Annotated in this window: 53 protein-coding genes, 5 pseudogenes and 1 other annotated feature (2 of these 59 cut by a window edge); of the genes and pseudogenes, 47 read left to right on the top strand and 11 right to left on the bottom strand. The window is 53.7% G+C overall.

All coding sequences use genetic code 11. The features are described 5' to 3' along the window. Window positions 1–530, bottom strand: partial view of an FTR1 family protein gene (locus ACWFTY_RS17545; protein ID WP_447526951.1) — the start only. 1,426 nt of this gene lie to the left of the window's left edge; the window shows 530 of its 1,956 coding nt (coding positions 1–530); its start codon is at window positions 528–530; its stop codon lies off the left edge, out of view. Window positions 531–725: 195 nt separating this feature from the next. On the opposite strand from ACWFTY_RS17545, the gene ACWFTY_RS17540 reads away from it, so the two are divergent. The 16 genes from ACWFTY_RS17540 (at window position 726) to ACWFTY_RS17465 (ending at window position 18,656) form a co-directional block, all read left to right on the top strand. Continuing rightward, window positions 726–1,954 (top strand): IS3 family transposase gene (locus tag ACWFTY_RS17540; RefSeq protein WP_422343068.1). Its coding sequence is split into 2 segments (ribosomal slippage): window positions 726–1,014 and window positions 1,014–1,954, totalling 1,230 coding nucleotides; the frame shifts between segments, so codons are not numbered across the junction. Beyond that, window positions 1,007–1,123: a sequence feature (AL1L pseudoknot), on the top strand. It overlaps the preceding gene by 117 nt. Window positions 1,955–2,194: 240 nt before the next feature. Then, window positions 2,195–2,662, top strand: a complete 468-nt coding sequence (locus ACWFTY_RS17535) for a redoxin domain-containing protein (protein WP_335657507.1) — start codon at window positions 2,195–2,197, stop codon at window positions 2,660–2,662. An 814-nt stretch (window positions 2,663–3,476) separates the two neighbouring features. Next, window positions 3,477–4,730 carry a TolC family protein gene (locus ACWFTY_RS17530; protein WP_335657506.1) on the top strand — a complete coding sequence of 418 codons (1,254 nt, stop codon included), beginning with the start codon at window positions 3,477–3,479 and terminating at the stop codon, window positions 4,728–4,730. An 11-nt stretch (window positions 4,731–4,741) separates the two neighbouring features. Further along, window positions 4,742–5,887: an efflux RND transporter periplasmic adaptor subunit gene (locus ACWFTY_RS17525; RefSeq protein WP_335657505.1), complete on the top strand. Its 1,146-nt coding sequence runs from the start codon at window positions 4,742–4,744 to the stop codon at window positions 5,885–5,887. Window positions 5,888–5,890: 3 nt separating this feature from the next. Continuing rightward, a complete protein-coding gene (locus ACWFTY_RS17520; protein WP_335657504.1) occupies window positions 5,891–9,136 on the top strand; it encodes an efflux RND transporter permease subunit in 3,246 nt (1,081 codons plus the stop codon). 11 nt (window positions 9,137–9,147) lie between these two features. Next, the gene (locus ACWFTY_RS17515; protein ID WP_335657503.1) at window positions 9,148–9,492 is read left to right on the top strand and encodes a DUF190 domain-containing protein; all 345 of its coding nucleotides are present in this window, start codon (window positions 9,148–9,150) and stop codon (window positions 9,490–9,492) included. 568 nt (window positions 9,493–10,060) lie between these two features. Next, window positions 10,061–12,529 (top strand): heavy metal translocating P-type ATPase, encoded by a 2,469-nt coding sequence (locus ACWFTY_RS17510; protein ID WP_335661005.1) that lies wholly within the window; start codon window positions 10,061–10,063, stop codon window positions 12,527–12,529. Next, the gene (locus ACWFTY_RS17505; protein ID WP_335657501.1) at window positions 12,526–12,951 is read left to right on the top strand and encodes a hypothetical protein; all 426 of its coding nucleotides are present in this window, start codon (window positions 12,526–12,528) and stop codon (window positions 12,949–12,951) included. Before ACWFTY_RS17510 ends, ACWFTY_RS17505 begins: the two co-directional genes overlap by 4 nt. After that, on the top strand, window positions 12,948–13,241 hold the full coding sequence (locus tag ACWFTY_RS17500) for a TFIIB-type zinc ribbon-containing protein (RefSeq protein WP_335657500.1): 294 nt from the start codon (window positions 12,948–12,950) through the stop codon (window positions 13,239–13,241). Before ACWFTY_RS17505 ends, ACWFTY_RS17500 begins: the two co-directional genes overlap by 4 nt. Window positions 13,242–13,266: 25 nt before the next feature. Then, entirely contained in the window at window positions 13,267–13,770 is a 504-nt protein-coding gene (locus ACWFTY_RS17495) for an SRPBCC family protein (protein WP_442955330.1), read from the top strand. A 230-nt stretch (window positions 13,771–14,000) separates the two neighbouring features. Then, window positions 14,001–14,810 (top strand): AlbA family DNA-binding domain-containing protein, encoded by an 810-nt coding sequence (locus ACWFTY_RS17490; protein WP_335657498.1) that lies wholly within the window; start codon window positions 14,001–14,003, stop codon window positions 14,808–14,810. Between the two features lie 25 nt (window positions 14,811–14,835). Beyond that, on the top strand, window positions 14,836–15,624 hold the full coding sequence (locus tag ACWFTY_RS17485) for a phosphatase PAP2 family protein (protein WP_447526950.1): 789 nt from the start codon (window positions 14,836–14,838) through the stop codon (window positions 15,622–15,624). A gap of 186 nt (window positions 15,625–15,810) precedes the next feature. Beyond that, on the top strand, window positions 15,811–16,188 hold the full coding sequence (locus tag ACWFTY_RS17480) for a SpoIIAA family protein (protein ID WP_335657496.1): 378 nt from the start codon (window positions 15,811–15,813) through the stop codon (window positions 16,186–16,188). After that, window positions 16,152–16,796, top strand: coding sequence for a cation diffusion facilitator family transporter (locus tag ACWFTY_RS17475; protein WP_335657495.1), 645 nt, complete (start codon window positions 16,152–16,154; stop codon window positions 16,794–16,796). The genes ACWFTY_RS17480 and ACWFTY_RS17475 overlap by 37 nt, the downstream gene beginning before the upstream one ends. Before the next feature lie 29 nt (window positions 16,797–16,825). Next, window positions 16,826–17,716 (top strand): cation diffusion facilitator family transporter, encoded by an 891-nt coding sequence (locus ACWFTY_RS17470; protein WP_447527015.1) that lies wholly within the window; start codon window positions 16,826–16,828, stop codon window positions 17,714–17,716. A 130-nt stretch (window positions 17,717–17,846) separates the two neighbouring features. Beyond that, window positions 17,847–18,656 carry a universal stress protein gene (locus ACWFTY_RS17465; RefSeq protein ID WP_335657493.1) on the top strand — a complete coding sequence of 270 codons (810 nt, stop codon included), beginning with the start codon at window positions 17,847–17,849 and terminating at the stop codon, window positions 18,654–18,656. Between the two features lie 106 nt (window positions 18,657–18,762). Here ACWFTY_RS17465 and ACWFTY_RS17460 read toward each other — a convergent pair whose 3' ends face one another. After that, the gene (locus ACWFTY_RS17460; RefSeq protein WP_430417839.1) at window positions 18,763–19,440 is read right to left on the bottom strand and encodes an acyl-CoA dehydrogenase family protein; all 678 of its coding nucleotides are present in this window, start codon (window positions 19,438–19,440) and stop codon (window positions 18,763–18,765) included. A gap of 286 nt (window positions 19,441–19,726) precedes the next feature. Here ACWFTY_RS17460 and ACWFTY_RS17455 point away from each other — a divergent pair, with 286 nt between their 5' ends. Together ACWFTY_RS17455 and ACWFTY_RS17450 are read left to right on the top strand one after the other, a co-directional pair. After that, window positions 19,727–21,910 carry a TonB-dependent receptor gene (locus ACWFTY_RS17455; RefSeq protein WP_447526949.1) on the top strand — a complete coding sequence of 728 codons (2,184 nt, stop codon included), beginning with the start codon at window positions 19,727–19,729 and terminating at the stop codon, window positions 21,908–21,910. Next, entirely contained in the window at window positions 21,910–22,983 is a 1,074-nt protein-coding gene (locus tag ACWFTY_RS17450; RefSeq protein ID WP_430417841.1) for a PepSY-associated TM helix domain-containing protein, read from the top strand. Before ACWFTY_RS17455 ends, ACWFTY_RS17450 begins: the two co-directional genes overlap by 1 nt. Window positions 22,984–23,200: 217 nt before the next feature. Here ACWFTY_RS17450 and ACWFTY_RS17445 read toward each other — a convergent pair whose 3' ends face one another. Then, complete coding sequence (locus ACWFTY_RS17445; protein WP_430417842.1) at window positions 23,201–23,599, bottom strand: MerR family transcriptional regulator; 399 nt, start codon at window positions 23,597–23,599, stop codon at window positions 23,201–23,203. A 103-nt stretch (window positions 23,600–23,702) separates the two neighbouring features. On the opposite strand from ACWFTY_RS17445, the gene ACWFTY_RS17440 reads away from it, so the two are divergent. Genes ACWFTY_RS17440 through ACWFTY_RS17420 form a run of 5 tightly spaced genes read left to right on the top strand, consistent with a single transcriptional unit; the run spans window position 23,703 to window position 26,349 of the window. Next, window positions 23,703–24,062 carry a mercuric transporter MerT family protein gene (locus ACWFTY_RS17440; RefSeq protein ID WP_430417858.1) on the top strand — a complete coding sequence of 120 codons (360 nt, stop codon included), beginning with the start codon at window positions 23,703–23,705 and terminating at the stop codon, window positions 24,060–24,062. A 10-nt stretch (window positions 24,063–24,072) separates the two neighbouring features. Next, a complete protein-coding gene (locus ACWFTY_RS17435) occupies window positions 24,073–24,417 on the top strand; it encodes a heavy-metal-associated domain-containing protein (RefSeq protein WP_447526948.1) in 345 nt (114 codons plus the stop codon). A gap of 35 nt (window positions 24,418–24,452) precedes the next feature. Further along, window positions 24,453–25,880, top strand: a complete 1,428-nt coding sequence (gene merA, locus ACWFTY_RS17430) for a mercury(II) reductase (protein WP_430417844.1) — start codon at window positions 24,453–24,455, stop codon at window positions 25,878–25,880. 31 nt (window positions 25,881–25,911) lie between these two features. Then, window positions 25,912–26,085, top strand: coding sequence for a hypothetical protein (locus ACWFTY_RS17425; RefSeq protein WP_430417845.1), 174 nt, complete (start codon window positions 25,912–25,914; stop codon window positions 26,083–26,085). Window positions 26,086–26,091: 6 nt separating this feature from the next. Continuing rightward, window positions 26,092–26,349, top strand: coding sequence for a MerC family mercury resistance protein (locus ACWFTY_RS17420; protein ID WP_430417846.1), 258 nt, complete (start codon window positions 26,092–26,094; stop codon window positions 26,347–26,349). On the opposite strand, the gene ACWFTY_RS17415 is transcribed toward ACWFTY_RS17420, so the two are convergent. Beyond that, on the bottom strand, window positions 26,256–26,762 hold the full coding sequence (locus tag ACWFTY_RS17415) for a hypothetical protein (protein WP_430417859.1): 507 nt from the start codon (window positions 26,760–26,762) through the stop codon (window positions 26,256–26,258). The two genes, ACWFTY_RS17420 and ACWFTY_RS17415, sit on opposite strands and share 94 nt — an antisense overlap. A gap of 232 nt (window positions 26,763–26,994) precedes the next feature. Between ACWFTY_RS17415 and ACWFTY_RS17410 the strand changes: the two genes are divergently transcribed. The 3 genes and pseudogenes from ACWFTY_RS17410 (at window position 26,995) to ACWFTY_RS17400 (ending at window position 29,639) form a co-directional block, all read left to right on the top strand. Then, entirely contained in the window at window positions 26,995–28,350 is a 1,356-nt protein-coding gene (locus ACWFTY_RS17410; protein WP_430417847.1) for a dihydrolipoyl dehydrogenase family protein, read from the top strand. Between the two features lie 247 nt (window positions 28,351–28,597). Continuing rightward, a pseudogene (locus tag ACWFTY_RS17405) lies at window positions 28,598–28,822 on the top strand (IS110 family transposase); the annotation flags it as partial. 427 nt (window positions 28,823–29,249) lie between these two features. Next, window positions 29,250–29,639, top strand: a complete 390-nt coding sequence (locus ACWFTY_RS17400) for a hypothetical protein (protein ID WP_123906374.1) — start codon at window positions 29,250–29,252, stop codon at window positions 29,637–29,639. Between the two features lie 428 nt (window positions 29,640–30,067). Here ACWFTY_RS17400 and ACWFTY_RS17395 read toward each other — a convergent pair. Next, window positions 30,068–30,277: pseudogene (locus tag ACWFTY_RS17395) on the bottom strand (transposase); the annotation flags it as partial. A gap of 122 nt (window positions 30,278–30,399) precedes the next feature. On the opposite strand from ACWFTY_RS17395, the gene ACWFTY_RS17390 reads away from it, so the two are divergent. Both ACWFTY_RS17390 and ACWFTY_RS17385 read left to right on the top strand, forming a co-directional pair. Next, on the top strand, window positions 30,400–30,843 hold the full coding sequence (locus ACWFTY_RS17390; protein WP_430417848.1) for a disulfide bond formation protein B: 444 nt from the start codon (window positions 30,400–30,402) through the stop codon (window positions 30,841–30,843). Continuing rightward, entirely contained in the window at window positions 30,840–31,496 is a 657-nt protein-coding gene (locus ACWFTY_RS17385) for a DsbA family protein (RefSeq protein ID WP_430417849.1), read from the top strand. Before ACWFTY_RS17390 ends, ACWFTY_RS17385 begins: the two co-directional genes overlap by 4 nt. 105 nt (window positions 31,497–31,601) lie before the next feature. Here ACWFTY_RS17385 and ACWFTY_RS17380 read toward each other — a convergent pair. Continuing rightward, window positions 31,602–32,384 (bottom strand): annotated as a pseudogene (locus ACWFTY_RS17380) (IS5 family transposase). 49 nt (window positions 32,385–32,433) lie between these two features. Between ACWFTY_RS17380 and ACWFTY_RS17375 the strand changes: the two are divergent. The 5 genes and pseudogenes from ACWFTY_RS17375 (at window position 32,434) to ACWFTY_RS17355 (ending at window position 34,039) form a co-directional block, all read left to right on the top strand. Next, window positions 32,434–32,922 (top strand): KUP/HAK/KT family potassium transporter, encoded by a 489-nt coding sequence (locus ACWFTY_RS17375; RefSeq protein WP_335660894.1) that lies wholly within the window; start codon window positions 32,434–32,436, stop codon window positions 32,920–32,922. Window positions 32,923–32,952: 30 nt separating this feature from the next. After that, a complete protein-coding gene (locus ACWFTY_RS17370; protein WP_335660893.1) occupies window positions 32,953–33,117 on the top strand; it encodes a hypothetical protein in 165 nt (54 codons plus the stop codon). After that, window positions 33,077–33,489: pseudogene (locus ACWFTY_RS17365) on the top strand (Tn3 family transposase); the annotation flags it as partial. The gene ACWFTY_RS17370 and the pseudogene ACWFTY_RS17365, both read left to right, overlap by 41 nt. A gap of 41 nt (window positions 33,490–33,530) precedes the next feature. Beyond that, window positions 33,531–33,704, top strand: coding sequence for a hypothetical protein (locus ACWFTY_RS17360; protein WP_164089308.1), 174 nt, complete (start codon window positions 33,531–33,533; stop codon window positions 33,702–33,704). Window positions 33,705–33,874: 170 nt separating this feature from the next. After that, window positions 33,875–34,039: a hypothetical protein gene (locus ACWFTY_RS17355; RefSeq protein WP_447526947.1), complete on the top strand. Its 165-nt coding sequence runs from the start codon at window positions 33,875–33,877 to the stop codon at window positions 34,037–34,039. A gap of 943 nt (window positions 34,040–34,982) precedes the next feature. Here the strand turns inward: ACWFTY_RS17355 and ACWFTY_RS17350 are convergent. Then, window positions 34,983–37,325, bottom strand: coding sequence for a TonB-dependent receptor family protein (locus tag ACWFTY_RS17350; protein WP_447526946.1), 2,343 nt, complete (start codon window positions 37,323–37,325; stop codon window positions 34,983–34,985). Between the two features lie 364 nt (window positions 37,326–37,689). After that, the gene (locus ACWFTY_RS17345) at window positions 37,690–39,231 is read right to left on the bottom strand and encodes a Fic family protein (protein WP_447527012.1); all 1,542 of its coding nucleotides are present in this window, start codon (window positions 39,229–39,231) and stop codon (window positions 37,690–37,692) included. 229 nt (window positions 39,232–39,460) lie between these two features. On the opposite strand from ACWFTY_RS17345, the pseudogene ACWFTY_RS17340 reads away from it, so the two are divergent. Then, window positions 39,461–40,411 (top strand): annotated as a pseudogene (locus tag ACWFTY_RS17340) (IS701 family transposase); the annotation flags it as partial. 1,046 nt (window positions 40,412–41,457) lie between these two features. On the opposite strand, the gene ACWFTY_RS17335 reads toward ACWFTY_RS17340, so the two are convergent. Next, a complete protein-coding gene (locus ACWFTY_RS17335) occupies window positions 41,458–44,016 on the bottom strand; it encodes an NAD-dependent epimerase/dehydratase family protein (protein WP_447527011.1) in 2,559 nt (852 codons plus the stop codon). A gap of 95 nt (window positions 44,017–44,111) precedes the next feature. Continuing rightward, a complete protein-coding gene (locus tag ACWFTY_RS17330; RefSeq protein WP_447527010.1) occupies window positions 44,112–44,813 on the bottom strand; it encodes a CBS domain-containing protein in 702 nt (233 codons plus the stop codon). 368 nt (window positions 44,814–45,181) lie between these two features. On the opposite strand from ACWFTY_RS17330, the gene ACWFTY_RS17325 reads away from it, so the two are divergent. The 5 genes from ACWFTY_RS17325 to ACWFTY_RS17305 all read left to right on the top strand — a co-directional run bounded on the left by ACWFTY_RS17325 (window position 45,182) and on the right by ACWFTY_RS17305 (window position 49,110). After that, window positions 45,182–45,700, top strand: a complete 519-nt coding sequence (locus ACWFTY_RS17325; protein ID WP_447527009.1) for a multicopper oxidase domain-containing protein — start codon at window positions 45,182–45,184, stop codon at window positions 45,698–45,700. A gap of 64 nt (window positions 45,701–45,764) precedes the next feature. After that, window positions 45,765–47,110 (top strand): IS3 family transposase gene (locus ACWFTY_RS17320; protein ID WP_447524529.1). Its coding sequence is split into 2 segments (ribosomal slippage): window positions 45,765–46,094 and window positions 46,097–47,110, totalling 1,344 coding nucleotides; the frame shifts between segments, so codons are not numbered across the junction. A 76-nt stretch (window positions 47,111–47,186) separates the two neighbouring features. Continuing rightward, on the top strand, window positions 47,187–47,843 hold the full coding sequence (locus ACWFTY_RS17315) for a hypothetical protein (RefSeq protein WP_447527008.1): 657 nt from the start codon (window positions 47,187–47,189) through the stop codon (window positions 47,841–47,843). Window positions 47,844–48,175: 332 nt separating this feature from the next. Continuing rightward, entirely contained in the window at window positions 48,176–48,595 is a 420-nt protein-coding gene (locus ACWFTY_RS17310; RefSeq protein ID WP_447527007.1) for an antitoxin Xre/MbcA/ParS toxin-binding domain-containing protein, read from the top strand. Then, window positions 48,592–49,110, top strand: a complete 519-nt coding sequence (locus ACWFTY_RS17305; RefSeq protein WP_066743810.1) for an RES family NAD+ phosphorylase — start codon at window positions 48,592–48,594, stop codon at window positions 49,108–49,110. Before ACWFTY_RS17310 ends, ACWFTY_RS17305 begins: the two co-directional genes overlap by 4 nt. Window positions 49,111–49,232: 122 nt before the next feature. On the opposite strand, the gene ACWFTY_RS17300 is transcribed toward ACWFTY_RS17305, so the two are convergent. Next, entirely contained in the window at window positions 49,233–49,466 is a 234-nt protein-coding gene (locus ACWFTY_RS17300) for a hypothetical protein (protein ID WP_335657488.1), read from the bottom strand. Window positions 49,467–49,646: 180 nt separating this feature from the next. Between ACWFTY_RS17300 and ACWFTY_RS17295 the strand changes: the two genes are divergently transcribed. The 8 genes from ACWFTY_RS17295 to tnpC all read left to right on the top strand — a co-directional run. Beyond that, complete coding sequence (locus tag ACWFTY_RS17295) at window positions 49,647–50,066, top strand: antitoxin Xre/MbcA/ParS toxin-binding domain-containing protein (RefSeq protein ID WP_335657489.1); 420 nt, start codon at window positions 49,647–49,649, stop codon at window positions 50,064–50,066. After that, window positions 50,060–50,767 (top strand): RES family NAD+ phosphorylase, encoded by a 708-nt coding sequence (locus tag ACWFTY_RS17290; RefSeq protein ID WP_447527006.1) that lies wholly within the window; start codon window positions 50,060–50,062, stop codon window positions 50,765–50,767. The genes ACWFTY_RS17295 and ACWFTY_RS17290 overlap by 7 nt, the downstream gene beginning before the upstream one ends. Before the next feature lie 133 nt (window positions 50,768–50,900). Next, the gene (locus ACWFTY_RS17285) at window positions 50,901–51,617 is read left to right on the top strand and encodes a hypothetical protein (protein ID WP_447527005.1); all 717 of its coding nucleotides are present in this window, start codon (window positions 50,901–50,903) and stop codon (window positions 51,615–51,617) included. After that, entirely contained in the window at window positions 51,614–52,198 is a 585-nt protein-coding gene (locus ACWFTY_RS17280) for a hypothetical protein (protein ID WP_335657590.1), read from the top strand. The genes ACWFTY_RS17285 and ACWFTY_RS17280 overlap by 4 nt, the downstream gene beginning before the upstream one ends. A gap of 3 nt (window positions 52,199–52,201) precedes the next feature. Beyond that, entirely contained in the window at window positions 52,202–55,540 is a 3,339-nt protein-coding gene (locus tag ACWFTY_RS17275; protein WP_447527004.1) for a UvrD-helicase domain-containing protein, read from the top strand. Window positions 55,541–55,808: 268 nt separating this feature from the next. Further along, window positions 55,809–56,216: an IS66-like element accessory protein TnpA gene (gene tnpA / locus ACWFTY_RS17270; RefSeq protein WP_447524188.1), complete on the top strand. Its 408-nt coding sequence runs from the start codon at window positions 55,809–55,811 to the stop codon at window positions 56,214–56,216. Next, entirely contained in the window at window positions 56,213–56,560 is a 348-nt protein-coding gene (gene tnpB / locus ACWFTY_RS17265) for an IS66 family insertion sequence element accessory protein TnpB (RefSeq protein ID WP_447524187.1), read from the top strand. The genes tnpA and tnpB overlap by 4 nt, the downstream gene beginning before the upstream one ends. 54 nt (window positions 56,561–56,614) lie before the next feature. Continuing rightward, window positions 56,615–56,819: the start of an IS66 family transposase gene (tnpC, locus tag ACWFTY_RS17260; RefSeq protein ID WP_447524186.1), read on the top strand. It continues 1,337 nt past the right edge of the window; the window shows 205 of its 1,542 coding nt (coding positions 1–205); it begins with the start codon at window positions 56,615–56,617; its stop codon lies beyond the right edge, outside the window.

Genomic DNA, 56,819 nt, shown 5'->3' with positions numbered 1-56,819 from the left:
CGGGCCCTAGAGAAGTCGGAGAATGCAGCCGGCGGCGGGTCCAATCCTGCCGCGAGCGAACCGTCTCCGCCTCCGCTTGGCCCATGGCAGGACGCACATTGCTGCGCGTACAATGTCGCCGTGCGCGAGAAATTGGGCATAGCGGAGGGAGCCAGGGACACAGGATAGGCGAGCAACACTTCGCGGCCAAGCGTGCGCGCAAGTTCGGCTACTTTGTCAGCCGGTGCCTTGTCCGCTATTGCGCGCTTTAACCGAGCGGCTAGTCTTACTAGATCGGGCTTGGCAGTGGTGAGGGGAAGGTCCGCGATCCGCTCGTTTGCGGATTGAGAAAATTCTACCATCTCGTCATACTCGCCGCGACTTGTGATAGCCCCTTCGGAAACTGCTTCGGCATAATCGACCGCAATATAATCCAGAAGCCGCCAAGCCGTCGCTGCGTCGGCCTGTTCTGGGCCAGCAGCTAACGCAGGCGCGCTATTGCTCGACGCAAAAAAGAGCGCGGCCACGATAATCTGTAATGTAAGCCGCATCACATTCTTGTGCCCTCGTTCTTGTGCCCTCGTTGAACCTTACGAGCGTCGGCATCAGGCGAATCGCTAACCGACATACGGAGTGCATACTTACTGTAGTGGCTACAGGATCAAGAGGTTTCTTGTTCGCAATAGCTAAAAGTGAACCGCCCCGGGATTGCCGGAGGCTCCAACTCTTGAGTAGAAGGAGCTATTATGAGCAAGACCACAAACAAGTTTTCACCGGAGGTTCGCGAACGGGCGACCCGCATGGTGCTGGAGCACAGACAGGATTATCCATCGCGCTGGGCAGCGGTGGTGTCCATTTCTCAGAAGATCGGCTGCTCACCGCCGACACTGCATGAATGGGTCAAGCGAGCGGAAGTGGATAGCGGCACGCGCGCCGGGGTTCCCAGCGATGTTGCTGACAAGCTAAAAGCACTGGAACGCGAGAACCGCGAACTGCGCCAGGCCAACGAGATTTTACGTAAGGCATCGGCTTATTTTGCTCAGGCGGAGCTCGACCGCCCGTTCAAGCGATGATCACGTTTATCGACGATAACCGTGGATCTTATGGGGTCGAGCCGATCTGCAAGTTGCTGCCGATCGCCCCGTCAACCTATTATAGTCATGTGGCCAAGCGGCAAGATCCATCACGCATGTCAGCCCGCGCGCAGCGCGATATACTGCTGAAGCCGGAGGTGGCCCGAGTGTTTGCCGAGAACTTCGGGGTATATGGCGTGCGCAAGGTCTGGCGGCAGATGAAGCGTGAAGGCTATGATATTGCACGCTGCACGGTCGAACGGCTGATGCACGACATGGGCTTGGCAGGCGTGATACGAGGCAAGCCAGTGCGCACCACGGTCAGCGATAAAGCAGCGCCTTGTCCGCTTGACCATGTGAACCGGCAGTTCCACTCGCCAGCGCCCAATATGCTGTGGGTGTCAGATTTTACCTATGTCGCAACCTGGGCGGGCTTTGTCTATGTCGCCTTCGTGATCGATGTTTACGCCCGCTACATTGTTGGCTGGCGGGTGAGCCGAACCGCCCATGCCAGCTTTGTTCTCGATGCTTTGGAGCAGGCTTTACATGATCGCAGGCCCACGCATCGCGGCGGTCTGATCCATCACAGCGATCGCGGAAGTCAATATGTATCGATCAAATATACTGAACGCTTGGCCGAGGCAGGCATCGAACCATCGGTCGGCAGCGTCGGCGACAGCTATGACAACGCTTTGGCTGAAACAATCAATGGCCTTTACAAGGCAGAGGTAATCCACCGGCGCGGACCATGGCGGTCGTTAGAGGCCGTCGAATATGCCACACTGGAATGGGTAGACTGGTTCAACAATAAAAGGCTGCTGGAACCCATCGGCAATATCCCGCCCGTGGAAGCTGAGAAAAACTACTACGCCATGCTGGACGAAACCAACATGGCCGCTTAACTTAAACCAAATGGCCTCCGGCAATCCCGGGGCGGTTCAAAGCGTTCACCATCGCCGCTGAGGAAAAGCAAAATTTTTGCCGATTAAGCTGCTTTGCGCAGCTCGCCAGCGTATTTTTCTCTTGATCCTTATAGTCGCTACAGAGGGCATCGTGATTGCGCGTGAGGTGCTTTAGCATTGGCCAGCGTTATGCTTGCTATGGCAGGATAGCGCCTCAGTGCCCAAATGAGGAGAAACAAAATGAGTTTGCAACTTGAAGATATAGTCCCTGATTTCACTGCTGACACTACCGACGGTCCGATCAACTTGCATAAATGGATGAATGGGTCCTGGCCGGTGCTGTTTTCGCATCCGAAGGACTTTACACCGGTCAGTACGGCCGACCTGAGTGCAGTGGCAGGATTTAACCCAGAGTTTGTCCGTCGTGACGTGAAGGTTATCGGACTCAGTGTAGATCCTCTCGAAGATAATTACGTTTGGGTTGGCGACATTGCCGAAACACAAGGTTATGCACTACATTTTCCGATGATAGCGGATGCTGACCGTCAGATTGCCGAGCTCTATGGCATAATACACCCAAATGCGGACGATACTTTGACAGTACGTTCTGTGTTTATCATCTCTCCTAACAAAACCCTTAGGCCCTTAGCTATACGAGCCCCGGCGAAACGTGAATTACAAGCCCGCAACGGGCTAGAAAATTTCTAGAGTAACTAAAGGATCAGGATGTCTATTGTTTGTAGTAAGTCCGACGGAATTCAGGAGGATTATGTTTTTCGCTAATCTCTGATATCGCGCATCCCGCGTAGCGCGTCTATCCGTTCGGTGATACAGGTACTGCGGGCATGCTCGAAGTGGCATTCTGTTTCATAGGGATTGTTACAGCGGTCTCCAGATTATGGTTGTCTGCGAATGTCATAGCCCGTCTTGAGTTATGCAAATAGCGGCTTGGCCGTGCACATTGGTCGTCGGCGAAGCCGGCAAACGGCCTGGCTTCATATGTCCCGATGGCGGAGTTGTAAATTCTATTGCAAGGGCGATACTTAGAAACCGAAAGATTCTTGCATTTTTTCCTTTCCTTTTAACCCACGGGAAATTAAGAGCCAGCTAGATGAAAAAATGGTTGCACATTATTGTTAGTCTTTTCCTCGTTACGGGAATGACCGCGGGGGCGATGGCTGAAGCTGCCGAGCTGGATTCCAGTTCGTGCTCCAGCGCTGTTGCGTCAGTAGACGATTGTGTGGACTTTTCGAAGCAAGGCGACGATAAGCAGCCCGATCCTACGAAAACCTCGACTAATTGTAGTGGCTGTCATGGCCATCAAATTGGTATCCCTGAGGTAGTCGCCCAACCGCCCGAGCCTATTGTGGTAGCTCAGGTCAGGCTGGTGCGAGGCGGCTCAAGTCTTCCCCCACCGGATCATTCAGACACTTTCCGACCTCCGATATTCTGACAATTGAGGCTTAGCTAGGCTTGGCCTCGGCGCGTGCCGTCAGTTTGTCATTAGAGGAAGTTTTCATTCATGTTTGCCATCATTTGGCGAGGCGCCCTTTTGTCCGGGCTTGGCCTCGCCCTGTTCACCGAACCCCTCGGTGCACAGGATCGTACGGTCCTGTCGCTCGAAGATGCCTTGAGCCGTGCCGGAGTTTCCGGGAGCGCGCCGGGCGCCGAAAACAACCCGCGCCTCGTCGGTCCGCGAGCCGAGACTGAGGCGGCTCGCGCACTCATCGACCAAGCCCGCTTGCGGCCCAATCCAGAAGTGTCTTTTGAGGCGGAAAACATCGCCGGGACCGGCGCTTTTTCAGGCCTCAGAGCAACCGAATACACGCTTTCGGTTGGCCAGCGGTTAGAACTGGGTGGCAAGCGCGGGTCACGTATACGTTCGGCTGAGGCAGAGGCTCGCGTCACCGCGCTTCAGGGTGACCTTTCAGCTGCCGGGCTCGCACTGTCGGTACGTGAGCGCTATGTCGGAGCTATTGCGGCTTCCGCCCGCCTTGAGCTGGCGCGCGATATTGTCGAGCGCAACAGTGAACTTGCGCGCATTGCACGTGTTTTGGTCGAAGTAGGTCGTGAGCCGCCTTTGCGCGCGCTGCGCGCCCAAGCTACTCTTGCCGAAGCGCAGGCGGCTCTGGAGGCTGCTCAGGTTGGCGATCTTGCCGCCCGCAGCGCGCTCGCCGCCTTGTGGGGGGAAAGCGCGCAACTCCCAGTGGTTCAACCGGTTTTCCCTAAGATTGAACCGCCCGCAGCACTTCTGGCTAGAGATACATCGCTGCGTTTGCAGATCGCCCAAGCCGAGCGTGAAGCGGCTGATGCCGCTATTGATCGAGAGAGGTCTCTCGCCGTGCCGGATCCAGTCATCTCGGCCGGTGTCCGCCGATTCGAGGAAAGCAAGGACAATGCCTTCCTGGTTGGAGTGACGATCCCTCTGCCTTTCGCCAACCGCAATCAGGGCAATATCGCTGCTGCGCAATCACGGCTTCGCGCTGCAACCGCGCAAGAAGCGATAATCAGGACAGACTTCGAACTTGCAATCACCCAAACCCGATCACGATATCTGGCGGCCGAAACTCGGGCAGAAACTTTGTCTGAAGCCTCGCTACCCCAGGCTGAGGAAGCGTTACGGCTGGTTCGGATTGGCTACCGCAACGGCAAGTTTCCGTTGATCGAAGTCCTGGCCGCCGCCGAGGCACGCGATGGCATTCGCGAAGCTTTGATCCAAGCTAAGGAAGATCGGGACCAACTAGCTGCGCAGCTGATCTGGCTGGCCACCCAATGAGGAATTTAGTCATGAATCGTACACGCTTGGCCGTCTTAATCGGCCTTATCATTCTGGTCATTGCTGGTGTCGTAATGTTCTGGCCCGGCAAAACTTCTTCTCCAGTGCGGGAAGAAGCTGCAGCCGAAGTTGAAGAAAATCATGACGAAAGCCTGGTTGAAATGGATGCCGCCCGCGTAAAAGCGGCGGGCCTCGCTACCGAAACAATCCAGGCCGGCGGCCTCGGCGCAGAAATCATCGCGCAAGGTATGGTTACTGCTGCCCCTGACGGGGAAGCGGTCCTGACTGCTCGGGCGGACGGCGCAATTACCCGTGTAGTCAAGCGGCTCGGCGATTACGTGCGCGCAGGCGAACCGATCGCGTTTCTTGAAAGCCGCGATGCATCGGATATTGCCGCCGAACGCACCGCTGCGGCTGCCCGCGCAGCGGTGGCCCGATCTGCTTATGCCCGCGAGAAAAAGTTATTCGACGAACGCGTTACCGCTCGGCAGGATTTGGAATTGGCACAGGCTGAGCTGGCCGGAGCCGAAGCTGAATTGCGGCGATCCAAATCAGCAGCAAGCGCAGCCAAGGTTACCGGCGACGGACGCTACCTTGCGGTATCCAGCTTGATCTCTGGCCGGATTACGGAAGCCAACGCAACGTTAGGGAGTTATGTAACTGCAGGTACCGAACTATACCGTGTCGCTAATCCGTCGAAGGTTCAGATTGAAGCTGCGGTGGGGTCGGTTGAAGTTCAGCGACTTGCCATTGGTGACCAAGCGACGGTCGAGTTGCCCGATGGTCAGACAATCGAGTCTCGCGTGCGCGCAATAACGCCTGGCCTTGGCGGTGAAACGCGTTCGGCCACCGCCGTGCTAGACGTACAAGGAAGCCTGCAGCCCGGGCTTCCCGTGCGTGTTCGCCTGATGCCGAGCCGGGGCGAGACCTCGGACGCTATCGTTGTGCCAGAGGAATCGCTGCAAACACTCGAAGGCAAGGATGTTATCTTTGTTAGAACCCCTGATGGGTTCCGCGCACGCAATGTCACTATTGGGCGGCGAAGCGCTGGCCGTGTTGAAATTGTAGCAGGACTCAAGTCGGGCGAAAAAATCGCCACCACCAACGCATTTTTGCTGAAGGCCGAACTTGGCAAGGGCGAAGGCGGGGAGCACTAGATCATGATTGCACGACTTATTGCGCTTTCCGTCCGTGCACGCTGGATGGTCCTATTCCTGTTCCTCGCGGTGGCCGCATTGGGCACTTGGCAGTTGTTCCAGCTTCCGATTGATGCTGTACCCGACATCACGAGTAACCAGGTCCAAATAAACACTGTCGACCCGCGTCTTTCGCCTGAGGAAATAGAGAAGCTGGTCACTTACCCAGTCGAAATTTCTCTGGCCGGTATCCCGGGACTTGAGACGACCCGTTCGATATCGCGCAATGGGTTCAGTCAGGTTACGGCGATCTTCTCCGAATCCACCGATCTGTATTTCGCCCGGCAACAGGTAGGCGAGCGGCTAACCCAAGTTACCGAAAACCTACCCGACGGCGTGCAGCCGCAGATAGGCCCGGTTACCACCGGCTTGGGCGAAATTGTTATGTATACCGTGGGGTACACCAATCCGGATGGCAAGGGTGCAAAGAAAGTGGCCGGGCGAGCTGGATGGCAGCCGGATGGCAGCTATCTTACACCTGAAGGCGAATTGCTGACCGACGAAGTTTCGAAAGCAGGATATCTGCGAACCGTGCAAGACTGGATTATCGGCCCCCAGCTGAAGGCGGTGCGCGGTGTTGCAGGCGTCGATTCAATCGGTGGATATGCCAAGACATTTGTGGTTGAGCCCGATCCGGTAAAGCTTTCCAACTACGGAATTTCCTACAGCGAACTCGGCGAAGCCCTGGAGAATGCCAACCTTGCTGTGGGCGCCAATTTCTACAACCGTAGCGGTGAAGCCTATCTCGTTCGTGTTGATGCGCGGGTGCGGTCCGGCGATCAAATTCGAAACGCGGTGGTGGCCACGCGCGGTGGGATTCCGATCACGGTTGGTCAGATTGCTAACGTGAAGGTTGGCGGCGATTTACGCACCGGCGCAGGCAGTCTGAACGGCAAGGAAGCGGTGATTGGCACCGTGCTTATGTTGATTGATCAGAACAGCCGGATTATAGCTGAATCCGTAACAGAGAAAATTGATCAGGTTTCGCAGACGCTGCCACCCGGGGTTAGTGTAAACATCGTCCTAAATCGCGCCGAGTTGGTCAGTGCGACCGTCGGGACGGTCGAAACCAATCTTAGTGAAGGCGCGCTGCTGGTCGCTGTTGCGCTCTTCTTGTTTTTGGGAAACTGGCGCGCGGCGATTATCGCAGCTCTGGTTATTCCATTCTCCTTCCTGATGATGGCGACCGGAATGAACACCTTTGGCGTGCCAGGTAATCTCATGAGTCTGGGCGCGCTCGATTTCGGTCTGATCGTCGATGGGGCGGTCATCATCATCGAAAATTGTCTCGCGCGACTGGCACACCGGCAGGAACGCGAAGGGAGGCTGCTCACGATCCATGAACGGCTCGAGGAAACGATGCACGCTTCGCAGGAAATGATCAAACCGACCGTGTTCGGGCAGGCGATCATATTGCTGTCCTTCGCACCGCTGCTGTTGTTCACCGGTGTTGAGGGCAAGACCTTCTCGCCCATGGCAATCACGATCATGCTGGCGCTGTTCTCGGCGTTCATTCTCTCGATCACGCTGGTGCCTGCACTGGTGGCACTGCTCATTCGCGGGCGCGTTGCCGAAAAAGAAGTGTGGATGATCCGCAAGAGCAAGGACCGCTATCTGCCTCTGCTCGACAAGGCGCTTGCTCGGCCCATGCCGTTCATCGCGGGGGGCTTGGCATTCTTCCTAGCAGCATTTCCAGTCTTCGGATTACTTGGCTCGGAATTCATTCCTCAACTTGACGAAAAGAATCTAGCGATTGCCTCGACGCGCGTCCCCTCGGTCAGCGTTGATCAATCCCTTACGATGCAGCGCAAAGTCGAAGCGGCTGTTGCCCAGCTTCCTGAAGTTGAACTAATGTTTTCCAAGACCGGCACGGCAGAGGTTGCTACCGATCCGATGCCGCCCAATATCTCGGACGGGTTCGTCATCTTGAAGCCGGACGAAGAATGGCCGGCAGGAGTGAACAGCAAGGCAGACGTGGTTGAACGCATCGAGGAGGCCTTGAGCGGTCAGCTCGGGCAGGTCTACGAAGTCAGCCAGCCAATCGAGCTGCGCTTCAACGAGCTGATTTCGGGTGTACGCGGTGACGTGGCAATCAAGCTCTATGGTGACGATCTCGACAAAATGTCACAGACTGCAAATGAAATGGTGCAGGTGCTTCAAGCCATTCCAGGTGCGGCAAGCGTGAAGGCGGATCAGGTCGGGGGTGCGCCCTTGCTTGATGTGAAGCTGGATCGGGCGATGATTGCTCGCTACGGGCTCACTGTCAAAGAAGTGGCGGACACTGTTGCTACGGCACTCGGCGGGCGGGAATCCGGGCTACTCTACGAGGGCGATCGCCGTTACGACATCACGGTGCGCGTGCCCGACGAAACGCGGGTTAACCTTGATGATATTCGTGCGCTTCCTGTGCTGTTGCCCGAAGAACCCGGCGAAATCCGTCAACAGATCCCGCTGTCGCAAGTAGCGAATATCCAGTTGAGTGAAGGGCTTAACGAGATACGGCGCGAAAACGGAAAGCGCAGGGTGGTTGTCCAGATGAATCTGGAGGACCGCGATGCAGGTTCGTTCGTGGCAGAGGCGCAGGCCAAGATCGCCGAAGTGGATCTGCCTACCGGCTATTATCTGGAATGGGGCGGACAATTCCAAAATTTGCAAGCGGCGACCGCGCGACTGTCGATCGTAGTGCCGCTTGCCTTTGTTGCTATCTTCGGCTTGCTGTTCATGGCCCTTGGGTCGGTCGGCCGGGCAACTGCAGTCTTCCTGACTTTGCCACTTGGATTGGCCGGAGGGATATTCACGCTCGCCCTAACCGGTATCAACTTCTCCGTCTCGGCAGCGGTTGGGCTTATCGTGCTGGCCGGTGTTTCGGTTCTGAACGGTCTGGTTGTGATGACGGCCATTCGTGAGCGTCAGGAACATGGGCTGCCTCTAGTTGAGGCGATTCGGGAAGGCATGACCGAGAAGATGCGTGCAGTCATTATGACTGGATTTGTTCCGGCCATCGGCTTCATTCCGATGGCAATTGCTACCGGGACGGGGGCTGAAGTCCAGAAACCGCTCGCGGTTACGGTCATCGGGGGATTGATAGCTGCAACTATCCTTACTCTTTTGGTGTTGCCGTCAATCGCGAAGGTTGTGCTCGGCGCAATCGAAAACCGCAAGCGCAAGCGGACCGAGAATGCCCCGCAGGCTGCGCCAGAACCGGCATAAAGGAGAAGATAATGACACAGACGGTCAAATTGTTGCGGATATACACGGACGAGGGAGCTTATCTCGGAGATCGTAGAGTTCTCGAAGTGATCGCCTCCCGCGCCCGGGAGGCCGGTATGGCGGGGGCTACCGTTCTGGATGCGCGCTTGGGCTTTGGCCGCTCGGCCCATGTGCATCGTCGTCACGTATTCGAAAGCGACCGAGCTGTTGTCATCGAGATCGTCGATGAGGAAGAGCGGTTACGGACGTTTGTCGGTAATCTTGGCGATATTCCGGATGTCGGGCTGATGACACTGGAAGCAGTGGAGGTGCTTGGCGGGAAGGCCCGGCAAGCATTTTTCGAAGCCCGCCCATGATTTGCGCCGCATCTCGCCTCAATTGGTGTGATGCGGTGAGCATCGCGCATGACAGGCTGGACCATCCCATTGAGTTTGATCTGTCTAGCCGCAAAGCAGGGACAATTTCCGGCGCCGGCGGGGTAACGAGGTGTCTTGACGGTAGAGAACTCGTATCCATTGCCCGTGCCCGTGGCAAAGGTTTGGGGCTTCGTCGCAGGCATCAACAGGCCACTCCAGATCGAGGAAGGAATTCATCTGGCATAGTTGCAGCAAAACACTCAGTTCAAGCACCAACTTTGCTATTGAAAAAACGTTTCATGGCTAGAATTTATGATTGCGAGACAATTCTTGTGACCTCGGCTAGTCAGAGCCGGCAGTTTGCTGGGGCGCCATCCTCACGAACATCGGCTACCATACAATTCAAGGATTCGCGCTGCTCGCTCGGACTCAGGTCGTTCTGTTTCCGCCAGAGCGGGCATCATGTGGTGCGGGCGTTCGACGCGCCCGCACCACACCATCGGCGAAAACCAACCACTTCGGCGCTGCGCTCTCCCATGCGTGGGACGATCGGATGAAGGGAACAGCAATGAAAGATCTAGTGCGCCTCGACATTCCGCTTTTGCTGCCGGAAGTAAAAGATGTAGCTGACCGCTGCATAGGCAGACTCACTAACGAATTGCGAGGTAGGGCGGGCGTTCGGGACGCACATGTCGTCGCGAGCCATGATGACACTCCGGCACAACTTTGCATCCATTATGATCCTGACTTCCTGTCGCTCCAACGCGTGCGCGAGATTGCCAAAGGCACTGGCGCGGCGCTGACAGAAAAATATCAGCATATCCACTGGACGGTTGACGGACTGACCCACGCTCGCAAGGCACGCACGGTCGCCGACCGGCTTCGAAATTTGCCGGGTGTCATCGAAGTCGAGGCGAGCGCGGCAGGCACAATTAGTGTGGAATTCAGTCGATCCGAGGTGAGAGAGGCGGAAATCAGTAAGACGCTGGCCGAGATGGGGGTCCTTCAACGAGCCGAACGGATATCAATATCAGCCAACGCCGCGAAAGAGCCGCCCAAGCAGGGTCACCAAGAAGGGGAGCACGCCCACAGCAACCTCTTTGGGCCTAACACCGAACTGATCTTTTCGCTGATTTGCGGGGGGGCGCTGGCAACTGGGTTTGCGATCGAGAAACTGACTGAGGCCCCTGCTTGGATGCCGATCGCCTGCTACTTTGCCGCCTATATATTTGGCGGTTGGTTCACACTCCGCGAGGCGTTTGAGAATTTGCTCCTCAAACGCTTCGAGATCGACACGCTGATGCTCGTGGCGGCAGCTGGCGCGGGCGCTTTGGGCGCTTGGGCCGAAGGCGCACTACTCTTGTTTCTGTTTAGCTTGGGGCATGCACTTGAACATTATGCGATGGGCCGGGCAAAGCGCGCGATCGAGGCTTTGGCTGAGCTGGCACCACGTACAGCCTTAGTACGTCGAGGGGATGGCCGTCTGAGCGAAATCTCCGTCGAAGATCTCGTTATCGGCGATACCGTGATCGTAAAGCCGAACGCACGTCTGCCTGCAGATGGGTTCATTGTAGTTGGGCGATCAAGCATCAATCAGGCACCCGTCACGGGCGAAAGCGTCCCCGTCGATAAGGAGCCGGTACCGGATAGGGCGCTGGCAGCAGCCCAATCTGACAAGGTTTCCGCCCAGCACCGAGTATTTGCGGGGACCATAAATGGTCAAGGCGCGATCGAAATCGCTGTCACACGCCTTGCTGCCGACACGACGCTGGCCAAGGTGGTCAAGATGGTGAGTGAGGCGGAGACACAGAAATCTCCAACCCAGCGCTTCACCGACCGTTTTGAGCGGGTGTTCGTGCCCTCCGTTCTCGCGCTGGTGGTCATGCTGTTGTTCGCTTGGGTTGTCATCGATGAACCGTTCCGCGACAGCTTTTATAGGGCAATGGCCGTGCTTGTAGCGGCCAGCCCCTGCGCGCTCGCCATCGCGACGCCGAGCGCCGTTTTATCGGGCATCGCTCGGGCGGCTCGTGGTGGCGTGCTAATCAAGGGCGGCGGACCGCTTGAGACTTTAGGTTCGCTGAATGCGCTGGCCTTCGATAAGACTGGCACGCTTACCGAAGGGCGCCCTCGCATTACTGACGTCGCGCCATCAATGGGAGTGGACAACGCCGAACTCATGAAAATTGCGATCGCTGTCGAAAGACTCAGTGATCACCCGCTGGCGGAAGCGATCGCGCGAGATGGTGAGCAATTTCTCGATGGTCAACCGGTTCCAGAGGCGGTCGACCTCGTCAGCCTAACAGGCCGCGGCGTGCAGGCGCGTGTTGACGGGAAGGTGGTGCTGATTGGCAAGGCTGAGATGTTCGGTCGAGATGGAATCGCTCCCCTTACGGCGGAGACGGCCCAGACGATTGAGATTCTGCGCGAGCAAGGGCGCACGACGATGGTCGTGCGCACTGGTCAGCGCGACCTGGGTGCAATCGGACTCATGGACACACCGCGCACAGCCGCAAAAGAAACGATAGAGCGACTTAGAGCGCTAGGAATCCAGCGTATGGTGATGATGTCAGGCGACAATCAGCGGGTAGCCAGTGCGGTAGCCGCCGAAGTCGGCATCGAAGAAGCCTGGGGCGACCTGATGCCAGAGGATAAGGTCGAGGCAATCAAAAAGCTTCGCGCCGACGCGCCGGTCGCGATGGTAGGTGATGGTGTCAACGATGCTCCCGCTATCGCGAATGCTTCCGTGGGTATTGCAATGGGAGCTGCGGGATCCGACGTCGCACTCGAGACTGCCGATGTCGCGCTTATGGCCGATGACCTCGCACATCTACCGTTTGCCATCGGCCTGAGCCGCAGCACCCGCTGGATCATTCGGCAGAACCTGATCGTCAGCTTGGGTGTGGTCGCCTTCCTGGTGCCGGCGACGATCATGGGTCTTGGAATAGGCCCTGCGATTCTGGTCCATGAAGGCTCGACGCTGCTCGTCGTTTTCAATGCGCTCCGTTTGCTTGGCTATCAAGACAGGGGTGCCCAATGAGCTTACTTTCGAAGGGATTTGTGCTCAAAATTGCGGAGAAACGCGAAATATCCTCGATATGCTCAATGCCGAGCAGAAACTTCTCAGAAGCCGCAGCGCAGTTCGTAACCACCCGATGTGCCGCCCTCGTCTCCAATTTTAGGTTGTTTGCCGCCATCGGCGCGTCCGATGCGCGCGATCTCAACTACTTTGGAGGCACGCTGTTTGAAATGAGCTTCAGTCGCAAGGTGATATCCAGTCCGGTGTCATTGGAAACGGAGTGCCGCACCGCCGTCGACGGCGGCATTCAATTCTCGCTGATACCGGTCAAACCACGTCTCGATCGCGGAGCACGAAATCAAGTTTTGCTGACCACTGACGTTGGCGAGTATCGAGGCTTAGAAGAGTTCGAACATCAGCTAACTGAGAGGAGATTATCATGAATTCATCAACGGCAACAGGCAAAGGCATGCTCTGTCCCATTTGCCAAGTGACGCTGTCTATCTCGGATCGACAGGGCGTGGAGATTGATTTCTGTCCACAGTGCCGGGGTGTGTGGCTTGATCGGGGCGAGCTTGATAAAATCATCGAGCGATCCGAAGCCGTCACGGTATCGCGGCCGCGCGATGAGGGTCGATCAAGCCCCGGTTTTTCGGCGCACGATGACCGTCAACGATCGAAGCACCACGGGTATAAGCGCCGACGCAGCTTTCTTTCCGACCTGTTCGACTGAACCATGCAGATGAATCGCCTTATGAATGGCTGGTCAGGGGGAAAGCGTGTTTACCCAAGAAAATGAAACAATCTTGCATGCCTCGCCGACTAAAGTCTGGTCAGCACTGACGCGCTTTGAGGATTATGGACATTGGAACCCGTTCATACGCATCTCCGGCTCACTCGCGCTCGATGCGATTGTAAAGTACTCATTCAGAATGAAAAAAAGCAAGCGAGGATTTTTCATCATCAACGCTCGCATCTCGGTTCTTGAGCACCAGAGACACATTTCCTTTCGCTTTGGCTTTAGAGGGCTGATTTCGGTTGAGGAGAGCTACCTGATAGCGCCCGAGTCTGTCGGATCGCGCTTGGTTCACAGATTTCACTGCACCGGTCCGCTTTCGGCGCTGAAACTCAGGAGAATGATGACCAATTTCAACCTGATACTTGAGACCACGGATAAGCAGTTTCAACGGCATCTCCGGCGTTCATGGCCGTCTGCGAAAGTTAAGAAGCGCGTTAGGAGAGGATTTCGGCCGATTGATTGAAAATTTAATGCAGATTGGCCCTCCGCAAGCTATTTCTCGGGAGAAAGGCACCCAACAGACGTTGCCATCTTCCCTTGCGGCCCGGGTCACGCCGTGGGCGCATCCCCCACCGCCCACGGCGATACTTGACCACTATTACTCGCGCAGCAACTTCTTTTTTAAGAAGACGAATATGTATCCTCAATAAGTACTGGAATTGAGATGAAGCTTTTTATGTCAACGGTTGAGAAATGCTAATAAATTTACATCAACGTATCCCGATTTCTTTCAAGATTGTAATAGGTGCATTAGTAGGTGTCATCCTTCTACACCCCCTGGTCACGCTAATTTTCTGGCTTGAGTTCAATCAGCTATTATCGACACCCTCAGATACCGCTGCCGATTTCCTATGGTGGCGGATTAGAGAGTCCACCAGTTTCGAAATGTTTCCTATGAACCTGCTTTTTGCCGGTTTAGGCGCTGGTTTGGCCTTGGTCTTGGATTTAGTCGAAACCTTGTCTGAAAAAAGCAGAGAAAAGTCACATATTCTAAAAAGGCAACTCTCCGATCAATTGCCAATGCTTATTGCGGCAGGAGAGAGCGAGACTACTGAATTTAAAGAGTCGTTGCGCTGGGATGTAAAGGAAGGCCGAGTAAATAAAAAATTGGAAAAGGTTATAGCTAAATCGCTTGCCGGATTTATGAACCATCGCGGCGGAAATCTACTGATTGGCCTTTCTGATGATGGCACAATCAAGGGCATTGAATTAGATTGCAAGACCTTAAGAAGTAAAAGCCAAGATGGATTTGAACGCGCTCTTATTGATTTGGTGAATAATCAATTGGGAGCCAATGCCGCCACAATGGTCCACATCCAATTCTTGGATTATGGGGGCCATACCATATGCTGGGTGATCGTAGATTCCGCGTTTGAGCCAGTTTATCTAAAAGATGGCAATATTTCGAGATATTTCGTGCGGTTAGGAAATTCCACGCGTGAGTTAGATGTTCGGGAAGCGCAAGACCATATCGCACAACGCAGTCCTATTGGGAACAACTAAAGGTGTCCTACGAAATCATAGTTCATTGTTTTGCTCTGATACACCGAGATCAGAATTTTTTGCTGACTTTATTGGCTTTGGAAGAGTGATGCTCAAAATGCAAAATGGAAAAGGTTCGAAAGGCCGACGACTTCCTTTTCCATTGGGCTTCAAACTGATGCCATCGAGCATTATGGGGGCAATTTTTTTAGTACTTTGGTCAGAGGTGGCGAAAGGGCATTTGGACAAAATAGATAAAACCCTCTTGCTTGCTTTTAGGTCTATGAAAAACTCGGATCTTTTGGTTGGTCCAGGCTGGCTTCCACAAGTTGTTCGCAACGTCTCCTTTTTGGGGGATTCAATTTTTCTGATTTTTGTTATTTTGGCAGTCTCTGGCTTTTTGATCGCAAAAAGAGCCTATCTTAATGCGTTTCTATTGTCCGCTTTATCCATGGGCGGGTTTTGGATAATATCCTTATCGAAAGACTTTTTCGGCAGACCTCGGCCTTCGATTGTAGAATATCTTTCTGTTCCCAATTCCGCTAGTTTTCCAAGCGGTCATGCTGCAAATTCGACCATCGTTTATATCTTGATAGCAGTGGCTTTATTCAAAATTGTACCGGGAAAATATGCACGGGTTTGCCTGCTTTCTGGTGCGTTTATATTGGCTGCATTGATTGGCATATCGAGGATTGCTTTGGGCGTCCATTGGCCAAGCGATGTTTTGGGGGGATGGATTTTTGGACTGGGATGGTGCTGCTTGTGGTTCTTGAAAGACAGCATTCCAGATTCACCGACCGCCTTCAGTCGTTACAGTTCAAAGCAAGCACGATGAAGATACTGTCAAGAAAATACTCGAGAAATATGGAAAGGGCCGTGGTGCCTCTAGCAGATTTTCTGGATAATCTAGAGGTAGCGGCTAAGATGATACGAATAAAAGTCGTAAGCTCGGAATCGGAGACCGTTTCGAAATTGCAAGCAACAAGTCGCAATTTATTGAAGAACTTAAAAGGGATGTAAAATGCTGACAGCAAGAGAAAGTGAAGGGCTGATTTTTATAGAAGCAGGCGAAAAGTTGGGCGCGGAAGATTTCGATGCATTTGTGCCATTGTTTGAACGTATAGCGCAGCGAACACCTGGAACAGTTCCGATGCTAATTGAACTGAAATCCGATTTTTCTGGATGGAACATCGGCGGGCTGTGGCGTGATCTAAAATTTGATATTCGCCATAAGGACCAATTTGGACGTATCGCCATTGTCGGCCACAAAAAATGGGTGGAATGGGGAACGAAATTTTCTGCCCCTCTGTTTAGCGGTGACATGCGATACTTTGACTTAAAAGATATTGAGAAAGCCGAAAAATGGGCCAGGACTGGCTCGACGGAGAAGAATGGGTGAGCGAAACATCTGTAAACCTAGATTCTCCGGACAAGCGCAGAACTCTGTGGATCGTGCTGGCGTTGAATGTTGCGATTGCAATCGCCTTTTTCGGAACCGGCATTTTAGCCGATTCAAGTGCGTTAATTGCGAACGGGCTCGACAATTCATCTGACGCTGTTGTCTATGCTCTTAGCTTGCTTGCGCTCTCGCGGTCTCAAAAATGGAAGCGCGCGGCCGCGCGTGTTTCGGGGGTAATGCTTCTGATTTTTGCCGTGGGGGTGATTTTAGATGTGGGTAGGCGTTTCGTTGAAGGGTCTGAACCGGGGGGATGGCTAATGATGGCCATGGCTGCTGTTGCTGCCGTAGTTAATCTTTTATCATTGCGCCTACTTCAAAAAATCCAAGACAAAGATGTAAATTTACGAGCAGCGACAACATTTAGCTTCAACGATTTCATATCCAATGGCGGTATCATTATAGCTGGCGTCATTGTTCTGTTCACCGGTGCAAATTGGCCGGACCTCCTAGTTGGCATCGCCGTCGCAGGGGTAGCGGTGTATGGAGGCATAGACATTTTGCGGGATGCCCATCAGGACAAGCATGATGAAAAGGGAGATATCCATTGAGCGCCGGCCACGATCACGGCAGTGACAATATGAGTGATGGCCGACTTTTGTTTGCGGTTGTGATCAATGTTTTATTGACCATCGCCCAAATCATTGGGGGGGTATTATCCGGATCGCTTGCACTGATTGCGGATGCTTTGCACAATTTCAGTGACGCGGCTTCGCTCGCTTTGGCCTTGTTTGCGCGCCGCATTGGTAGGCGTCCTGCAGACGCGTTCATGACATTCGGATATGCCCGCGGGGAAGTGGTAGCAGCGCTCATAAATTTAACCACACTTCTGATTATTGGCTTTTACCTGCTTGTTGAGGCAATCAACCGTTTTGCTGATCCGCAGCCCATTGAAGGCTGGACTGTTATCATTGTCGCAGGAATCGCACTCGTTATCGACCTAGTCACAGCTATCATGGTGTATGCAAGTTCAAAGGAGAGCCTTAACATGAAGGCCGCCTTTCTTCACAATGTATCCGATGCGCTAGCTTCGGTAGGGGTCATAGTCGCAGGTATTTTGATCTTGCTATATGATCTGTATATCGCTGACCTTATCATCACGATCGCAATCGCAGTATACGTTATTTATCAAGGAATAACATTGTTACCGAAAACTGTCCGGCTGCTCATGGGCGCGGTTCCAGATGACTTGGAATTCGACGAGATTGTAGAAACGCTACGCCAGACTAATGGCGTCAAGAGTGTTCACCATGTTCATTTGTGGAGTATCAGTGAGCACAGCCTTTCTCTAGAAGCACATCTCGTCCCGAAGGAAAAATCACTGGAATCGTTTGAAGCGGTTAAAGCGTCGGCACGCTCGGCATTGGCCGAAAAATATGATATTAAGCATGCGACATTCGAGTCTTGTCTAGAAACAGACTGCTCGCCCGAACTTGTGCCAACTCATGAAAGGCGTCACAACCATGAGTGACCACATAATATTCCATGCGAATTTCAGAATGCTGCCTTCGGGGATATTTTAGGATCCTGCTTACATCAGGCGCTAGGTAATAATAATATCCGAAAGCAAATTATGGGATTAGTTGGAAGGAATAAATTTAATGCAGTCTGTGCTGTGGTACATTGATGATCAAGGCCCAGATCCGTGGGTCCAAGCGGCGCTTGACGTAACCCGCGCAGTGGAGGGCCATTTGAGTTGCCTCCATGTTTCATCACTCAATTCATTTAAGATATCGGATGCCTATGGGGGCATGGCGGCCAAGCATCGTTTCATTGTTGAGGCTCAAAAGCGTGGGGAAAAAATCCGGATGCAGATAAGAGAGCGGTTAGACAAAGAGAATGTAAGCTGGGATTTTAATCATATTGAAGGCGATCCCGTCAATGCGATAACACGTGAGAGTGCCTTGCGGGATATCGCGATTCTGGGACGGCCGCCCGGAAATTCTGATAAAAACAGGTCAACAACATTTTTCGGAGACCTACTAAGTCACATACGGACCCCAACATTGCTCCAACCTCATGATTTTATTGGAATCAATCTTATGGATCCGGCTATCATCTGTTGGAATGGGAGTATTGAATCTGCCAATGCATTACGCTCATCGCTTCCTTTGATCAAAATTGCTAGTGAGGTCCATATCGTATCAATTGATGAAGATAAGGGAACCGAAATTCCGCCAGATGCGGCTTGCAAATATCTCGCTAGTCATGGTGTGGACCCGCAATTGCAACTATTGTCATCGCGAAGTTCCCATCCTTCCGATATTCTCATATCTACGGCACAAAATTTGCAGGCCGGTGTTATGGTCGCCGGGGCTTTCGGGCGGAGCCGAACCCATGAATATATATTCGGCGGTGTTACTCGAAATTTGCTTCGAAGTTGCCCACTCCCGTTATTATTGGTCCCATAACTTCACCTGGACGTTCTCGGAAGCAGGGATTCAGCCTTGCTGGGTGGGTAAAAAATATTGACAATAATGTTTGAAAAATCGCCAATAAATGATCATTTCTGGATAATTACATCAAAGCTGTCGGCATGGCTCTTTCAATGATGGACCGTGTGTCAATGACGGCGGTGGAAGCACCAAAAAGATTACTGGGTCGATCAAGTCTTAACTTGCAAAAAGCTTCGGCGACAGGGTTGTCCGCGTTGTCAAGCACTGCTGCTTGAGCGGATATTGCAAGCAGTTCGACGATGTTACGGGCATTATGCTCGGCCAGTCCGCTAATTTTCAGAGTTTTCAGGTGATTATCATAGGAAGGATAGCGCCCGCTTGCAGAAAACAGAAATTCCCGCAGACTGTCGAGCGCTTGGGGTTCGCGTGCCATTGCGCGCAAGACATCCAGCGCGATCACATTTCCCGAGCCTTCCCAGATCGCGTTCAGCGGAGACTGACGGAAAAGGCGCGGCATCGGACCAGTTTCGACATAGCCTGTTCCGCCCAGACATTCCATTGCTACATACACCATCGCGGGCGCACGTTTGCAAACCCAATATTTTGCGATGGGGGTCAGCAGACGGGATAGCGGGTCGGCCATATCAAATGCGGCTCCGACCTGGAAGGCAAGAGCGGTTGCGGCTTCACTTTCTACCGCGAGATCGGCAAGCACGGACATCATTGCCGGTTGTTCGATCAACCGGTGCTGCATGAAGATCCGATGGGCCGTAGGCGCATCTAATGCATCAATAGCCATCGGCTTCGCATACGCCGCCTCTTGAGCAAGTGCTAACCTCTAGGCTGCTCAGGCCCCGACCCGATAGCACCAAGTGCGGCTAAACTGGAAAGCCGTCCTTCTGCTGTCTGATTTAAAATCGAGAGTCATGAAAAGCAGACTGTCAGTCTGGTTCGCAGGATATTGGCAAGCTTACAACCATTCCGCTCGCTTCAAAATATTCGAAAGAATCCAATAGGTCTATTGACCTTTGCTATTATTGCGAATAATTCGCATTCGCATTAGAGATTAGACAGGGAATTATATCGTGAATCGGACACCGCATTTCAAAAACTTGGCAGCTTTCGGGATATTGCTGTTTGCCATGCACTCTCCTGCCGCATGGGCACAGGACGGCGGCGAGACCCAATCGCAAAACCAAAATCAACGAGATGACGATGTTAGCCGGGCAGACGAATTCAAACCCGCAATTATCGTGACCGCATCGCGCGTCAACAAACCGATCAGCGCCATTCCGAACAGCGTTCGCGTCATTGACCGCGAGACGATCGACCAGCAATTGTCGGTCAGCACGAGCCTCCTCGATAGCCTCAGTTTTTCCATTCCCAGCCTGACCCCCGGACGGCAGAAGATGACAAGCAGTAGCGTCACCCTGCGCGGGCGCACGCCGCTTTATCTACTCGACAATATTCCGCAATCGACTCCCTTGCGCAACGGTGAGCGTAGCGGATTCACCATCGACCCCGCGTTTGTCGACCGCGTCGAGGTGATTTACGGTGCCAATGCCATTCAGGGTGTGGGCGCGACCGGCGGTGTCATCAATTATGTCACCGTCGCCCCGCCAACGAATGGCGACCTGCTGGCGAAAGTTTCCGCCGAAATCTCGACCGACGACTTTGAAGACAATGGCTTCCACACACGGCTCACGGGTCTGGTGGGTCAAAAAATTGGTGCTGTGGATTTTGTCGTCGCCGGGGCCTACCAGAAAAACGACTTATATTATGACGGAAACGGTAACGCGGTGGGCGTCGATCCCACACAGGGCGACCTTGCCGACACCACATCCTATAATGTCTTCGGGAAGCTTGGTCTCGACATTGATGACAGCAAACGGATCGAACTGACGGCCAATTATTTCAATCTTGCTGGTGACGGCGATTATGTTCGCGTCGACGGCGACATTGCAGCAGGTATTCCCGCAACCAGCGCCCGCGGCGTACCGGCTGGAGACCCTACCTACAATGAAGCCGTAAATCTGGCCCTGTCCTATACTGACAGGGACCTGTTCGGCGGCAAGCTGTCGCTCGCGGGATATTATTATGATTTCTACGCGCTATATGGCGGAGATGCGTTCCCGGTGTTTCAGGATGTGTCGATTGCGCCAGCGGGCAGCCTGTTCGATCAGTCAGCATTGGCATCGGAAAAATATGGCGCAAAGCTGACCTATGTGCGCGAAGATACGTTATGGAACGGGCTGCAGATCGCGGCAGGTGCCGACTATCTGCATGACGAGACCTTTCAGGAACTGGCACAGACGGACAGGCTCTGGGTGCCGTTGCTGAAATTCCAGGAATTCGCGCCCTTCGTGCAACTCGAGCAGACCTTCCTCAACGAGGCCGTGCGCCTGTCCGGCGGGCTGCGCTACGAGAATGTGGCGCTCGACGTGCCCGATTTCACCACGATCGCGAGCGCCGGATCTACCTTTGTCCAAGGCTCTTCGCTGACATTCGACAAGCTGCTCGGAAATGCCGGCATCGTCGTCGAACCGCTGGAAGGACTGACATTCTTTTCATCTTATGCGCAGGGCTTCACCATGCCGGACGCCGGCCTGGTTCTGCGTTCCGTCAACACCCCGGGGCAGACAGTGGCCGATCTCATTGATCTACAGCCGGTCATTGCCGACAATATCGAAATCGGAGCGGGTTATCACAAGAACGGCCTGAACCTTGATGCCAGCTATTTTTGGTCCAATTCCGATCTTGGTTCGCGCATTCAGGTGGTCAATGGTGCAGGACAAATTCGGCGAGAACGCACCGAGATTTCCGGATTTGAATTTGCTGCCGATTACCATTTCCCATCCGGCTTTGGCTTCGGTGCCAATTTTGCAAAACTCTACGGTCGCTTTGATAGCGACGGGGACGATGTTGTCGACCGCGATCTCGACGGACGCAATATTTCGCCGGACCGGCTGAATTTGTTCGTCGAAGGTCCGATTGCAGCTGGCCTGTCAGCACGGCTTCAGTCATCGACTTTTTTTGATCGGACATTCGAGGGCGGATTGCCACAAAATGATTTTGACGGATTTACACTGGTTGATCTTGCGCTGTCATACACAGGTAACGACTTTGGTGATTTCAGCCTGGGCATCCAGAATATTCTCGATAAGCAATATATTACCTATTATGCGCAGACGGTTACCTTCGTGAATGACAGCACTTATGTATCCGGCCGTGGACGTGCGTTCACGCTGGGCTGGAAATATAGCTTCTGATGCAGTTGGTCGCGTCGATCCATCGTTGGACGGGCGGATTAATCGGTCTGCTGCTGGCCTTGCTTGGCCTGACCGGCGCTTTGTTGTTGTGGAAGGGCGCTTGGCTCCGCATGACAGTGCCGGTGGCGGAAGAGGTTGTTCAGACCGGCCCTGCCACTCTTGGCGCGCTTGTGCAAAATATCCTGGCCGGTTCGGCCCAGACACCGACCTCCATCGTTTTTGCCAACAGCGATATTGCCCTCCACACGGTGCGCACCGGACCGGACAGCGGCTTTTATGCCGATGCGAACGGATCTGCCATCGCGTCATGGGACAGCATATGGGCTCGCTCGGAAATTTTCCTGTTTGATCTGCACCACCATCTGCTTGTCGGGGAAGCGGGAGAGACGGTCAGCGGCATTGCCGGACTGGTCGGTCTGGGATTCATCCTTACCGGACTGATATTGTGGTGGCCGACACGAAAGACATTCAGGTTGCGCCTGTGGCCTGCCAGAATGACAAGGCCCGCAATCGTCAGGCAGCACCGCGATATGGGCGTGATACTCGCGCCGTTGCTGTTCCTCACCATGTTGACCGGTGTGATGATGACGCTCAAGCCGGTCGCGGAACTTTTGCTGTCGCCTTTCTCCAGCGCAGCTGAAATGGAGTCGGCACTCGAACCGCCGAAAGTGACCGCGGGACCTGCGGATAATGCCGATTGGCCTCGCATCATGGCAGCGGCGCAAGCGCGCTTTCCTGATGCCACTATCCGTATTATCGGACTGCCGCGAAAAACGGGCGATCCCGTTGCCATCCGGTTGAAGCGGCCGGGTGAATGGCACAATAATGGCCGCACGATCATCTGGTTCGATGGCGCAACCGGCAATCTGCTTCGGGCTAAAGATGCGCTCGCTATGCCGCAGGGCTTGCAGCTATTCAATCTCGCCTATCCGCTCCATGCGGCGAAGGTTGGCGGTACAGTTTATAAAGTTGTGCAGTCGATTGCCGGTTTGGCATTGGCACTGCTCGGTAGTCTGGCCGTGTGGAGTTTCTGGTTTCGCAAGAAAGGATTTTCGAAGCCGATAAAGCCCTGACAGCTTGGTCGCCACAATGGCAAGAGGGTCCTCTGTAGCGGGGCAACCTGCTCGCCAAACGTGATCGGCGGCTCGCTGAACTCGAACGAGTGGATGTTTTGGGGCTGCAATTAGCTCGCACTATTTGTCCAACTTTTACGTCGATAGCGGTCCTTAGTGCCGATGCTTGCAACCCTGACAGTCCTGTTGTCGCGCGCGATATAGGATAAAGCTGTCCTCAATGAAACATTGCATCAACGATGGCGCAGTCAGGCACTTCGCCGCCATCACATTTTTGCGCCATGTCCGACAATGTTTGCTCCAAACGTTTCAAGTCGGATATTTTCTGTTGAATATTGGTAATGTGGTCGTTGGTTACGGCCAACACTTCTCCGCACGTATATTCTTTGGAATCGACCAAGCTGAGAAGGCCTCTTAGCTCCGCAATTGAAAAACCGAGTTCCCGTGCGCGCAGAATGAAGCGTAACCGTGCCTGGTCATCTGACGAATAGACCCTGTGACCACTGCTTGTGCGATCAACGGCGCGTAACAGTTCGATGTTCTCGTAATATCGTATCGTTTCGACGTTGCAGCCGGCGATTTTGGCCAGTTTTCCGCGCTTGACAGATGGTTGCATAAAAAGTCCTTGTTCCTGTAGTAACTACAGAGAGTATAGTTGTTTCCGTCGAAGATCAATCGCAGCGAAAGATTACATATTGCCAGAGACTGTTCAGACTGAAATGCCCGCGCAATCACCGGAAAAACGCAGCTGGTGGGCTGTTGGCGGCATCGCCGGGGCCATATTGGCATCGTCTTGCTGCATTGCACCGCTCGTCCTTGTAACACTTGGCGTAAGCGGAGCGTGGATCGGCAATCTAACCGCGCTCGAACCCTATAAGTGGTATTTTGTGGCAGTGACCCTCGGTTTTTTGGCTGCGGGTTTTTGGCATGTCTATTTCCGCACAATGCCTGTTTGTGAAGACGGCTCATATTGCGCGCGCCCACAATCATCAATCATCCCGAAAACTGCCCTTTGGGTAGGAACATCACTCATTGCTCTATCAATCACAATCGATTGGTGGGCACCGTATTTCTATTAGGAGAAAGCTTATGAAACGCGCTTATATTATATTTTCAGCCGTTGTTGCCGTTGGAGCAGGCGGACTAGGAGCCATGACATTGCTGCCATCTTCCGGCGCCCAAGCCGTTGCAGAGGCGGCATCTAAAAATGCCCTCAAAACCGAAACATTCACTATTGAAAAAATGACCTGCGCCACCTGTCCGATAACGGTCAAGAAGGCCATCGGCAAGGTTAGCGGCGTGTCTTCTGTCGATGTTGATTTTCAAGCAAAAACGGCAAAAGTGACGTTTGATCCAGAGCGCACCACTGAATCGGCCATTGCCTCTGCATCGACAAATGCGGGTTACCCAGCGAAAATCGCCGCCGCACAGTAAGATTGTTTAGGCCCTAACCAAAGAAATGAATTAATATGAACGACTATTGCGCGTCAGATAATGACGGACGCTACGACCTTGCTGTCGTGGGTGCCGGGTCGGCAGGGTTCTCGGCTGCGATTACGGCGGCAGGGAACGGAGCAAAGGTTGCGCTGATCGGTCACGGCGCAATTGGCGGCACCTGCGTTAATGTCGGGTGCGTTCCATCCAAAGCGATGATACGCGCCGCAGAAGCTATTCATGGTGCCAAATCTGCAAGCCGCTTTCCCGGAATCGCTGGGGATGCCCGAGTAGAAAACTGGGCGCAGCTCGTGACCTCGAAAGATCAGCTTGTTTCCGGGTTGCAGCAAAAGAAATATACCGACCTGTTGCCCGAATATGAGAATGTCGATTATTTCGATGAAGGGCCAGCTCGCCTTGTCGAGGGCGGGGTTCAAATTGGTGAACGCTTGATACTGGCACCAAAGATCATTGTTGCGACCGGCGGCCGTCCTTCTCTCCCTCCCATCAAAGGGATTGATGAGGTTTCAACGCTCAACAGCACCGGATTGCTCGATCTGAAAATATTGCCCAAAAGCCTGATTTTCATCGGCGGCGGCTACATCGGATCTGAACTGGCATTGATGATGGCAAGAATGGGCGTCGAAGTGACGATCATATGCCGCTCACATCTATTGCCCGGCGCCGAGCCAGAAATCTCGGTGGCACTGACTGAATCTTTCCGCACGGAAGGTATCACCATCTATTGTGGAAGCACCTATGATGCTTGTCGGCAAGACACTTCTGGCGTCACGATTTGTATCAAGCACGAAGGTGAACGGCTTGAACTCACCGCCGACGCTCTCGCTGTGATGACAGGCCGGACACCAAACACAGAAGGGCTTGGACTCGAAGATGTTGGCGTTGCGCTTGATAGGCGCGGCGCGATTGTCGTCGGCGACAACATGCAAACGTCCAACCCAGATATATATGCGGCAGGCGATGTGACCAACCGCGATCAATTTGTTTATATGGCCGCTTATGGTGCCAAGCTCGCTGCCATGAACGCGGTAGCTATGGGGTCAGAATCATATGATAATTCGGCGCTGCCGTGGGTTGTCTTTACCGATCCACAGGTTGCAGGGGTGGGTTTGAGTGAAGCCGAAGCACGGGAAGCGGGATTTGACGTTGAAACATCTGTAGTCCCTCTGGATCAGGTGCCGCGCGCATTGGCGGCGCGTGACACGAGAGGCCTGATTAAGCTTGTAGCGGACAGGAAAACCGACAAATTGCTCGGTGGTCAGATTATGGCTCCCGAAGGTTCGGACAGCATCCAGACGCTGGTAATGGCTCTAAAATTTGGAATGACAGCCAAGGCGCTTGGGGAAACAATTTTTCCTTATCTAACAACCGTAGAAGGTCTGAAGCTAGCTGCCCAGACATTCGACAAGGATGTGACTAAGCTCTCCTGCTGCGCGGGCTAGCTCAGGCAGGACGTGGAGAATGGACCAGCATATGAAAACTGATAGTGAGACGGAAAGTGCGGCCAATGTTGCTTCAAGCACCGGAAGTGGCGCCGGCGCAATCGGTGCCATTGTCGCAGCAATGGGCTGCGCAAATTGTTTTCCGGCCATTGCCGCCCTCGGGGCTTCGCTGGGTCTTGGATGGTTGGATCATTATGAAGGTTAAATCATAGTGCGATTGTTACCAATTTTTGTCATCATTGCCCTGATTGCCAATCTTTATTTGTTCAATCGCCACCGCATCATTTGGCGCGGGATATTGAGCCTGATTGGGCCAGTCCTGGTGTTGGCAAAATTCTACCTTTTCTGGTCGGCAGACTGGAGCAACGCCGTATTCTATGTTGGGTTGGCATTCATGATCGGTTCGTCAATTTTCGAAATTGTATCACCCCCGTTAAAACGATGCCCTGTTCCCAAGGCTACGGCATAAGAAATTTGAAACATGATAGGAAACCAAGCGTAATGAACGTTAAAATTTGTCCCACCTGCGGCTGCTCTTTGGTGCGGCTTGGAATTACCGATGAGCAGGCGGTAGAGGCGGCCTATAATGAGATCGTGTATTTCTTCTGTTACCAGGGTTGCGCCGATATTTTCCAGAAACAGCCAGAACGTTTTGTCGAAGAGGTTAGGGATATCCATGTCTGTCCCGCGTGCCTTGCTGAAAAACCGACCGCCTACACGGTTCCCGTACTGCACAACGGGCAGGAAATTCGTTTCTGCCGCTGCCCTCATTGCGCAGAGGTTTTCGCAAAAGATCCAGACTTCTATCTTGATCGCCTCAGCGGAAAAACCGATTTCAGGGGCCTGTTTGATACGCCAGAAGCGGCATGCTGTTAGGGCCATGCTCCATAAAGGAGTGTGAGGCGTCGAAACGAACGCGACCTGTTTTCACGTCAAGCATATATCGCCGAAGTGCAATGGCGAGCCGAAACAAAGTCCCCAGAGACCTAATTGATGCGAAATTTCAGCATTTACCCCCTTGCCTCATCCTCCCTGACGGCATCTCCATCGATCGTCGCGGAACCCGCAGCCGCTCCACCCGTTAGTCCTAATATCGCTTATCAAGGAACTCATCATGACCCAGTCTTTCGATCTCATCGTCATCGGCGTCGGCATGGCGGCAGTCACTGCGGCCAACAAATGTGCTTCGGCGGGCTGGTCAGTCGCAGTCGTGGACGAGCTACCCTATGGCGGCACATGTGCTCTTAGAGGATGCGACCCCAAAAAAATGTTGAGACGCGGCGCAGAGATAATTGATGCTGCTTCCTTGATGAATGGCAAGGGCATCGAGCCCGGCAGCCTGGCTATCAACTGGTCGGACCTGATGGCGTTCAAGCGGGTATTCACCGAAAAAATGCCGCCAAAAATAGAATCTGGTCTCGACAAAAATGGTGTCACAACCTTGCACGGCAGCGCAAAATTTGTCGCTGAGGACATAATCGAGGTTGACGGAAAAGCACGGCTGCAGGCGAAGAAGATACTGATTGCAACCGGTGCAAAGCCCCGGAAAATTGACGTGCCTGGGGCGCAGTATCTCATTGATAGCACAGAGTTTCTGGAGCTGGAGAGCCTCCCGGAAAAGATCATATTTGTGGGCGGCGGTTTCATCTCCTTTGAGTTTGCACATATCGCGGCCCGCGCGGGAAGCGACGTTCCAATCATTGATCGCGGCGAGCGTCCACTAAAGGGCTTTGACCCAGATCTTGTCGATAAATTGCTAGAGCGAAGCAAAGAGGCAGGAATTGAGGTCGTTCAGAAGACCAATCTCATCTCCATCGCCCAAGAAAATAGCGGATATTCGGTAACTGTTGATGTCGACGGTCAAGCCCAAAACTATTTGGCTGATTTGATCGTGCATGGTGCGGGGCGCGTTCCAGCGATCGATGGTCTTGATCTGGACAAGGCAGGCGTCGAATCCGACGCCCACGGCGTCAAAGTGAACGAATTTCTGCAAAGCATCTCCAATCCGTCAATTTATGCAGCGGGGGATGCAGCGGACACAAAAGGTGCGCCACTTACGCCGGTGGCCGTGTTTGAAGGCAAGGTGGTTGCGTCAAATATGCTGAAAGGCAATCATGCCAAACCAGACTATAAAGGTGTCCCAACGGTAGTGTTTACCATACCCGAATTGGCGCGTGTGGGAATGCTGGAAGAAGAAGCAAAAGCTGCTGGTTACAAGCTGCGCATCGCGACCAACGATACAAGCGGCTGGTATTCCAATCTGCGAGTGGGAGAGACCTGCGCTGCCACCAAGGTGATCATCGATGATGAAACCGGCAAAATATTGGGCGCGCATTTGTTGGGGCCGGAGTATGCCGAAATCATCAATTTTTTCGGTCTGGCGATGCGTCTTGATTTGACCACGAGCGAACTGGAAAAAATGGTCAGTGCCTATCCGTCGGTTGGCTCTGATGTTGGCTCGATGTTGTGAGGTGACGTGTATAAAAAAATTCAGCCTTGCAAGCAATATAGAGATGTGATTCAGTATTTCTGTGGAAGCGGGTGATACTGCGATTATGGGAGAACGAACGGCGATGCCGGAGACGTAGCCGGTCCAGCTTTAATATTCGTTCTAGATGCGCAAACTCGCCAAACTAATCCCGATGCCAGCCTAATAAACAGGCAAGCCGGAGCGTATCTCATCACCCGATACGACATAAACCGGAAAATCGAGCGATGTCGGCAGCATATCAAAGTGTGGAGACCGGAGGGTGCGCACGCTTCTCTATGAGGTTTCCCACGTCATGCTGACCCGCTACAGGGGCGAACTGAAGCTTAAGAATTGGGCGTTGGCAATTGCGCAGCGCTCGACCATGCGGAAGGCGCGCATCGCGCTCGCGCGGCGCCTTGCCATCATCATGCATGCCATGCTCCGAGATGGGACCGCGTTCCATCCGGCCTGACCGGTAAGAAAGGAGATCGAAACGAGCTCCCGAGCGGGAGCAAACGCCCGAGGGAGGGAGCGGATGATGGCGCCTATTGTGTAGCATGCGGCCCCAGTCGGTCGACTGCGATTTCAACCTCGCCACACCGCAACCAGCTGACCCCATAAAGTGCCAACGAACACACAGAGAACGCAGACACCCACAGGCAATCGCACCAGTTCAGGAAAACAGCAGTTGCCCTTGACGTATTAGAGAACAATCGGGTGGATTGCTGAATGGCAGGTTCTATTACAGACTGTGACGTAAGCAGGCGACGTTAAGGATCCAACTATCATTGAGAGAGAAGCATTTGTTGCCACGAACTCCCATTTTCAGGGCGGGTATTGGTATTTTATTAAGCATTGCTTGTGCATAAGATAAATGAAGCGAAGTGAAACCAAGTTAAATGATCGACAGTCCACAATTTTTGCTAAATCAAACCGAAGGTCGCCAAGGTCTGGTGGCGTTAATAGTCGCATCCTGCGAAGAAGCAGGCGCTGATGTGTTGGTTGTTGAAAACAAAGATGATTATACACTTATGATAACGGGAGCGGGTTTATCTGCTACAGTTGAAATTTGGACAATAGGAAACGGCGGTCTGTCTATTAGGTGGAAAAGCGACGAATTGCCATTGCGAGCTGTCGAGGGCGCATGGTCATCTGATTGCCGCGAAAATTTTCGCACGACCCACGCAATCACAAATTGTGAAAGCCAAAGCCATCTGATCGAAGCTCTGGCAACTGGGCTGAAAGCTGCCGTGTCGGGGGTGGCGTTTGATGGTCGCAACATCAAATAATTGCATTCGGAAATAGTTGCGGTTATTAGACCATAGGAAAGTAAATTCCTGACGGTCGCGTCCCGCAGCGTGCACAATGCCCCGAGCGCAGCGGAAAATTATTTTCCCTGAGTGACCTATGAAATTTAGGCACTCAGGAGCCTTTTCTTGATCGTTCCTAAAACCATGAAAATTTATTCTCTGCCACCCCTACACGAGTGTGGGATGCCATCCGCCCAATTTGGTATGCCAAGGCACGTCTATTCAAATTATCTCGCATCGCCGCGACGAAACCGTGGCAGGAAAATCATGGTCGGTGACTCTTCGAACACCGTGCACGGCTTAGTTAGGCTAGCACATGCTAGGCGTGAAGGTGGTCGTGGTGTAGCAAGAGGGGCTGCGAATGGTGGGCTTTGGCGCGTTAGCCGACCGGCTGCTATTTTACACGCCTACCGTGAATCTGTGTCCCAATAATGTACAGGAGCCTTGTAGCGGCGATAGTCGGGATGCTCAGGCACCTTGCGGTTCGATCGCGGCGGGATGATTGGGAGGATGCCGCGCATGAGCAGATTTTCTCGGAACCTGTCGCCGTCATAGCCCTTGTCCGCCAGCAGCGCCCTGGGTCGGGGTAGCGGCAGGGCCATCAGATCATCGGCCGATGTATAATCCGATGCTTACTACTATAGCCCCCGATAGTTTATACTGCTAATGATCAAGAGGAGCTAGATATGACCCAACAACGCATTTTCATCGGTATTTTTGCCCGATGCGATCGGCGGCGATGAACGAAATCAGATCAAGGGGGCATTATGCCGGTAGCGGTTGGACAGCGTTGTTTTCTGCCTGGTTCTTCGCGCTATCGTCCAGCCTTGGCGCAATCTTTATTGGTGAGGTGATGGGCCAGACGCCGTGCGAGTTATGTTGGTTCCAGCGCGCCTTTATGTTTCCGCTGGCCATCATGCTCGGCATCGCGGCCTACCGATCGGATCGAGATGTGCTCCCCTATGCGTTTGCCCTTGCGTTGGCGGGGTGGGTGATCGCGCTTTATCATTTGTTGCTCTATCTTGGAGTTGTACCAGACGAGAACCAACAATGCGGTTCAGGACCGTCCTGCTCAAACGGCGAAATGACGCTTTTTGGTGCCGTGCCGATTCCGCTTCTCTCGCTGGTAGCCTTTTTGGCCATCTTATTTTTTCTCAACCTTTATCGGAGATCACGATCATGAACAGGCGTTTTGGAGTAGTTTTGACGAGTTTGCTCTCAGTTGGCGCTTTCGCTGCCGGGGTAACTCTATACAGCAGTTCGGTTGCTGGAGAACCCGCAGCCAAAGCGGCGGCTGTGCCAAAGGACATATTTGTGCGTCCTCATTCACCGATAATCGGACCCAAGAGTGCACCGGTGACAATTGTAGAATTTTTCGACCCGTCTTGCGAGGGCTGCCGTGCTTTTTACCCAAGCGTCAAGCAAATACTCGCCGCGTATCCAAAGGATGTTCGGCTTGTCATGCGTTACCTGCCGCTGCACGAAGGTTCCGCTGAAGCTATTGGTATTCTGGAGGCTGCACGTGCGCAGGGCGTCCTGCAACCGGTAATGGAGGCACTATTGGACGCGCAGCCCAAATGGCACAATGGTGACATGACAGGAGCATGGTCGGCCGCAAAGGCGGCCGGGCTCGATCTTGTAAAGGCCAAGGCAATGCCGAGCGCCGGTATAAATGCGATGATGAAGTCCGATTTGGAGGACGCGAACACGCTTGGCGTCAAGGGAACGCCAAGCTTTTTTGTAAATGGTAAACCCTTGGCTGAATTTGGCCCTGAACCCCTCTACGCTCAGGTTCGCGCTGAGGTCGAAGCTCAACAAAACCCAAACCAAGAGTGAAGACGGTGGCTGGCAGGGCTGCAACGGCCCTTCTCGACAGGTTCTCTTCTACGGGCTTTGTTGCATAACTCGTGACGGTCGCGAGTCAGGTTTTACTTGGAGTTATTATGCGACCCGGATGGTCTTCGGGTTTCCTATTGCTGAGAACCGATTGAGGCCTGCAGCGCGGGCTTTTAGTTCGGTAATCTGATGGTCGAAGGTGCGCGCGGCGACGCGCTGGCCGAGGAGCTTGAAGCAATGCATCTTGGTTTCGACAAGGCTGCGGCGGTGATAGCCGCTCCACTTTTTCCAGATCGTCCGGCCAAGCCGTTTGGTTGTGCGCAGTGCTTCATTGCGGGCGTCAACGCCAGGGCCATCTTTGGTCCACAGCCGCCCGTTGCGGCGTACCGGGATGATCGGATTGGCACCGTGCTCAGCGATGACGGCATGATAGCCTCTCGTGTCATATGCGCCATTGGTGGCAGTATGAAGCGCCATGTTTACGCGTTTTCCACTCCCCTTCACCCATCATCTTGATCCCGGTGTTATCGACCAGCAGATGTAGCCCGCCCGAACTGGGCCGCCCACCGAGGTTCACCGACAATGCTTTTTGACGGCGGCAAAGCGTCGTATAATCCGGCACTGGCCAGTCCAGTTTCGCCATCTTGAGCAGGCTCGCAACCAGACCCGTCACCTGTCGTAGCTGAAGGTTGAACAGGATCTTCAGCGTCATGCACAGCTCAATTGCGCTGTCAGAAAACCGCATCGGCCAACCGGGCCGACCAACTGGTACCGAGAGCCAGTTTATCTCTGGTCAAACCACACATCCAATGAACCTCGCTGCTTCAGCGATGCATTATAAGCGGGCCAATTGGTCGTGCGGTACGTCGGGGAGATGGGTCTGGGCATCAGGCCCATCTATACATATCGATTCCCCGAGGGAATCCATCACCTTGTTATGCAACAAAGCCATCTGCGGGTGACGCCGCAGCATATTTACGGCGTTTTATCGATGATGGTGTGGTCGCTCATAGTCGTGATCTCAATCAAATACCTGTCGGTCGTTCTACGCGCCGACAACAAGGGCGAAGGCGGTATCATTGCGCTGGTCGCACGGCTCGGTCCGTGCAGGCGGCGCGCGGGGGTCATCCACGCCGCCCTAGTCGCGATGGGTGTTTTCGGAGCCTCGCTCCTGTATGGAGACGGCACAATCACGCGGGCCATTTCAGTCCTCAGCGCAATCGAGGCGATCAATCACAGACTTGCCTATACCGAGATTGATCTCAATCTTTCCGAGGTGAAGGGACCTGTGATGGACGCCTCAAACGAGCCGACTTTCTCGAGGAATTCCGCGGGCGTGTGTTCCTGTCGCAGAACCACGCGTTTCGCGAATTGTCACAGGACAACGGGCCCCCGCCTCTGCCAGACGATATCGCTCGCGATATGATCCAATCACCCTATTAGAAGGAGAACCTAGATGCTTATCGAAAAGATCAAGACACCCGGATTATCGCACCTTTCCTATCTCGTCGGTGCCGACGGGCAGGCAGCGGTGATCGCCCCCCGCCGCGATTGCCACATCTATGTCGAGATGGCTCGCGACCGATCATATATTTGCGCTTTGCTCGCTGCTGGGCTTTAGTTTCTGCCCGCGCTTGCGTGATTTTTAGGACCGCAGACTGATACCGATGGAAATGCCATCGCGTTATCCAAAAATTTCGCCGCTCCTTGGCCAGCGCGTAAAAACCGAGAAAATCCGGGAGCATTGGGATGACATTATGTGTCTGTTAGCATCCATCAAGACCGGCCACGTCGCGCCGTCGGTAATGATGCGTATTATGAACGGCAAAACCAGCTGGACGTGGCTTTGCAGGAAATTGGCAAGATCGAGCGCACGCTGTTCATGCTCGACTGGCTCGAAAGCCCCGAATTGCGACGCCGCTGCCGGGCCGGCCTTAACAAGAGCGAACAGCGTCATGCCCTGACGCAAGCGATTTCGACCTTCCGGCAAGGCGGAACAGTGCCAGATTGTCCGGTCATCAATACGCTGTTTGAATGAATAACATCGAAAGCAATAACGAGGCCTTGCAGAAACGCGGCTTTCTAGTGGGCCGCAATGCCGGCAATTTTGAGGTTTTAGATTTGTTTGAGGTTACGCACAGCGCAGAGAATTTATCATCAGGTCAAGCCCTGATGGCCTGTATCAGCGGTACTATCCCCAATATCTAGAAAATCTGCTTGATATTGTAGCCGAGGATGTGGCGGCTCGTTTCTGGTCCGATCGGTTCCGTTCTTATCATTCAATTCCCGCCTTTGGTGGAGAATGTTTTAACAACCATGCCAAGCGTTGCAAGCCTGTTTTGTCGGTGTTGCCACCAATAATGTAGTCAATTCTGGGCATGGTGCTCGGTGCACTGGCCGCATTGGGATTGAGTGTTTTGGATGTTCCAACCTTCGAGAGGCTGATGATGGTTGCCGCGATGTGCCTGATCGCTGGGTGGCTTGGGCATCACCTGAATCTTTCTTGTGATGACCAATGGGACGGAATTGCCCTCAGAAAATAAACAAATAGAAGACTGAGAAGAAGGCTATAAAAATCAATATGCCCGAAAGTGAAAATTCGTTTTGCCAAATACTGTTGCCGGGCTCGCGCACGTCGACGATTGCCTGCTCTTTGGCAACTTGTAAAACTGCCCTCGGCAATGCTAATCGGAATGGGTGCTTTGCACCCTCATCACGTAATACGAGTCGATGTTTTCTTTTTCGTTCCATGCAGACGAGTTAACAATTTGTTAAGAATTTAGTCCACCACATAATTTGGTTAAAATTCGTCTGTCTCGAACCGGCACTAAATCGGTGCAAAAGGTTAAGCGAATTTCCGCTGGATGCGGCTTGCAAATGGTGTGGATTCGCAATTGCAATTGCTGTCATCGCGAAGTTGCCATCCTTCCGATATCCTCATATCTATGGCACAAAATTTGCCAGCCGGTTTGCTGGTCGCCGGGGTATTTGGGCAGAGCCGAACCCATGAGTATATATTCGGCGGTGTTACTCGAATTTTGCTTCTAAATTGTCCGCATCCGTTATTATTGGTCCCCTAGATCCACCTGAACGTTCTCGGAAGCAGGGGTTTTGCCTTGCTGGGCGGATAAAAATATTGAGAATAATATTTGGAAAATCGCCGATAACTGATCATTTCTGGATAATTACATCAAAATTGACGGTAACGATCTTTCAATGATGGACCGCGTGTCAATGACAGCCCCTGAAGCAGCAAAGAGATAGCCGGCTCGATCAAACCTTAACTTGCAAAAAGCTTCGGCAACGGGATTATCCGCATTAATGAGCACTGAACTGAACTCTGTTCAAGGGTAAATCGCAGTATTGTCGGCACTCCCGCCCTGTATTTCACTTTAAAGTCAGGTTCATCTTTCCACGGAATGGACCCGCGAACACGCAGCGTTGATGGTTGGTGCAAAGAGCATAGCTTCGGGACATACATGGGGTTCAGAAGCTGACCCGAGCGCCTCCCACGAACCGCCGGGGGATTCCAGGACGCAAGCCGAAGGGACGTCTGCTGACGGCGTATTGGTCATCGAATATGTTATCAACGCGTGCAAACAGGGAGAGACTGTCGGTCAGCGCGAAATTTCCCGCAAGATCAAAGATGATGCGCTCGTCGATCCCTTGATTTACGGCAATAGCCCCGCTCCCGGGTTCATTGCGCAAATCGGAAAGGTAGCTTACCCCAAGATTGATCGCAATGCGGCCCGCGTTCACACCCGCTTCTATATACAGTTGATGCCGCGCAATATAGGGCAGGGCATCGCCTTCAGTCACATCACCGAAAAAGTCGCTGTCGAAGCTACTGTCGAATTGTGCATCCGTGAACGTATACGCGAGGGACAGGGGAAACGAGATTGTGTCGGTGGCGCGTGGCTCGACCGCTGCCGACAGCTCCAAGCCCTTGACGGTAACTGCGCCGCCATTGAACTGATCGCCAATGTCGCCGACGCTGCAGCCGACAGATTGGGTGCAATTGCCGAGCAAGTTGGAATAGTCGTTGTAGAATCCAATCGCAGAGACCTGGACCTCGTCAGTCCTGAAGCGGACGCCGGCTTCGTAGTTCCAGCTTTTTTCGGCGCGGGCGTCCGGACTGCCGGGGCCGGGAGGAGAGAAGCCGCGTGATACTCCTGCAAGCACAATGGCGTCGCCAAACTCGTAAGTAACACCCAGAGCAGGCAGCCACTGGTCGATATTGGTGCGGCGAACCCGGGTTGGCCCGGTCGATCGATCCGGGTCCGATCCTGCATAGTCCAACCGGGTCAAATCAATCCCTTCGTACCTCAACCCGGGCGTCAGCGTCACGGCACCGATCTCGATCCGGTCCTCGATGTAAAATGCGATGGCCTTCGCTTTCGCCTCCCGGTTGGCCTGCTGGCCGATATCAGTCTGGCGCTCAAAGACGAGGTCTCCGCCAATTTGGGAGTAGAATTCCTCGTTTTGCAGTCTGTCTTCTTCATCCTCGTGATAGCGGACGGAGACCGCGAGATTGTGGCGCGTCGCGCCGATGGCGAACGGGCGTTCCAAAGAAAACTGGGCTCCTTCACTACGATAGACGCGATTGTTGTTGCGGATCCGCACCGCGCCATTCGCACTGTCCGCCCCGCGTAAGATATTAAGAGCTTCGCGATTGTCATCGGGGCTATCGAAAACAGTCTGAATCGAATCGAATCGACCGTCGCCATCGAAATCGATATCCTGAAGTTTCGACCAGCTGCGGCTGAAGTCGTTGCGATACAGCGTGGCCGTGATCCTCGTCTCATCGGCAAACGCCAAGGTGCCGATAATACGAAATTGGTCGTGCTTCCCGGAAAATGCGTCGCGCTGGCTGGTCGCATAGCGACGATAGGGTTCTGCCGCGAAATCGGCATCGGCAAGTCCGAGGTAGGTCTCATTGGCTTTAAGGTCAGACCGGCCATAAACAAATTCCAAGCGAGCCTCTACGGGTGCGTCCGGCGCGGTGTGAACAGCCAATCGCCCACGATAATCCTGTCGTTCAAAGCCGGTGTCAGCATCTGGACGCCCGTCGATTGATTTGAAGCCGTCGCTGCCCTGCTGGTAGGTTTCAATCAGCGCACCAACATAATCTGTGTCAGCTCCAACCCAGCCCTGGCCTTGGAAGTAATTGCGCGAACCATATTGGCCTGAAGCATAGCCGGAGAATCCATCCGTCGGGATTTGGGTAGACCGAAGATTGACCGCTCCGCCGATAGTACGAGGTCCAGAGCGGATCGCGGCTGCGCCCTTCGTTACCTCGACCGCCTGCATACGTCCGATGGCGGGGAAATAATATGCAGCCGGCGCGGCATAGGGGGCCGGCGCGATCAATACGCCATCTTCCATGAGTGTGATGTTGCTCGATCGTTCGACTGGGCTACCACGCAGTCCGATATTTGGAAACAACCCGAACCCATCCTCCTCCTGGATATTTACCCCGGGCACCTGACGCAGGACACGGTTTACATCCCCATGGTCGAAGCGGCGGAGATCTTCGCTGTCGAGCAGATCGGCAGAACCGGGAATCCGGTAGGGATCAATCCGGCCTCCGAGGACGATAATCGAAGTATCGGGATTTGCCTGACGGTCTTCCGAAGCCTGCTCAGTTCCATCTTTCTCGGCGACGGGCCAATTATTCTCTTGGGCTTGCACTGGCATGGACAAGGCAACTGCGAGGGACGAGACGGTAGCACGATACATAGAGGTTTCCTTTTCTCCGAGCGGTGTGGGGAGGGCTGCCTCTAACGTTATTGCAAATGCTTCGCAAGAGCATAATTGCGATGCTCTCAAAACTTTTGTCAGTACCTATCATTCTGGCGCTTGCTCTCATGCTATTTTCTCGGGGTGGGGAAGGGGCCAGCGGTCTGCCATCCTCGCATAGTGGGCTGAGCTATGGATTACTTTATCTGCGCCAATTCCTGCCTGGCTTCCCGTTTTGCGAGGATACCTTTGCCATGCTTTATGCCCGCGCTGAAACCCTCCTTAACAATAGCGCCCATGATGAGTTCAACTAACATCGCCAACTCCCGCAAGACAGGGGCTTAGGGACTGGCGTTCCACGATACGATCCTCTGCATGCCAAGGTATTTGACAAATTTGCTTCCGAGTTAATCACGTGCAAATTCCAAAATTGCTTTGATTTCCGATGTTGTATTCATGCTGGGGGTTCAAACGCGTCGACGTAAAGTTGCTCGACCCGCAGGACTTCCTCATCAGTCAGTGCGGCAAATTCTTGTGTGCGGGCGCGCTGCGAAAGCTGACCGCCATTTTGCTGAAGGAACTTTTGAAGCAATTCGACCTGCGCTGATGGCATGTCGACGACCTGCTGCACGCCGTCACCGAACTGGTCGAACGCCTCCAGGTAACGAACCTCTTGGGGAAGATCGTGGACAATGGTTTGTTCCACGCATTCATAGAGAAATTCCGCATGCGCGGTAGCGTCAAAATAACGGTAGAAGTCGGCGGTATGATTGAGCACCTCGACATTGCCGCTCTGCGTCCGTTGCCATTCGATCTCGGGGAGAAGAGGCCTGGAATAGGTTTCCAGCACTGTCCGGTACGCGTCGAGCTGTCTTAGAATGGCAGCGCTGATCGGGAATACCAGGCCGGGCGGATTGTAGCTGGCGGCTGCCAGCGCGTGATGGATGAGCCAACGGTGAATGCGGCCGTTGCCATCTTCATAAGGGTGGATGTAGACGAACCCGAACGCTAGGACTGCTGCGGCGACAACGGGATCGAACGCTTCGGTGAGTGTTCGATCAGCGTAGGCGACAAGCCCTGTCAGCAAGTCTGTAACGTCATCATGGCGCGCACTGATATGGTCCGGGATCGGGTCTCCTGAATCCCGGTCATGAACGCCGACAAAGCCGCCTTGCGTTCTAAGACCGAGTTTTACGAAGCGCGCATCACCGATCACGATGCTTTGAAGACGGTCAAATTCGGCGAGGGTGACGGGGTTGCTGCCCGCTTGCGCGATCGCCTGACCCCATCGCGCCGCTCGGGTGCCGGAAGGTTTTTCGCCTTCTATCGCAAAGGATGATTTGGAATCGTTCAAGAGAAGGAATGCGGCAGCGCGCGCCACGAGGTCGGGGCGGACGCGCCCGATTTCGGCACGGACGCGTTTATCCAACTGCTTGTCCGCGGCAGCCTGCAGGGCCGGCGTTCGGCGGACCATTGGGCAAAAGGCCGGTGTTCCCGGGAGATTGTCGAGGATTTTGTGCCGGGACGAGACTTGTCCGCGCGCAAGGGCAAATTGTAGCTTAGGATCGACGATTGTCACCAGCCGAACTTTGCCAGGTTCAGGGATATCGAGCTGGGTACCCGTCAGCCATTCGTAAAGATACCACGCCCGGCGCGCAAAGGCGCCGGTCGGTGTCGCCATTACGAATTCGCGGATCGCTTCAGGTTCGACGGTCTTGAAGAGCTGCGCCAGAACGCCGAGATCAATGCCTTCCCACTTCATGGCGAATACCAGCTGGCCTGCAAGGCTCGCTTCGGGGCGATGGCGCGGGGTCAGCAGAACCCAGTCCGAAGTTGGCACCGGATGATGGCGTTCGGCAATCGCTGCTAGGCGAGGCGGCAAGGGAAGTGAAAGGTTATAGGCGGCGATCAAGGCAGCATAGCCACACGGCGTCGCAGGCTCCGGGAGCCTGAGTCCGCGAAAATCATTCACCGCCTGTGAAGGCCACTCACTCATAATTTTCTCCGTGAAAAATCATCACTTGAACCATGGTTGCTTGCGAATCGCGTTCACCATCTATGAAAATCTATCACAATTTACCCAAAATGTGAATATCGTTCTCCAATATTCGAGTTTACTCGTTTCTTGGGCTATCTTTCAACGTGATTATCGTTGCCATAATGGACCACGCAGAGCTGTGCTACGGATCGAACGGGGACATCAGGACCGTTTCAAATCAATATATAAGGGGATGCATTCGGTGGGTGTGGCCCCTCAATACGCATCAACGTTGGGCAAGAACGCCAACTGCCAGACTCTGGTGTCGTTGACGCTGGCCTCTCGCGAAGTGCCGGTCATGGTTGGCTTGCGGCTGTTTCTGCCCGAGAGTTGGACCAGCGATCCAACCCGGCTTAATCATGCCGGTGTGCCGCTGGATTGCCGGGATTACCGGACCAAGCCTGAGATCGCGCTGGCCGAGATCGATCGGGTTCGCGGCGGTAGCGCACCCTTCGGCGGCGTGTTGGCGGACGCTGGCTACGGGATGAGCGCCTCGTTCCGGCAGGGTCTGAGTGCACGCGGCCTCACATGGGCCGTCGGCATCCCGTACAAGCAGAAAGTCTACCCTGCCGACGTGGCAATGATTTTTCCCGTCGCCGGGCGTGGTCGCCCCCGCAAGCGGCACATCCCCGATGCTACATCCGTATCGGCGAAGGCGATGTTGGAGGTAGCAGAGTGGCGCAAGGTCAGTTGGCGGCGCGGAACCAAGGGGCTGCTCTCGGCACGCTTCGCCGCCGTTCGCGTGCGAGTTGCCGATGGCCCGCCTCAACGCATCCGGAACAGTGGCGCGCAACATCTGCGCGGCGAGGAAGTGTGGCTGGTCGGCGAACATCGCTCAACCGGCGAGCGCAAATACTACCTCTCCAACCTGTCCTCCGACACGCCGATCAAGCAGCTTGCCGGAGCCATCAAGGCCCGTTGAGTCTGCGAACAGGGACATCAGCAACTCAAGGAAGAGCTCGGCCTTGATCACTTCGAAGGCCGATCATGGAAGGGGCTTCACCGACATGTGCTGATGTCGATGATTGCCTTGGCATTCCTGCAATCCCGTCGCGTCAAGCAGGCCAAGGGGGGGAAAAAGAATCGCCGGGCCACCACCACAGCCGAGCCTGCCGGCGATCAGGCAGGCCATCATTGAACGCCTCGCCAAACCTCCTGATCTGACGTGCCCACAGTGCGGACACTGCATCTCTCATCGCTCGCTCACAAATCTGCCAAAGTAGTGCTAGGTTCTGTTGACAAAAGGGATTCCCAAATCGCTTGGTTTCGGATTCATATGTGGACGCCCCCTTTGGCAAGGGCTTTTTTGCTGAGATGACTTTGATCGGTTGCTTTCATATGTCCGGCCTCTTACTCCAAAGGTGAGACACTAAACCTGCCGTTACGCTTTCCAGCCGATTGCGGCCATTTTTCTGACCGGCTTGATCCGGTTCGAAGCGGTCGGTCAGGAAACGCCCTAATGTTAAATATTTCTGAAATATTCAGCGGCGCGGACACTAGGATCGGTCAGGTAGTTTTTCTGATGGCACCGTACATCAGAAATCGGAAAATCATTAGCGATATGATCTTGTAAAAGAAAACTAGGATATAGCGATCGACAGCTTTTCTTATCAATTGCCCAATAAGGTTGATAATATATCTTATGTTAAGTAATTGATCTCATTAACTAATATTAACCATATTTGGATTCTTAGTCAATTTTCGATTTGAAGCGTTTGCAAAAATCGGTGGAACCTGCAGTAATAGCTCCAATTATCTAAATCACTTTCCACGAAATTCGATATCGATGCCAAAAAGCTACGAATGGTGGATCTATGCCTAACCAATCGGTTATGACAGTTTACGTCTTTGTTCTTGGGTTCTTCACTTTCGTCTGTCTACGCCACATCAGCAAGTAGGCGACGGGAATGATCAACATTGACCGCAATAGTGCAGTTTGTCCGAGAATTAGCACGCGCTCCGCAACGGCTATCACCTACCATAGTTACCTTGACCGCTGAGATCTTTAGGATCCTATTGATCAACCAGTTTTGTCTCATGTAAATAGCCCGATACATGTATGCCCGGATTCAAATTCGGCAGACGCGCACAGAACTCCACGCGATTCGAAGACCGTCCACGGAAAGCGAAAGCCACTATACGGTCGCTGCTGAACCCGAAAAGCTTTGTTTGGGGCATAATATGCTAGATTATGTAGCGATCCCATCCAGCGTAGTGCTCGCCGCTTCTTTCTCCTCTTGGAAAGCTCAACCCGATGAGAAGAAGTCCGACCACAACCGATGCAACCATACCGGACGACGAAGCCCCATTCACAATGAATGGTGCCGCCACGAGCCAGGCGCCGAAAGCGATATTTACGAACCGCAAGGCCCGCGCGACTTCGGCCGTCGCGATAATCGCGACCGTTATGACCAGAGCGCCCACGACGTGGTCGCTGTTTGCCATCGCCCCCTCGCTGCCGAGCGTGAGCCTGCTCAGCATGAGCCAGACGCCCAGCACAGTGCTTGCGATCAGCGTCCACGGGAAGGTGACGCCCCTGACCGTGTTATTCCAGATGGCGCGGACATCGGTCATGTAATCTTCATTGTCGATTTCGCCGCGCGATGTAGCACCGCCCTTGAAGAAGGTTCGCACAAGCGGTTTGCCCTCTTTCTTTGACCAGTAGAGATACTGGCCCATGGCGATGACCTCATCAAGGGAGAACGGTATCATAATCAGCATTGCCAGCGCAGCAATCAGGGCCGGAGTACTCCACGTCTCGAGCATGATCGGCTGGATGATCACGAAATAGATACTGACGACGCCAAGCGGGATGACGAGTATCCCGAAGAACGTCACCATCCAAGGCATGGTCCGCCAGCGCGCCCTGGTCCCCATCACGGCCATCAGGATTTCCAGGACGTAACTGACAGCGCCAAGACCGGCATCCGGGATCGGCCAGGCCTTGGATATGTCAGAGGTAATGATTTCCTCGGTCCCGTTCTTTGGATCAGCGAGCGATCCTGAGAAAAATGGCTCCCAGGCCCCATCGATATGGCCGAGCTGATAGGAGGTGAGCATGCGCGATATCAAAAGACCAATGATGCCCATCGCCACGATCGGGAAACGCTGCGCATCGGTGGACGGACTGTAGGTCCACCCCGGCGGGATGGACTTCTTGTCCATCATGCCTTCCATACTCATGCCCGGCATCATCGGCACGAGAACCGAGAATGCGATCACCAATGTGCCTACAAGCAAATTGGTCAGATATTGCGCGGCGCTCGGGCTCCAGAAGAACAGCGGGGCAAAAAGCAGCCAGATCCCGATGAAGGCGGTCGCCCACTGGCCCAGCCAGGCGGTACGCTTCGAAAGCGACATTCCGCCGAAAATCGCCAATGCGATCCCGCTCAGCATATCACTGATGGCAAGAGCGTTTGCGCGCCATTCGATCGACGGCAGACCCCGTTCAAGGGTTACCGCCACAACCGAGGCGCGTGCAGTATCGGCGGATACGACGTCATAGACACCCGGGCTTGCGGCCAACCAGAGGCCAAGCCCGATGACCGCGTAATGGGTCCAACGCGTTTCGCGTTGGGGACCATCCATATCGTGCATCTCACCCGCCATGTCCCCGGCCATTTGGTGTCCGTCATGCGACGAAAGGTGTGGTGTTTGCACAGTTTTTTCGGCGGATCCTTTCGGATGCCACGCAACCCGCGCGGTATTAAGCTTGTTTGCCTCATACCATTTCTGCGGATCTGATTTCAGAGCTTCAACGATAGCCGGAAGCGTCTCACGGAGCGAGTGCTCAGGCTCCCAATTCAGCAGTTTCCGAGCGCGGGAAATGTCGAGAATATAATGCGCATTGGCATCATCAACCATCCATTGCTTCACGAAACCATCGTGGCCAAGAATTTCCTCCTCAATCCATGTACCCAGCTTCGCCACGGCCTTCGGAATCCGGACTGTGGTCCAGTCTTCGCCGTGGATTTCGCGATGAACGATGTCCTGGATCTCGGCGTAGCCCAGCGTATCCGGTTCGCCGATGAGTATCGGGGTCTCGCCGGGCAACTGGTCCCTGCGCGCAATCGTCTGTTCGACTGCCTTGGCCAAATCCTCGAGATGCAGCGCGGACTGCGCTGCACACAACATCCCGGGATAGAGATGCGCCGACACACGGTGTTCGTACACGCCGGCGATTTGCTCGGCGAGAAAGGCGGAGTGACCCTCGTCGTCATAGACGCCCGCAAACCGCAGGAAGACCACCGGTATTCCGCCGCGATTTTCGCGCAGCACTTTTTCAGCATCGGCCTTCGATTGGGGATAGGGCCAGGTCGGTCCGATCGGCGAGGATTCATCGATCCGCTCGTCCGGCAGTGGCCTGGGTTCGTGGACCAGCATCGAGCTCGCATAGACAAATTGGTCGACATCAAAGTCCTGCAGCGCTGTGATCAGCCGGCGCGAACCCTCCACATTGACCTCTTCATATAGAGGGTTCGGCTCGCCCGTAATGTCGAAATAGGCAGCCAGGTGAATGCATGCCGCGATCTTGTTACCGTAAGCGGCTCTCACCGTTTCAAGGGCGTCAACAACCGACGCTTCTTGGGCGAGGTCGATCGAATACGAGGCCTCCAGTCCGGGGATGTCTTCCGAGGCTGACCGGTCGAGTCCGATTACGCGGTAGTCATCGCTTAATCGTCTGATAAGCGCGCGACCGATATATCCGTTCGCACCAGTTATGAGGACAAGGCCCTTTTCCATAAATCACCCCTTCAATCTCGTCTTAACTCTTCCTACCAACATCGAAGAAGCCGCCCTCCGTTTGTCAGAGGGCGGCCCTGCGACAGGTCACTAGACTAGCAGCAACCTGCGGAGGCTTTTTCCTCAGCCGGTTTGGAGATTCCCTCGACAAGCTTGGCGGTCTTCGCGTCGTTATCGGACCGCGCGATATCCGCCTGCGAGACCATGCCGCAGCATTTGCCGCTATCGTCAATCACGGGTACGCGCCGAATTTGATTGCCCTCCATGGTCGAACAGCATTTGTCCACTTCTGTGTCGGGCGTGACAGTGACAACCGACCGGGTCATTATATCTTCCACCCACGTATCTGGCGACTTTCCTTCGGCTACGACCCGGCAGCAAATGTCTCGGTCGGTCACCACTCCAACAAGTTCGCCATCATCGTCCACGACTGGAATTTCACCGCAGTCGTTCTCTACCATCAGCTTTGCCGCGTCCTGCGCGCTCGTCTCTTTATCGCAGCAGGCCGGGTCACTGGTCATAATTTCGCGAACATTCATGTTTGTCTCCTTTATTTGATGGAACTCGCCGACAAGAAAAGCCGTTTCCAAAGCCAGAGGATGCGGCATCCAACGGTGCCTCCTCGTCGAATCATACAATGACGGAAAGATAGGGCTTCCCATCATCGGAAGGTCAACAGTGTCCAAAAAAATATTCTGGCAACGACCATCTGAATAATCGGACACGAAACGCACAACTAACAGCAATGTTCCAATTTCTCCTTCGCTTCGCCTTTCTTGTGCAACCGCTAAACGCATATTGGCGCGGCTTGTGAAAGTTGGTAATGACGTGGGCCTCACTTTCCTGCGATCTGACAGGCGCTTGCGAAATTACTTTGGTCGCGCTCCTGATCTTGGTGGAGTTGTCTTCGGCGCTGCAAGCTGTCACATCGGCTGCGTCTCCGCTCCTGGTGCAAAACAAATCCGGCAGGCGCGAACGGAAAAGCAAGACGCGTTTCTTCAAAGCCGGTTGACCAGTCATATTACCTATACGAATAAAGCTGCTCCAACCCCTCATAATTTTTCAATTTTAAAATGGCTCGTCGGGGGGCTTGACCTTCCAATGATGGGAAGCCCTATACTTGTCGGCGAGCCGCAACTGACAACGATTTTGGAGAATTTCCCCTATGGCGCAGACAGGATCACGCATGACGCGGCGAGCCGTGCTCGCTGGATCCGGCGTGGTGGCGATCGGTGCGGGAACCGCGGTAATCCTTGGAGCGGGCACCAGAGGATCTGTAGGCGCCAGGGCTGGTCAAAATGAACTCGTTCTCGAAGCGGGGAAAACCCTTGCATCGCTAATGGGCGAGCGGTTGCCACAAGTTCCTGTCTGGGGTTACAACGGCTTAGTACCCGGACCCGAGATCAGAGTCCGGCAAGGGCAGCCTTTCAAAGCGCTGCTTAAAAACAATCTCGATGAGGGAACAACCATTCATTGGCACGGGCTGCGTGTGCCCAATGCGATGGATGGTGTGCCGCATCTGACGCAGGATCCCGTCGAACCGGGGCAAGCCTTCCTATATGAATTTACCCCGGCTGATGCAGGTACCTTCTGGTATCATCCGCACCAGCGCAGTTTCGAGCAGGTCGGGCGCGGGCTTTACGGGCCCCTAATCATCGAGGTGTCCCCCGTCAGCATTCAATAGACAGACTGGCTGCATAAAATAAGCGAGTGTTTTGGTTTCATTGCAGTGACTGTAAGGAACGGAAATGAAACCAAAACACTCGAAAGCCCCCGCGGAGCGGGTGGTCAAAGATATCCGCAGAGCGACCCGCAAACAGTATAGCGCGGAAGAGAAGATCCGGATCGTGCTGGAGGGTCTGCGCGGCGAAGATAGCATTGCCGAGCTATGCCGCCGTGAGGGTATCGCGCAGGGCGTGTATTACAAATGGTCGAAGGACTTCATGGAGGCTGGCAAGCGCAGGCTGGCTGGCGATACTGCCCGCGCTGCCAATACTGATGAGGTGCGCGACCTTCGTAAGGAAGCCCGAGATCTGAAGGAGGTTGTCGCTGAACAGATGCTTGAGATGCGTCTGCTTAAAAAAAGCATGATCGGGGATGGGGAAGGCGAAGAATGAGATATCCTGCATCAGAAAAGCTCGAGATCATCAGGCTGGTCGAGAAAAGCCATCTGCCTGCCAAGCAGACGCTCGACAGGCTGGGCATCGCCCGGCCTACCTTCTACCGCTGGTATGATCTGTACCAGCGGTTCGGCGAAGAGGCGCTAGAAGATCGGCGTCCCGGTCCGCGCCGGGCATGGAACCGGATCCCGGAGGAGGTGCAGGACAAGATCCTGGATATGGCGCTGGAACGCTGCGAGCTATCGCCCCGCGAGCTGGCGGTGACGTTTACCGATGAACAGCGCTACTTCGTGTCGGAGGCCAGCGTTTACCGCCTGCTCAAGGCCCACGACCTGATCACCAGCCCGAACTTCATCGTGATGAAGGCCGCCAGCGAGTTCAAGGACAAGACAACGGCGCCCAACCAGCTGTGGCAGACTGATTTTACCTACCTCAAGATCATTGGCTGGGGCTGGTATTACCTGTCGACGATCCTCGATGACTACAGCCGCTATATAATCAGCTGGAAACTGTGCACGACCATGCGCGCAGAAGATGTCACCGATACGCTGGAGCTGGCTCTTGAGGCATCAGGCTGCGGGCAGGCGCATGTGCTGCACAAACCGCGCCTGCTATCGGACAACGGGCCAAGCTACGTTGCGGGTGAACTTGCGGATTATCTGGCCGACAAGAAGATGCGCCACGTTCGCGGTGCACCGTTCCATCCGCAAACCCAGGGCAAGATCGAACGCTGGCACCAGACCCTCAAAAACCGCATCCTGCTCGAAAATTATTATCTGCCCGGCGATCTCGAAGCGCAGGTCGAGGCGTTCGTCGAGCACTATAATCACCAACGTTATCACGAGAGCCTGAAAAACGTCACACCCGCCGATGCCTACTTCGGCAGGGCAGAATCTATCATCAAACAACGAGAAAGGATCAAACGAAAAACCATCGAACAAAGGCGATTGCAATACCGCAAGATCGCCGCCTAATATCAACCAACCAGATGGAACCAAATACTCGCCTATTTTAAACCGCCATATGTCTCAAATTATCTGACGACGGACAATGATGCTTAGCAACGCCAATGATCCTAATTGGGGAAAAGTTGAAGGGTGGAGCAATATTCCAGCTATGCCGGATGATCCGGACTGGCCGGAGCCGCAGATTCCCAATATCGATAATCCTACTGCCTGGCCGGAAAATATCCGAGACACGATTGAAGCCATAGCTGGTGCGCGTAGCGCTGAGGCACTGACTACAAATATGGGCTATGCGACAACCTTGCGCGATCCGGCATTCCTTACACGCCCTGATATCACCTTGGATAAATATGGCGAGCTAATTGAAATTACCGTGCATAACTGGATGCACATGAGGTTTGCCGCATCGCCGCCTGCAGACTTTGAGGATGAAAGCACCGCAAATGACTGGCTCGGCGCACCGTTTTCAAGCCATGTGAACAAATATTTCTGGAAATTACATGGCTGGATCGATGATTGTATAGGGCTCTGGGAAATAGAAAATGAGAAACAAGCTGATTTTTCTTCGGCATGGCGCGCACCTGAAGAAGCGCCGCCGTGGGATGATTTGCTACCGACACCTGCAGCTGAAATGGCAATTAGAAAGTCTAAAGCGCCATTATTTGGACCACTGCAGCCTTTTGCTGCGTCACCCAGCGCAATTAAAAGTGCACAGCAGGTCATCGAAAGCCATAAGAAGTAAAAGTCAATATTTTCAATAATATAAGACATAATAATGATTCTTGCGGAGCTGGCCCTACGCCGCCTTCTTGAAAAGCAACATGCCGCTCGGTACTGCAGGGCGGGGAGCGGGCTGGCCTACCTGCTAGATTGCCAATTCACCTACGACACTGCGCGGCCGTGATTTGGACCAAAACAGCGGTTACTGGGGCATGAGTGTTGGCGAGCTTTAATTAAAATTCTAATGGAATTTGATTGAGGAATTGCGGCTTTATAAATAGTAGAATATCTTGCATATGTCCATAAATATGGCTATATAAGAACCATAAGTATCGACATAAATAAGGACGCCGCATGGCTCATGCACGTAAAAAAACTGGTAAAACAGGCAGTTGGGCCACGCGTTCCGCAAGCAGCGGTAAGTTTATGGCTAGCTTTGTCACTAAAGGTGGCAAAGTTGATATTGAGCAAGTCAGCCGCACTTTTAAAATGTCTAAAGTTCAGTTAGCCGAAACTGCCGGTCTGGGTAAAACCACAGTAACAAAAGTGGAAAGGCGCGAAAGCCCGAAAGCGCAATCCCGTATGACAGAAATGCTTGAAATATTAGTGCGCGTGCGCGGTTGGGCAGGTAGCGAAGCACAGGCAATGGCATGGTATCGCGCAGAGCCCATTCCAGCCTTGGACGGAAGGACCGCCGAGGCTTTGGTTAAATCAGGCCAAGCAAATGCTGTTCGGGAATATCTCGATCATCTCGCTCTGGGTGGTTTTGCTTGAATTTTGTAGGGCGGTGTTACCGTGCCCATGATCCGTTTTGGTCTTTCAAGCCAATATCGGGAGACGGCGCTGCTATGCGTGGCGGACGATTTAACAGGAAAGGTCAGCCGGCGCTTTATTTAGCCCTCGATTCTGTAACCGCACTGATTGAATGTTCCCAGGGATTTTCTGGACGTTTATCGCCCATCACTTTGTGTGAATATGATGTTGAATGCGAAAATATCGCGGACCTTAGAACCACCAAAGACCAAAAAGCGCTGTCTGTAGATTTTGCAGATCTGGATTGCGCTTGGCTAACTATCCAGCTTGCTGGAAAAACCGCGCCGTCACAAAAGATCGCAAATGATATGGCAGCAGCCGGTTATGACGGCATGCTTGTTCCAAGCTTTGCACCTGATGCAAAAAAGGATAGTTCAAATTTGATCTTGTGGAACTGGGGACCGAAATTGCCACATAAAGTTGAAGTTTACGATCCTTCTGGAAGATTACCGAAAAACCAACTTTCGTGGGATTAGGGTTATTCTCGCTCGATATACCAAAAATCCAATATAACTTAACATAATCTTTGTTATCAACCTTAGTGATCGCTGGCTATCACCTGCCCTTTAAGTGCAAATCGCGACGTTAAATGACCCGGTCAATGTGCCGGCCTCGCAACAAGTTCGAATGGCTGTCCATCTGATGGTTCGCCCGTCTCGATCGGTATCCCGAAAGATTCGTCATCGTCAGCCTCAACGCCCATCTCATTTTCCAGAAAAGCCCGATATCTGGCGCGGTGCGTATCATTCATGATCCAGACCAGTCGTTCGCGCGGGACATTCGGTGCCTCCACAACGGCATCGGTCATTGCCCGGTGATAGTCATACGTCATACTGCCTCCGTTCGAACCGCGTCTATCATCGCGCCAATTCGGTGGAAAGCAAATACTTCGAAGGGGCGTCAGACTATGCTTTACTGCAGATTGCTCTATCTCGTTTGCGTACGCTCTAAAATATTAAAGGGTGTGGACAAATGTCCATTATTTTGGTAAAAGCGGTCAAAAGGACGCAACATGCTTAACATTATTCCCTCTGGAACGTCAAAAAAACCCGCTCCTATGGGCGGCGATTATGGCCCGGCCGAAATTGAAGCCATGCAGCGTGCCATCATAAATCTATTTTCGAAGTGGGCCGTCAAAGATGCTGACGCCGCGATCATTCTGGGCGGCATATCAAAAAAGACCTTACGGCGCTGGAGAGATGGCGACTATGGCAGGGTAAACCGGGATATGGCTGACCGGATGTCAAACCTTCTTGGTATTCATAAAGCTCTACGGGTTATATTTTCCGACCCTCAGCGCGGCTATAGCTGGATTAACAACCCGAATAAGGCTTTCGGCGACCAGTCTGCGCTAGATGTTCTGCGGCTCGGCGGTATGGAAGATGTTGTCCGCATCAGACGCTATTTGGATTCTGTTCGCGGCGGATGGTAGACGCCGCAATCGCGCATATCTCATGGCCGAAGACACACCGCTTGGTGATGTCTCAATTCCCTCCCATCGATTTGTTCGACGATATTGCTGATCCACGAGATTGGGAAACATTGGCGAGTGCACAATCGCGAACCAATCCACGTATCTATGAGGAAATTGGTGATCTGTCTCTAGTGCCGGTTGATCGCAGATTGGCTGGCGATGGTGCGTCCTGGGTCATGGCCGCATTTACACATATATCACCTGACCGGGCTTCACGGTTCAGCGACGGAACTTTTGGAGTATATTATGCTGGCGACTGTCTCGAAACGGCTTTGCGCGAACACACGTTTCATGTGGAGCGATTTTATAGAGATGCGGTGATGGAACCTGGTTGGATTTCAAAAGTCCGCCAACTTGTAGGAACCGTCGATACTGATCTTGTAGACCTCCGCGATCCGGGTAATGAGCATCTGCTCAACCCGGATATTGCTACTTATCCAATCTCTCAAACATTTGCTAAAGAACAGAAGTTGTTGGAGCGCGATGGTCTTATTTACCCTAGTTTGCGTCACGATGGCGGACAGTGCATCGCAATTTTCTTTCCCGACGCTGTAACCCCACCACTTCAGGCGGAGCATTTTCGATATCATTGGAACGGTACACGCGTTGACTTCGTTCAGGCTCTTTCTGGGGACCGGGAAATTCTGGAATTGGTCTAATATATCTCAAATCCAGAAAATCTCCGCTATGGTCTATAACCGTGACCAAATGCAGTAACAAAAAAATTCAGAGGTTTTTCGGGTCACAAAATGATTAGGATAATGAACGATCAATCAGGGTAGGATTAAAAGAGTGGATGAAGAAAATACGGAAGCAGTTGAGTTATATCATCCACCCTTTGTAGTCCGTGCTCTCGACTGGATAGAAGGTATATCCTCCGAACAGCTTATTGCCGCTGCGCAGATCAAGGATCAAAATAAGAGTGGCTTCATTCCCCCAGCTGCGCTGGTTCGAATTATTCGTCGATTTAGGACTGACGGTAAGCTGGAGCTCAGTGATCGTCTCGTAGCAATACTGATCACGAATGCTTATGATTATGTCAGGAGGGTTTCAACGGGGTTTGAAGTTGGAGATAGAGAGGACGTGATCCAGGAAACCATGCAAACGTTTCTTACCGAACTGGCCGAGAATGACGGTATTGATTGGTGGGAGGTGACATTTCACCGGGAGTTGCGACGCCGCGCCAGCGATGCCTATGCACGTTTAATTGGCCGTCACCGCAAGCGATCAGCTGAACTTACTGATGATCGAGAGTTCAGTGATGATGGTGAGGCAGCGGCTGCTCTTCAAATACGCGCTACGCTTGTAGCATTTGCGGACAAAAGGCTTAAAACAGAAGAGCACCGCCGACTTTTCCTTCTGCTGATGTTGGGCGACCTCCCGATAGATGCACCTGAAGCGCCCAATGATCTGGTTCGCCTCACAGGTAAACCGCGTAGTACACTTGCAAATCTCAAGACAGATTTTACGCGCATGCTCAAAGCAGCGCTTGTGGAGAAAGCGTCATGAATCCAACCTTATCAAACCCTAATAAGCTTGCAGAAGATTTCATTTCCTACGGTATCTGGGACTCAGCAGCTGTCGACCAACTGAGTTCAACCGAATTGGACGAGCTGTTCGATCACCTAGTTGCCCGCTCAATTGTCGAAACTGCGGCATCGAGTATCAGCCCAAATCCGGAAGTCCTTGATTCTGATGCGCAGGCAGCTGTGTTGAGTCTGCAAAGCTTCTATCTTGGTGCGCTGAACCGCTCGCGAGCGTCTAGACCTGACCCATCTTCCAAATTACCCAAAGCGGCTACATGGTTAGCAATCGAACCTGTCCTCAGAGATCGCGACTTTCTGATCCGGTTGGCGCAGCGCCGTCTTAGCGGATTGGGAGCACGCTGCGCGCGCGACTTGGCCGATCTGCTCGGTGTACCCAAACAAGTACTCGAGGACTATTTTGCAGGACAGGCCGGAGAAAACCTTGCCTTTGTTGAAAACCGAAATGTTGGCAAGCCGCAGGACGGCGGAGTAGAGGACTTCGCCACAGCTTTGGCTCGCTCAGATGTCCCTGACGCGTTCAAACGGAGGTGGCTGGAAGCATAGAAAATGGCCGCTTTCGACCTTGCCCGAATTGCCGCACGTAAACTCCGCGAAGGACATAGCGCTGAGCGCGCCCAAGGATATGAAGCTGTTGCTGCAGCCGCGGCGGGACTAGGTTTTGTCATTAAATTGGTCCCGCCCGGCGATCCAGTTATTGGTACGAGTGATGCCAAACTCCTTAGAGACTGGTTGTCGATCTACGTGCGCAACGACGTGTCGTCCGATCAAGCTGCAGCTTATGCGGCACACGAGCTCGGTCATCTGGAACTGCACCAACCACAAGAACTCTGCTCTGGATCAGACCCAGACGCCGGCGCGTCACGCGCGCTTTCGAGGGTCGAAGCCTATGGGCAGCGGGAACGACGGGAACTGCAAGCCAATGTATTCGCCCGTGAATTTCTGTTACCGCGCTCGCTGGCCCGGCAGCTATTTCTCGTAGAGTGCAAGAGCGCAGCCGATATTGCTCAGACCCTCAAACTTCCTTACCCTTTGGTGCGACGCCAGCTGTTGGACAGCCTCCTCGGCCCAGACATCGCGGAACAGTCGGTCGATATGGTCGCGCCGCAGCAGAAGCGAGATGAGAGCCAATGGGCGGCCGCCACCTTTGAAGGATCGGCTCTGCTGCTCGAGGCCGGCCCGGGTTCTGGTAAAACCCGCACTCTTGTGATGAGAATTGAACACCTTTTGGCGCAGCCGACTGTGAGTGCGAGAGATATACTTGCTCTAACATTTTCAAATAAGGCTGCAGGCGATCTTGCCGACCGCATTGCTAAAGCTCACCCAAATGCTGCCGCAGAAATGTGGACGGGAACCTTTCACGCCTTCGGGCTCGATCTAATCCGTCGTTATTATGATAAGCTTGGCCTTCCCAACAATGTCCAGTTAATTGATAAGGCACAGGCAATAGAACTGCTTGAAGATCGGCTACCGCTGATGGGACTGAAACATTATCACGATCTACGCAACCCGGATCAGGGTTTAGTGAAGATACTTTCAGCGGTCTCGCGCGCCAAAGACGAGCTCGTAGATCATGAAGACTTTGGTCGCCGCGCAAGCGCTGCTCTCGAAGTGGCCACTAGCGAGAAGGAAATCATTGCCGCAGAGCGTTCCTGCGAAGCGGCAACGGTATATAGGGTCTACACCGAGACTCTTCGTGAAGCTGGAGCAGTCGATTTTGGTGACCTCGTGATGCTGCCTGCACTCCTGATCGGCCGTAACGACGCGGTTCGCGAACAGGTGGCCCAGCGCCATTCTCACGTGCTGGTGGATGAGTATCAAGACGTAAATAGAGCAAGTGCACGTCTTTTGATTGAGCTTTATCGCGCAGGGTCAAGGCTTTGGGTTGTAGGCGATGCCCGACAATCCCTGTATCGCTGGAGGGGCGCATCATCAGCAAATATGGCAGGGTTCGAAGCCGATTTCGCTGGCGGTCAGCGCCTCCCTCTCGGTCATAATTACCGTTCGACTGATCATATCGTCAGTTTGAGCCGCCGCTTCGCTGCTGACATGCGAGCGGGCAAGAATGGTCTTGCATATAAGGCAGCCGCACAGCGATCTGAGGAAGGAAGCACCACGAAGCTGCTAGTTGGACGAAATGATGACTGCGAAGGCGAACTTCTCGCAGCAGAGATCAAACGTCTTGTGGAAGCTGGCGTACCACTGGCTACCCAAGCGGTCCTTGCGCCCACAAATGGCAGGTTGGACATTATGGCAGCGGCACTCGCCCGACAGGAGATAGCAACAACACATCTTGGCAGCTTTTTTGAGCGCGACGAAGTGCGAGATCTTTTGTCCATCCTCGCCCTACTTGCGGAAGCGAACGGCGGCGCTCTGGTCCGCGTCGCCGCGCTCCGAGAAATCAGGGTTGGACCACAAGATATCGGGACAATCGTCAGCGCGGCTCATAAAGACCGCATCCCGCTCAACGCCTTGCTTGAACGAGCATCAACCTTGCCGGGGATGACCTCCGCAGGTGGCCAAGCGTTGGAACGACTGGGAATGCAACTGAAGGGATTAGAATCTCATATGTCTGCGTTCGAGGTGGCGGCGAGTTGGCTACTTGATCGGTCGGATTATTTGCGGGATATTGCGAGTGAGCCGGGTCCGGAGGGCTCACTCGCACGCGCTGCGCTACAAGCCCTTCTTGGCTTTCTCGATCAACGCGAGCTTGATGGACGGCTGTTGACGCCAGCACGCGCGATCAAACGTGTGCGCAGTGCTGTGCTACTGGCTGACGATCGTGACCTTAGAGACGCGGCTCTTGGGGCTGACGCCGCCGCTGTTCGAATGATGACAATTCACGGTGCCAAAGGCTTAGAGTTTTCTGCAGTCCATGTGGTCGGCCTGCATGATCAGTGCTTACCCGGACGATTTCAACGCGATGACAGTCCCCTGCCGCCAGGATTGGTGCAGCCAGAAACACGGGAGATGCACCTCGAGGAGGAAGAATGCCTGTTTTTCGTCGCCATTTCGCGAGCGGAAGATCATCTTCGCCTCTATCATAACGAAATAGCAAACGTCCGATCTCGAAAGCCGTCTCCCTTTCTGGCGCGCCTCGGTAACCTTAGTCGCCACGAGCTCGCTGTTGCCACCGCCCCTTCCAACAGTCCTATTGTCCAGCACAAGCCTGTAAAAACCGTCCAAATCAACATATTTGATATTCGGGACTATGCAAGCTGCGCCTTGCGCATCGCATACCGGAGATATTTCGGGATTCATGGACGGCGCCACGAGTCTCCGTACCTTCAAACATCTGGCGTTCTCTATACTTTGGTGGATAGGATTACCGAAGTTGCCGGCCCGAATGTTAACTCAAATATGCAGGCTGTATTGGAAGAGGTTTGGGAAACACGCGGACCTATCGGAAGCGGACTAGCAGCCGATTACTTTGCCCACGCCAGCGGAAGGGTTTCGACTCTTGCACAGTTGGCCAGCGGGTTTGAGTCGCCGGGTTTTGCACATATTGAATTACCCATAAACGGTGGGACATTGACTGTCGGCGCGCCGTTAGTGCGTTCAACACCGAAAGGTACTGAAATCCGCTTCTTTGACGCAGGTCCTGTGCGCTCCAAAACCGGCAATGATCAATCAGCTGGTATTCTTCTTTCCGCCGCTAGGCATGCCTTTGGCCGCCAAGTAGACGCCATGACCGCACATATGACTGATGGTGGCGTAGTCGGCTTTAAGAGGAGTGAGGAAAAGGTAGCAAACGATCTTGAGGAAGCAGGTCAGATTTTGTCAGCGATCAACAGCGGTACGCTGCCACCAAATCCCAGCATGCGTATATGCGGACGTTGCCCCCACTTTGTTTCCTGCCCATCGGTCGGAGCCATCGAGCCTATCTAATTTTTTATTCAGACGAATTCCGTCTCTGAAAGGGATGACTCTAGTGAACCCGGCATTCCCGCATGGGCCACAATCGGAGTATTATCCATGTCAATCGACATTTTTATCAAGCGGGGTGGTTGCCTCGACGTCGTCCACCGCAAAGTAAGCGAGAGCTGTAGGCCGCCTTGCGCGTTATGGCATTTAAGGGTTGAAGGCTGCTTATTTGGGAGCGGCGATTATGGACGACATGGGTTCGGGATCAGCGAGCAGTCATACGATTAGTCATATGACCACTCATATGAGTGGTTCTAGTCTTGGCCGTGTAGAGATTGTCGGCGGCCGTCGGCGCTGGACAGCCGAGCAGAAGCTGGCGATGCTGGCAGATGCATTTGGTCCGGAAGGATCGGTTGGCCAGACTTGCGAGCGTCACCGGATTGGCAGTGGCCAGCTATACACATGGCGGCGTCTGGCGGTGAACGGTCAGTTAGGTGGCATGAACCCGTCAGGCCGAGCGCTTGCCGCACCTGCTTTTGCCGAAGTCTCGCTGGATACTGGCCCAAGCGACCGAGCGGCGGTAAATCCTGCACAGCCTAGTCTGATCAGGATAGACCTGCCGACAAGGATAAGACTGACGGTGGACGCGGCGGTCGATGCCGATGCGCTGACACGGGTGCTCGCGGTGCTTTCCCGATGATCCCGCCATCTCCTTCGACGCGCATTTACCTAGCTTGCGGTGCGACCGACATGCGCAAGGGTTTTAATGGTCTGGCGGTACTGGCGCAGCAAGTATTGCAGAAGAACCCGCATTCAGGGGCGCTGTTCGCCTTTCGTGGCAAGCGCGGTGATCTGGTCAAGCTGCTGTGGTATGACGGCCAAGGGATGTGCCTGTTTTCCAAACGGATGGATCGTGGCCGTTTCGTCTGGCCGGTGACCAGGACCGGCAAAGTGCACCTCTCTTCTGCCCAGCTTTCCATGCTTCTCGAAGGCATTGACTGGCGTAGACCTGAACGCACGGCCGTTCCGCTTCTGGCGGGATAAAACGGCATATTTGGGCGGGTTTTACTGGTAATCCATGAGCCACTCGGCTATTAAATGGCGGTGTCAGATACCGCTCATTCTTACCCCGATAAAGACGCCCGGATCGCCGAGCTGGAAGCTGCTTTGGCGGCCCGTGACACGCTGATCGAGACGCTGCGGTTACAACTGGACAAGCTGCGCCGTATGACCTTTGGCCAGTCGTCGGAGAAGCTGTCGCAGCAGATCGAGCAACTGGAACTGACGCTCGAAGAGCTGGAGA

Source organism: Parasphingorhabdus sp. NYA22, assembly GCF_976973735.1.
This window is presented reverse-complemented; position numbering and strand designations above follow the sequence as displayed.

Bases quoted from the DNA above. Each gene is read 5' to 3' on its own strand.
- ACWFTY_RS17535 (WP_335657507.1), top strand. From the start codon at position 2,195: ATGAGTTTGCAACTTGAAGATATAGTCCCTGATTTCACTGCTGACACT.
- ACWFTY_RS17530 (WP_335657506.1), top strand. From the start codon at position 3,477: ATGTTTGCCATCATTTGGCGAGGCGCCCTTTTGTCCGGGCTTGGCCTC.
- ACWFTY_RS17525 (WP_335657505.1), top strand. From the start codon at position 4,742: ATGAATCGTACACGCTTGGCCGTCTTAATCGGCCTTATCATTCTGGTC.
- ACWFTY_RS17520 (WP_335657504.1), top strand. From the start codon at position 5,891: ATGATTGCACGACTTATTGCGCTTTCCGTCCGTGCACGCTGGATGGTC.
- ACWFTY_RS17515 (WP_335657503.1), top strand. From the start codon at position 9,148: ATGACACAGACGGTCAAATTGTTGCGGATATACACGGACGAGGGAGCT.
- ACWFTY_RS17510 (WP_335661005.1), top strand. From the start codon at position 10,061: ATGAAAGATCTAGTGCGCCTCGACATTCCGCTTTTGCTGCCGGAAGTA.
- ACWFTY_RS17505 (WP_335657501.1), top strand. From the start codon at position 12,526: ATGAGCTTACTTTCGAAGGGATTTGTGCTCAAAATTGCGGAGAAACGC.
- ACWFTY_RS17500 (WP_335657500.1), top strand. From the start codon at position 12,948: ATGAATTCATCAACGGCAACAGGCAAAGGCATGCTCTGTCCCATTTGC.
- ACWFTY_RS17495 (WP_442955330.1), top strand. From the start codon at position 13,267: ATGGCTGGTCAGGGGGAAAGCGTGTTTACCCAAGAAAATGAAACAATC.
- ACWFTY_RS17490 (WP_335657498.1), top strand. From the start codon at position 14,001: ATGCTAATAAATTTACATCAACGTATCCCGATTTCTTTCAAGATTGTA.
- ACWFTY_RS17480 (WP_335657496.1), top strand. From the start codon at position 15,811: ATGCTGACAGCAAGAGAAAGTGAAGGGCTGATTTTTATAGAAGCAGGC.
- ACWFTY_RS17475 (WP_335657495.1), top strand. From the start codon at position 16,152: ATGGGCCAGGACTGGCTCGACGGAGAAGAATGGGTGAGCGAAACATCT.
- ACWFTY_RS17470 (WP_447527015.1), top strand. From the start codon at position 16,826: ATGAGTGATGGCCGACTTTTGTTTGCGGTTGTGATCAATGTTTTATTG.
- ACWFTY_RS17465 (WP_335657493.1), top strand. From the start codon at position 17,847: ATGCAGTCTGTGCTGTGGTACATTGATGATCAAGGCCCAGATCCGTGG.
- ACWFTY_RS17460 (WP_430417839.1), bottom strand. From the start codon at position 19,440: ATGGCTATTGATGCATTAGATGCGCCTACGGCCCATCGGATCTTCATG.
- ACWFTY_RS17450 (WP_430417841.1), top strand. From the start codon at position 21,910: ATGCAGTTGGTCGCGTCGATCCATCGTTGGACGGGCGGATTAATCGGT.
- ACWFTY_RS17445 (WP_430417842.1), bottom strand. From the start codon at position 23,599: ATGCAACCATCTGTCAAGCGCGGAAAACTGGCCAAAATCGCCGGCTGC.
- ACWFTY_RS17440 (WP_430417858.1), top strand. From the start codon at position 23,703: ATGCCCGCGCAATCACCGGAAAAACGCAGCTGGTGGGCTGTTGGCGGC.
- ACWFTY_RS17435 (WP_447526948.1), top strand. From the start codon at position 24,073: ATGAAACGCGCTTATATTATATTTTCAGCCGTTGTTGCCGTTGGAGCA.
- merA (WP_430417844.1), top strand. From the start codon at position 24,453: ATGAACGACTATTGCGCGTCAGATAATGACGGACGCTACGACCTTGCT.
- ACWFTY_RS17425 (WP_430417845.1), top strand. From the start codon at position 25,912: ATGAAAACTGATAGTGAGACGGAAAGTGCGGCCAATGTTGCTTCAAGC.
- ACWFTY_RS17415 (WP_430417859.1), bottom strand. From the start codon at position 26,762: ATGGCCCTAACAGCATGCCGCTTCTGGCGTATCAAACAGGCCCCTGAA.
- ACWFTY_RS17410 (WP_430417847.1), top strand. From the start codon at position 26,995: ATGACCCAGTCTTTCGATCTCATCGTCATCGGCGTCGGCATGGCGGCA.
- ACWFTY_RS17400 (WP_123906374.1), top strand. From the start codon at position 29,250: ATGATCGACAGTCCACAATTTTTGCTAAATCAAACCGAAGGTCGCCAA.
- ACWFTY_RS17390 (WP_430417848.1), top strand. From the start codon at position 30,400: ATGAACGAAATCAGATCAAGGGGGCATTATGCCGGTAGCGGTTGGACA.
- ACWFTY_RS17385 (WP_430417849.1), top strand. From the start codon at position 30,840: ATGAACAGGCGTTTTGGAGTAGTTTTGACGAGTTTGCTCTCAGTTGGC.
- ACWFTY_RS17375 (WP_335660894.1), top strand. From the start codon at position 32,434: ATGCAACAAAGCCATCTGCGGGTGACGCCGCAGCATATTTACGGCGTT.
- ACWFTY_RS17370 (WP_335660893.1), top strand. From the start codon at position 32,953: ATGCTTATCGAAAAGATCAAGACACCCGGATTATCGCACCTTTCCTAT.
- ACWFTY_RS17360 (WP_164089308.1), top strand. From the start codon at position 33,531: ATGAATAACATCGAAAGCAATAACGAGGCCTTGCAGAAACGCGGCTTT.
- ACWFTY_RS17355 (WP_447526947.1), top strand. From the start codon at position 33,875: ATGGTGCTCGGTGCACTGGCCGCATTGGGATTGAGTGTTTTGGATGTT.
- ACWFTY_RS17345 (WP_447527012.1), bottom strand. From the start codon at position 39,231: ATGAGTGAGTGGCCTTCACAGGCGGTGAATGATTTTCGCGGACTCAGG.
- ACWFTY_RS17335 (WP_447527011.1), bottom strand. From the start codon at position 44,016: ATGGAAAAGGGCCTTGTCCTCATAACTGGTGCGAACGGATATATCGGT.
- ACWFTY_RS17330 (WP_447527010.1), bottom strand. From the start codon at position 44,813: ATGCGTTTAGCGGTTGCACAAGAAAGGCGAAGCGAAGGAGAAATTGGA.
- ACWFTY_RS17325 (WP_447527009.1), top strand. From the start codon at position 45,182: ATGGCGCAGACAGGATCACGCATGACGCGGCGAGCCGTGCTCGCTGGA.
- ACWFTY_RS17315 (WP_447527008.1), top strand. From the start codon at position 47,187: ATGATGCTTAGCAACGCCAATGATCCTAATTGGGGAAAAGTTGAAGGG.
- ACWFTY_RS17310 (WP_447527007.1), top strand. From the start codon at position 48,176: ATGGCTCATGCACGTAAAAAAACTGGTAAAACAGGCAGTTGGGCCACG.
- ACWFTY_RS17300 (WP_335657488.1), bottom strand. From the start codon at position 49,466: ATGACGTATGACTATCACCGGGCAATGACCGATGCCGTTGTGGAGGCA.
- ACWFTY_RS17295 (WP_335657489.1), top strand. From the start codon at position 49,647: ATGCTTAACATTATTCCCTCTGGAACGTCAAAAAAACCCGCTCCTATG.
- ACWFTY_RS17290 (WP_447527006.1), top strand. From the start codon at position 50,060: ATGGTAGACGCCGCAATCGCGCATATCTCATGGCCGAAGACACACCGC.
- ACWFTY_RS17280 (WP_335657590.1), top strand. From the start codon at position 51,614: ATGAATCCAACCTTATCAAACCCTAATAAGCTTGCAGAAGATTTCATT.
- ACWFTY_RS17275 (WP_447527004.1), top strand. From the start codon at position 52,202: ATGGCCGCTTTCGACCTTGCCCGAATTGCCGCACGTAAACTCCGCGAA.
- tnpA (WP_447524188.1), top strand. From the start codon at position 55,809: ATGACCACTCATATGAGTGGTTCTAGTCTTGGCCGTGTAGAGATTGTC.
- tnpB (WP_447524187.1), top strand. From the start codon at position 56,213: ATGATCCCGCCATCTCCTTCGACGCGCATTTACCTAGCTTGCGGTGCG.